General features: G+C 35.5%; 50 protein-coding genes and 4 pseudogenes (2 of these 54 running past the window's edge). 11 read left to right on the forward strand and 43 right to left on the reverse strand.

Features of this window, described 5'->3' with window-relative positions:
• From dnaB to Q3V31_RS22300, 5 genes and pseudogenes are all read right to left on the reverse strand, one after another.
• Nucleotides 1-854, reverse strand: the 5' portion of a protein-coding gene (dnaB, locus tag Q3V31_RS22280) for a replicative DNA helicase (protein ID WP_329767211.1). It extends 436 nt beyond the left edge of the window; 854 of the gene's 1290 nt are visible here — the first part of the coding sequence; it begins with the start codon at nt 852-854; its stop codon lies beyond the left edge, outside the window.
• Nucleotides 851-1708 carry a DnaD domain-containing protein gene (locus tag Q3V31_RS22285; RefSeq protein ID WP_329767212.1) on the reverse strand — a complete coding sequence of 286 codons (858 nt, stop codon included), beginning with the start codon at nt 1706-1708 and terminating at the stop codon, nt 851-853. Before Q3V31_RS22285 ends, dnaB begins: the two co-directional genes overlap by 4 nt.
• A 196-nt stretch (nt 1709-1904) precedes the next feature.
• Complete coding sequence (locus Q3V31_RS22290; protein WP_329767213.1) at nt 1905-2231, reverse strand: nucleoside triphosphate pyrophosphohydrolase; 327 nt, start codon at nt 2229-2231, stop codon at nt 1905-1907.
• A 587-nt stretch (nt 2232-2818) separates the two neighbouring features.
• On the reverse strand, nt 2819-3268 hold the full coding sequence (locus Q3V31_RS22295; protein WP_329767214.1) for a MerR family transcriptional regulator: 450 nt from the start codon (nt 3266-3268) through the stop codon (nt 2819-2821).
• Nucleotides 3269-3658: 390 nt separating this feature from the next.
• Nucleotides 3659-3816 (reverse strand): annotated as a pseudogene (locus Q3V31_RS22300) (DUF4870 domain-containing protein); the annotation flags it as partial.
• A 119-nt stretch (nt 3817-3935) separates the two neighbouring features.
• On the opposite strand from Q3V31_RS22300, the pseudogene Q3V31_RS22305 reads away from it, so the two are divergent.
• Nucleotides 3936-4154: pseudogene (locus tag Q3V31_RS22305) on the forward strand (DUF3900 domain-containing protein); the annotation flags it as partial.
• 143 nt (nt 4155-4297) lie between these two features.
• On the opposite strand, the gene Q3V31_RS22310 reads toward Q3V31_RS22305, so the two are convergent.
• The 5 genes and pseudogenes from Q3V31_RS22310 to Q3V31_RS22330 all read right to left on the reverse strand — a co-directional run.
• Nucleotides 4298-4900 (reverse strand): DNA integrity scanning protein DisA nucleotide-binding domain protein, encoded by a 603-nt coding sequence (locus Q3V31_RS22310; RefSeq protein ID WP_329767215.1) that lies wholly within the window; start codon nt 4898-4900, stop codon nt 4298-4300.
• Nucleotides 4901-4917: 17 nt separating this feature from the next.
• Nucleotides 4918-5799, reverse strand: coding sequence for a hypothetical protein (locus Q3V31_RS22315; RefSeq protein WP_329767216.1), 882 nt, complete (start codon nt 5797-5799; stop codon nt 4918-4920).
• 349 nt (nt 5800-6148) lie between these two features.
• Nucleotides 6149-7202 (reverse strand): annotated as a pseudogene (locus tag Q3V31_RS22320) (tyrosine-type recombinase/integrase).
• Nucleotides 7203-7673: 471 nt separating this feature from the next.
• On the reverse strand, nt 7674-8879 hold the full coding sequence (locus Q3V31_RS22325; RefSeq protein ID WP_329767217.1) for an AIPR family protein: 1206 nt from the start codon (nt 8877-8879) through the stop codon (nt 7674-7676).
• A 283-nt stretch (nt 8880-9162) separates the two neighbouring features.
• Nucleotides 9163-9379, reverse strand: a pseudogene (locus Q3V31_RS22330) (DUF4870 domain-containing protein); the annotation flags it as partial.
• 24 nt (nt 9380-9403) lie between these two features.
• Here Q3V31_RS22330 and Q3V31_RS22335 point away from each other — a divergent pair.
• Nucleotides 9404-9577 carry a hypothetical protein gene (locus Q3V31_RS22335; protein ID WP_329767218.1) on the forward strand — a complete coding sequence of 58 codons (174 nt, stop codon included), beginning with the start codon at nt 9404-9406 and terminating at the stop codon, nt 9575-9577.
• A 33-nt stretch (nt 9578-9610) separates the two neighbouring features.
• Here Q3V31_RS22335 and Q3V31_RS22340 read toward each other — a convergent pair whose 3' ends face one another.
• From Q3V31_RS22340 to Q3V31_RS22380, 9 genes are all read right to left on the reverse strand, one after another.
• A complete protein-coding gene (locus tag Q3V31_RS22340; protein ID WP_329767219.1) occupies nt 9611-10441 on the reverse strand; it encodes an HNH endonuclease in 831 nt (276 codons plus the stop codon).
• A gap of 168 nt (nt 10442-10609) precedes the next feature.
• Nucleotides 10610-12457: an AIPR family protein gene (locus Q3V31_RS22345; RefSeq protein WP_329767220.1), complete on the reverse strand. Its 1848-nt coding sequence runs from the start codon at nt 12455-12457 to the stop codon at nt 10610-10612.
• A gap of 16 nt (nt 12458-12473) precedes the next feature.
• Nucleotides 12474-13484: a PD-(D/E)XK motif protein gene (locus Q3V31_RS22350; RefSeq protein ID WP_329767221.1), complete on the reverse strand. Its 1011-nt coding sequence runs from the start codon at nt 13482-13484 to the stop codon at nt 12474-12476.
• On the reverse strand, nt 13477-16176 hold the full coding sequence (locus tag Q3V31_RS22355) for a Z1 domain-containing protein (protein ID WP_329767222.1): 2700 nt from the start codon (nt 16174-16176) through the stop codon (nt 13477-13479). Before Q3V31_RS22355 ends, Q3V31_RS22350 begins: the two co-directional genes overlap by 8 nt.
• Nucleotides 16157-17641, reverse strand: a complete 1485-nt coding sequence (locus tag Q3V31_RS22360; protein WP_329767223.1) for an ATP-binding protein — start codon at nt 17639-17641, stop codon at nt 16157-16159. The genes Q3V31_RS22355 and Q3V31_RS22360 overlap by 20 nt, the downstream gene beginning before the upstream one ends.
• Nucleotides 17642-17733: 92 nt before the next feature.
• Nucleotides 17734-19542 carry a DNA cytosine methyltransferase gene (locus Q3V31_RS22365; protein ID WP_329767224.1) on the reverse strand — a complete coding sequence of 603 codons (1809 nt, stop codon included), beginning with the start codon at nt 19540-19542 and terminating at the stop codon, nt 17734-17736.
• Between the two features lie 278 nt (nt 19543-19820).
• The gene (locus Q3V31_RS22370) at nt 19821-20777 is read right to left on the reverse strand and encodes a tripartite tricarboxylate transporter substrate binding protein (protein ID WP_329767225.1); all 957 of its coding nucleotides are present in this window, start codon (nt 20775-20777) and stop codon (nt 19821-19823) included.
• Nucleotides 20774-21451, reverse strand: a complete 678-nt coding sequence (locus Q3V31_RS22375; protein ID WP_071733591.1) for a response regulator — start codon at nt 21449-21451, stop codon at nt 20774-20776. Before Q3V31_RS22375 ends, Q3V31_RS22370 begins: the two co-directional genes overlap by 4 nt.
• 19 nt (nt 21452-21470) lie before the next feature.
• On the reverse strand, nt 21471-23060 hold the full coding sequence (locus tag Q3V31_RS22380; protein ID WP_329767226.1) for a sensor histidine kinase: 1590 nt from the start codon (nt 23058-23060) through the stop codon (nt 21471-21473).
• A gap of 225 nt (nt 23061-23285) precedes the next feature.
• Between Q3V31_RS22380 and Q3V31_RS22385 the strand changes: the two genes are divergently transcribed.
• Both Q3V31_RS22385 and blaIII read left to right on the forward strand, forming a co-directional pair.
• The gene (locus tag Q3V31_RS22385) at nt 23286-24608 is read left to right on the forward strand and encodes an MFS transporter (protein ID WP_088291272.1); all 1323 of its coding nucleotides are present in this window, start codon (nt 23286-23288) and stop codon (nt 24606-24608) included.
• Nucleotides 24609-25298: 690 nt separating this feature from the next.
• Nucleotides 25299-26246, forward strand: coding sequence for a class A beta-lactamase BlaIII (blaIII, locus tag Q3V31_RS22390; RefSeq protein WP_016128807.1), 948 nt, complete (start codon nt 25299-25301; stop codon nt 26244-26246).
• 217 nt (nt 26247-26463) lie between these two features.
• Here blaIII and Q3V31_RS22395 read toward each other — a convergent pair whose 3' ends face one another.
• The 8 genes from Q3V31_RS22395 to Q3V31_RS22430 form a co-directional block, all read right to left on the reverse strand.
• Complete coding sequence (locus Q3V31_RS22395) at nt 26464-26622, reverse strand: hypothetical protein (protein WP_002087303.1); 159 nt, start codon at nt 26620-26622, stop codon at nt 26464-26466.
• Nucleotides 26623-26773: 151 nt separating this feature from the next.
• Nucleotides 26774-26935 (reverse strand): hypothetical protein, encoded by a 162-nt coding sequence (locus Q3V31_RS22400; protein WP_000633654.1) that lies wholly within the window; start codon nt 26933-26935, stop codon nt 26774-26776.
• 288 nt (nt 26936-27223) lie between these two features.
• Nucleotides 27224-27748 carry a hypothetical protein gene (locus Q3V31_RS22405; RefSeq protein ID WP_098341317.1) on the reverse strand — a complete coding sequence of 175 codons (525 nt, stop codon included), beginning with the start codon at nt 27746-27748 and terminating at the stop codon, nt 27224-27226.
• A gap of 327 nt (nt 27749-28075) precedes the next feature.
• Entirely contained in the window at nt 28076-29047 is a 972-nt protein-coding gene (locus Q3V31_RS22410; protein ID WP_329767227.1) for an ABC transporter ATP-binding protein, read from the reverse strand.
• Complete coding sequence (locus Q3V31_RS22415; RefSeq protein WP_329767228.1) at nt 29040-30032, reverse strand: ABC transporter ATP-binding protein; 993 nt, start codon at nt 30030-30032, stop codon at nt 29040-29042. Before Q3V31_RS22415 ends, Q3V31_RS22410 begins: the two co-directional genes overlap by 8 nt.
• A gap of 27 nt (nt 30033-30059) precedes the next feature.
• Entirely contained in the window at nt 30060-30911 is an 852-nt protein-coding gene (locus Q3V31_RS22420) for an ABC transporter permease (protein WP_329767229.1), read from the reverse strand.
• Between the two features lie 6 nt (nt 30912-30917).
• Nucleotides 30918-31868 carry an ABC transporter permease gene (locus Q3V31_RS22425; protein WP_000278781.1) on the reverse strand — a complete coding sequence of 317 codons (951 nt, stop codon included), beginning with the start codon at nt 31866-31868 and terminating at the stop codon, nt 30918-30920.
• A gap of 147 nt (nt 31869-32015) precedes the next feature.
• The gene (locus Q3V31_RS22430; protein WP_329767230.1) at nt 32016-33605 is read right to left on the reverse strand and encodes an ABC transporter substrate-binding protein; all 1590 of its coding nucleotides are present in this window, start codon (nt 33603-33605) and stop codon (nt 32016-32018) included.
• Between the two features lie 470 nt (nt 33606-34075).
• Between Q3V31_RS22430 and Q3V31_RS22435 the strand changes: the two genes are divergently transcribed.
• Nucleotides 34076-34414, forward strand: coding sequence for a hypothetical protein (locus tag Q3V31_RS22435; RefSeq protein WP_000141773.1), 339 nt, complete (start codon nt 34076-34078; stop codon nt 34412-34414).
• Nucleotides 34415-34953: 539 nt separating this feature from the next.
• On the opposite strand, the gene Q3V31_RS22440 is transcribed toward Q3V31_RS22435, so the two are convergent.
• From Q3V31_RS22440 to Q3V31_RS22470, 7 genes are all read right to left on the reverse strand, one after another.
• Nucleotides 34954-35931 (reverse strand): ornithine cyclodeaminase family protein, encoded by a 978-nt coding sequence (locus Q3V31_RS22440; RefSeq protein WP_329767231.1) that lies wholly within the window; start codon nt 35929-35931, stop codon nt 34954-34956.
• Nucleotides 35932-35950: 19 nt separating this feature from the next.
• The gene (locus Q3V31_RS22445) at nt 35951-37003 is read right to left on the reverse strand and encodes a proline racemase family protein (RefSeq protein ID WP_329767355.1); all 1053 of its coding nucleotides are present in this window, start codon (nt 37001-37003) and stop codon (nt 35951-35953) included.
• A gap of 253 nt (nt 37004-37256) precedes the next feature.
• Nucleotides 37257-37718 (reverse strand): VOC family protein, encoded by a 462-nt coding sequence (locus Q3V31_RS22450; protein ID WP_090814009.1) that lies wholly within the window; start codon nt 37716-37718, stop codon nt 37257-37259.
• 243 nt (nt 37719-37961) lie between these two features.
• Nucleotides 37962-39164 (reverse strand): L-2-hydroxyglutarate oxidase, encoded by a 1203-nt coding sequence (lhgO, locus tag Q3V31_RS22455; RefSeq protein WP_329767232.1) that lies wholly within the window; start codon nt 39162-39164, stop codon nt 37962-37964.
• A 58-nt stretch (nt 39165-39222) separates the two neighbouring features.
• The gene (glaH, locus tag Q3V31_RS22460; RefSeq protein WP_329767233.1) at nt 39223-40161 is read right to left on the reverse strand and encodes a glutarate dioxygenase GlaH; all 939 of its coding nucleotides are present in this window, start codon (nt 40159-40161) and stop codon (nt 39223-39225) included.
• Nucleotides 40162-40471: 310 nt separating this feature from the next.
• On the reverse strand, nt 40472-40600 hold the full coding sequence (locus tag Q3V31_RS22465) for a hypothetical protein (protein ID WP_000736405.1): 129 nt from the start codon (nt 40598-40600) through the stop codon (nt 40472-40474).
• A 91-nt stretch (nt 40601-40691) separates the two neighbouring features.
• A complete protein-coding gene (locus Q3V31_RS22470; protein ID WP_071733567.1) occupies nt 40692-41045 on the reverse strand; it encodes a DUF3870 domain-containing protein in 354 nt (117 codons plus the stop codon).
• 240 nt (nt 41046-41285) lie between these two features.
• Between Q3V31_RS22470 and Q3V31_RS22475 the strand changes: the two genes are divergently transcribed.
• Both Q3V31_RS22475 and Q3V31_RS22480 read left to right on the forward strand, forming a co-directional pair.
• Nucleotides 41286-41501 (forward strand): YflJ family protein, encoded by a 216-nt coding sequence (locus Q3V31_RS22475; RefSeq protein ID WP_001036193.1) that lies wholly within the window; start codon nt 41286-41288, stop codon nt 41499-41501.
• Nucleotides 41502-41963: 462 nt separating this feature from the next.
• On the forward strand, nt 41964-42464 hold the full coding sequence (locus Q3V31_RS22480) for a DinB family protein (protein WP_001273686.1): 501 nt from the start codon (nt 41964-41966) through the stop codon (nt 42462-42464).
• 205 nt (nt 42465-42669) lie between these two features.
• Here the strand turns inward: Q3V31_RS22480 and Q3V31_RS22485 are convergent, their stop codons facing one another.
• From Q3V31_RS22485 to Q3V31_RS22495, 3 genes are all read right to left on the reverse strand, one after another.
• Nucleotides 42670-43623 (reverse strand): TRM11 family SAM-dependent methyltransferase, encoded by a 954-nt coding sequence (locus tag Q3V31_RS22485; RefSeq protein WP_000064981.1) that lies wholly within the window; start codon nt 43621-43623, stop codon nt 42670-42672.
• Nucleotides 43624-43784: 161 nt separating this feature from the next.
• Nucleotides 43785-45374 carry an N-acetylmuramoyl-L-alanine amidase gene (locus tag Q3V31_RS22490; RefSeq protein ID WP_090814006.1) on the reverse strand — a complete coding sequence of 530 codons (1590 nt, stop codon included), beginning with the start codon at nt 45372-45374 and terminating at the stop codon, nt 43785-43787.
• A 219-nt stretch (nt 45375-45593) separates the two neighbouring features.
• Nucleotides 45594-46643 (reverse strand): M42 family metallopeptidase, encoded by a 1050-nt coding sequence (locus tag Q3V31_RS22495; RefSeq protein WP_000930031.1) that lies wholly within the window; start codon nt 46641-46643, stop codon nt 45594-45596.
• Nucleotides 46644-46770: 127 nt separating this feature from the next.
• Between Q3V31_RS22495 and Q3V31_RS22500 the strand changes: the two genes are divergently transcribed.
• Nucleotides 46771-46950, forward strand: coding sequence for a hypothetical protein (locus Q3V31_RS22500; RefSeq protein ID WP_001103321.1), 180 nt, complete (start codon nt 46771-46773; stop codon nt 46948-46950).
• Nucleotides 46951-46970: 20 nt separating this feature from the next.
• Here Q3V31_RS22500 and Q3V31_RS22505 read toward each other — a convergent pair whose 3' ends face one another.
• The 3 genes from Q3V31_RS22505 to Q3V31_RS22515 form a co-directional block, all read right to left on the reverse strand.
• Nucleotides 46971-47297: a nucleoside triphosphate pyrophosphohydrolase gene (locus Q3V31_RS22505; RefSeq protein WP_000109208.1), complete on the reverse strand. Its 327-nt coding sequence runs from the start codon at nt 47295-47297 to the stop codon at nt 46971-46973.
• 17 nt (nt 47298-47314) lie between these two features.
• Nucleotides 47315-47635 carry a hypothetical protein gene (locus Q3V31_RS22510; RefSeq protein ID WP_329767234.1) on the reverse strand — a complete coding sequence of 107 codons (321 nt, stop codon included), beginning with the start codon at nt 47633-47635 and terminating at the stop codon, nt 47315-47317.
• Nucleotides 47636-47771: 136 nt separating this feature from the next.
• Complete coding sequence (locus Q3V31_RS22515) at nt 47772-48560, reverse strand: enoyl-CoA hydratase (protein WP_000454184.1); 789 nt, start codon at nt 48558-48560, stop codon at nt 47772-47774.
• 330 nt (nt 48561-48890) lie between these two features.
• Here Q3V31_RS22515 and Q3V31_RS22520 point away from each other — a divergent pair, with 330 nt between their 5' ends.
• Nucleotides 48891-50285 (forward strand): O-antigen ligase family protein, encoded by a 1395-nt coding sequence (locus Q3V31_RS22520; protein WP_329767235.1) that lies wholly within the window; start codon nt 48891-48893, stop codon nt 50283-50285.
• Nucleotides 50286-50370: 85 nt separating this feature from the next.
• Here Q3V31_RS22520 and Q3V31_RS22525 read toward each other — a convergent pair whose 3' ends face one another.
• Nucleotides 50371-51402: a hypothetical protein gene (locus tag Q3V31_RS22525; protein ID WP_088007359.1), complete on the reverse strand. Its 1032-nt coding sequence runs from the start codon at nt 51400-51402 to the stop codon at nt 50371-50373.
• A gap of 9 nt (nt 51403-51411) precedes the next feature.
• Nucleotides 51412-52869 (reverse strand): MBOAT family O-acyltransferase, encoded by a 1458-nt coding sequence (locus Q3V31_RS22530; protein WP_329767236.1) that lies wholly within the window; start codon nt 52867-52869, stop codon nt 51412-51414.
• A 226-nt stretch (nt 52870-53095) separates the two neighbouring features.
• Between Q3V31_RS22530 and Q3V31_RS22535 the strand changes: the two genes are divergently transcribed.
• Nucleotides 53096-54511 carry an MBOAT family O-acyltransferase gene (locus Q3V31_RS22535; RefSeq protein ID WP_329767237.1) on the forward strand — a complete coding sequence of 472 codons (1416 nt, stop codon included), beginning with the start codon at nt 53096-53098 and terminating at the stop codon, nt 54509-54511.
• A gap of 121 nt (nt 54512-54632) precedes the next feature.
• Nucleotides 54633-55823, forward strand: coding sequence for a secondary cell wall polysaccharide O-acetyltransferase PatB1 (gene patB1 / locus Q3V31_RS22540; protein WP_329767238.1), 1191 nt, complete (start codon nt 54633-54635; stop codon nt 55821-55823).
• Between the two features lie 105 nt (nt 55824-55928).
• Here the strand turns inward: patB1 and Q3V31_RS22545 are convergent, their stop codons facing one another.
• Nucleotides 55929-57671: the 3' portion of an S-layer homology domain-containing protein gene (locus tag Q3V31_RS22545; RefSeq protein WP_329767239.1), read on the reverse strand. Its footprint extends 843 nt past the window's final position; the window shows 1743 of its 2586 coding nt (coding positions 844-2586); its start codon lies beyond the right edge, outside the window; its stop codon occupies nt 55929-55931.

Here is a 57671-nt window from a genome sequence, read left to right on the forward strand (position 1 = left end):
ATATCTTGCACCGTAACGCCTGCATTATCGTAAATCTCAAGTGGTAATTCCCCGATCTCCGCAAACGCCTTACTCACCTTTTCCCAGTCTTCCATCGCAAAACGGTGCTTCGGATTTTTCAGCCTGCCTCCTGATACTTCACCTACGCACGACGCCATCCTTTTTAACAATTGCTTACTACTCATCTCTAATGAAAACAGCCCAACTGCCGCTCCAGACTTCGCCGCATGTAGCCCAACATTTAGCGCAAACGCAGTCTTCCCCATAGAAGGACGCGCACCAAGAACAACAAAATCACCTTCCTGTAATCCGCACGTCATCTTATTTAACGATATATAACCAGTCTCAATACCAGTATGCTCTTTCGTATCTTGATGAAGCTCTTCATACAAACCAACTAACGCATCCTTCAAATCAAACTCACATACACGGTCCTTTTCCTCTAACTCACAAAGTTCCGTAATCGTCTCACCAATAATTTTCTCATTCTTCTCCGCAATAAGGCGCTCTCCCATTTTGTGCCCGAGAACGCCAGCCTGATACATTTTCCATGCACCTCGAACAAGCCCCTCATAATAAGAGAAGTTGGCAGTTGTAGGCACACTATCCATTAACCCTATAAAATACTCCATTCCCCCAATCCCCTTCAAAAAGTTCGGATCCACCCTAGAAATGAACGTCACAAGATCAATCGGTTGCCCCTCTTCTTCCATTTTTCGCATTAACTGAAATATAGACTTGTGCACTGGCATCGAAAAATACTGCTCCGTCAAACGGCACTCCTTAATAAGCTCTCCATCAAGTAATAGAGAACCTAATACCGTCTTTTCCGCCTCCACATTTTGAATACTCATGGCCGCCACCCGCGTTCCGCTAAAAAGCGCTGCAACTCTTCCTCAGACGGCACATTCTTCTCCCACTCGTCACACTTCGCCAAAAAATTCTCTGTCTCTCCAGTACTAACAAACGACTCCTTCTTCCGAAACTTCGACGTATCCGCCTCAACCTCAGACACTTTCGTAAACCCTTTCCCGTGCCACCCTCTCAAAATCCCTTTCACATAAGCAACCGTCCGCTTATTATTCTCAAACGCAATTTGAAGAGCCTTAAGCACAAGCTCCTCTGACAAATCATCCATCCACGCACTCAGTTCCTCCACCGTATGAGGAGACAAACTACCAAAATGTTGCTCGAAAAAAGAAAACACGCGACTTCCCGTCTCTTCCTCTATAACCTCTTCTTCCGCCTCTTCACAAACCGGATCAACATCATGAACGGCCGAATCACTAGGCATACCGAAATGTGCTAAAAGCATCGGAACATTCAGCTCCTCCTCTACACACTTCTGAATAAACATATGTACAAACTCCTTATTCTTCACACCCTTCAGCTCACGAAGCACACACTTCTCCACATTCGTATTCGTCACAGGATTATAACGAAGCCAATTTAAAACGAATAACTCTCTCGTATCCGCATCATAAAGAATCTTCCCATAATCAATGAAGCGCTGCACAAGCTTATCAACAGTCTCCCGATTATAACCAGTCTCCATCTCAGCTAACCGCTTCGGAAAAGGAAAAATCCCGCATTGCGTCGTCTTCGAACAAGTTAACAAATACACATAAAAATACCGCTCCTCCGGCGTCAAATCCAAAACAAAATCATCCTGCCAAAAATTCACCTGCACATTACGATACACCGCCATCCCAATTCCTCCCGTCCTAATTCAAAAATGAAAATTTCTTCTTTGTACTATATATAGGAAGGAAGGTCGGGTTTTTGGCGTGTTATTTCAAATTTTTTTTGACTACTACTACGGTGTTTGTTGGTGTTTTTGTTTTGTTATGTTTTTTCTTAGTGATTTATTACTTGGTAGGGGCTTGTAAGGGGCTTATGAGGGGTTAGTTATTGGTTACTTCAATTAGAAAGACCCGATCTGAAAAGCTACCTCGTTCTTCTGCTTTCTTTTTTCGGATGTTGTTGATTTCTTTTAGTGTTGTGCCTTCGTGTTTGGCTAGGGCGTTTATTAGTTCTAGTAGGTCGGATAGTTCTTCTAGTTTATGTTCTTTTGTTGTTGCTTCTAGGTATTCGGTTAGTTCTTCTTCTGTTTTCTTGCAGATTTCTTTTATGTATTCGTCTTGAGATAGGATTCTTGTTGTGGATGTTTTTCCGTTGGACTTTATAATTTGTGGAATTTTGTTTCTGATTAGTTTGTTGTAGGTTGGCATGGGGGTTCCCTCCGTTTGGTTTTTCTTCTATACACAAGATATAGTACAGTGCAACGTGTAGAAATAAGCATAAAAATACGACTAACTTTTATATCTTAAAATAGATTTACATGTATATGGCTAGGCTATTTCCATCTAAACAGCCATATTTTTATTAATAAAAAAGTCTTATTTCTAAGTATATATACCTAAAGATAAGACCACCAAAATTCATGGATATTCTATTTTCTATATGGTTAATCACTTTATAAGCCAAATTCACTTCAATTATAAACATCAGCCACTGAGGAAAGTATAACATTTCCACCTAATTTTAACTACATTTGATATCCCATTCATAACCATATAAAATTATTAGTCCTTTTCTCCCTCCATCATAAGAGTTCAATAATATTTTTATAAATTGATAGATGCATACTCTAATTAAGCTATCCTGTCTATGACAGATGCATTAATCACCGTGATAATTTAATATAAAAAGTATATCTTTCTACTAATGTTTCACTAATCAATGTTATTTCATGTAAGTAATATTTCTAACTAACCTATATAATGAGATTAGCTAGAAATATCAAAGTCCACTTCTACTACTCATTTAAGGTCATTTGATCTTGTTCTTCATTCTTTATTTGTCTAGTGATTGATACTAGTAAATTTTCTATTCCCTCTCTCCTCAACTTATTTTCCTCTATGTTTTTTTTATGTTCTATAATTACTTGTTCGGATTTTTTAATTTTCCCATTTATCATTTCTAATTCCGTTTGTATTATTTTTCTTATTTCAAGTGAATTAAAATTTTCGTCCATCTGCATTCTGTTTTCAGATTTTTCTTTGGTAGACTCTCCAAAGAAATGCAAATTTATATCTTTAGACGGGAATAACATTTCCAGTTCTTCCTTAGTATATTGTCTATGCCCTCCATCATTCTTCTTGAATCTATACCCTATAGCTTCAGCCTCAATCGCCCTTTTTTTAATAGTATTAACACTTACACCAAGTTTTTTCGCAATTTCACTCGGTATATACATTTTTTTCATCTTATACTTCACTCCACTAGTACTAATTTTAAATAACATAGAGAGTATAAGGCTTGCCAAAATAAATGTATATATAAAAAAATTCCCATCTTAATATTGAGGAATATTACAAAGTAATTCCGTTCCTTTAATCCGGTAATTATATATCAATAAATAAAATTTATGGTGACCCAATTCCATACGAAAATAAATCTGGTCTCTTATTCCATTACTTAATCCCCTTTATATCTAAGCTCTATTTTTTAACATTTATTGCTCCTAAAACAGCACTGATTCCTTACCAATAACCAATTTCAAAGGAGCTTCTTTAACTCGCTCATCTCTCCACTATAATAACCTCATTCTCATATTCAATCCGGATTTGAATACCCTGCACATAATAAATTTTAATAGAAGAAATACTAATAAATGAGGGTTAAATACTTTTCGACAATGGTATTTTTACGTGCCAGTGTGATGTACATGAGTAGTGGTGAAAAGATACCTATTGCGGCTGATAGTAGTAGCATGATGATGGTGTTTCTTTTTTCTGTTATGGTGGTTTTCATGATTGGTTTGGTCCCCCTTTTGGATTTGTCTTCTTTAAGTTAGGGGGTGACGTTGGGGGAGATGCAAGTGGAGTATATAGAAAAATTGATTAATACCGATATAGGTAAAATTAGATCTTTACCTGCGAGAAGAAGGCATCGTGGAAGTGGGCGAACTAAAAATTCACCAAGCATCACACACTCGCTACTTCGAAGACTTCTTAAAACTCGTAGAATACGAGCGTTCCATGCCAGAAATTATGAAAACACAAGTTACGGATATAGTATACAACCAAATCAAAGACGTCTTTGAAGAAAATACAGAAGAACGGGTATAATTTGACCAAGCAATGGAACTGTGAGCAGTAAGCCCAAAGTGTGAAATTATGGATCATTTCACACTTAAGGATACTAGTTAATATTAGCCACGTACTTTCCCATGTATCTCTAACTTCAGCTCTATTCTTCTCAAGCATCAAAACATGTAAGAAATTTTTTAGAATTAATGCTCCAACTCATCTGGTAAAATAGAGATGTGTCCATCTTCTGATACAACTACCAATAAACAAGGAATATTATGCTTCTTTTTAGTACCAAAATATCTATGAGCTGAATTAAATCGGGCGCCTCTTCCAGGGTCTCCTTTGATTATATCTCCATCTAGAATTACCCCAAATGCGTAGCAAACCCCTTTTGTATCTACAATAATAGCACCATCTATACCTGAGAACCTCTTAAAAAATTCTTTATTAAGTTTTTTGGGCACTATGAGAGTACTTGATTCTGTTAATCTTTTTGCTTCAGACTCTGCAAATCGCTTCTCTAAGATAACTAAAATAGTTCCCTTTTTTTGTTCTTTAGCAGCTAATACCAGATCTATTAACAGAGTTATGTCTTTACTGGTTATTTTCTCGGTAGGATCTTTAAATACATTGCATATTGCACTATTTATTGGGGCAATACCATAAACACCATTAAATGTTAAACTAATTTGGGAATTATCCGATTGAAAAATAGGAGCATTGTCTATACTACAATGCCAACCCAGTTTACTCTTAAACTCAATTAAGATTCCATTAAATGTAGAGTTCTTATTTTTCCTCACTTTAAAACCATAAGCTATTAAAATGGTTTTACTAACAAAATTAAATCTCTGTCTGACACCTCCAACAATTTCCTAATTCTTTTATTTTCATTAAGTCGAACCCCTTCAGATAATTCTATATCCGGCTTTTCCTCATTAATTAATAAATATCCTTTGCAATCCGCCCCTTCATATGGCGTAACAGAGATTAAATTTAAATCCGGAAACGCTCTATATAAAGAATTATCTAATAAAGATGCTACTTTTCTTCCGATTTCATCATAGGGAAAATCATCCCAAAGCGAATGCCAGGCTATCTTATAGTTATTAAGAATCTGAGCATATTCTTCATTCGAATCTTTCTCAAAAAATAATATAGGAAAAATGAATGGTGTAAATTCTATAAAGTCTGATAAATATTCCACGGGAATAGGTTTACCGTGCCAAATATCATAGCTATCTTCAAATTCCCCTAGTAATTCTTCTAAATTTGAAAAATCATTATTTATAGAATTGAGAAACACTTGTGAAAAACCAGTATACGGATAGACAAAGACTAAGGGTTCATCAAATAACTTTCTAATTTGAACAAAATATACTTTTTTAAGGTGTTTAAACAATCTGTTACTTGGATCAAACTTATTAAATTCCACTTCAAATTTATGTAAATACTCTTGATATTCTAAAATATGTATTTGTTCTAACATATCCTTTGCTCTATTTTTATCCCCTACCTCGATAGAATTTTTCAAACATTCAGATACAACACGTTTTTTTAATACAAGTGAATTTGTTTCATATCCATATTTATACGTTTGTTTATTGAAATCTATATCTTCAAATAATTGGTTATAACTAAAAAAATTATCTCCATTGAAATACTGATCAAAACTCTTAAATTTTACTATTTCTTCATGCAAATGGCGACATCCTTCCTAAGTTTATTCTAAATATACTAAATTAATATTATACAATAATACTTAGGAACTTAATACGCCTTATGTGGAGGCTATACGCCACTTTTCCTGTTATGGAGTAAAAAACATAATGAACCAATCGAAAGTCTTTTAATCCCTTATGGGATGGGAGTTTAACGGACATCAGCTTCAAGAAAAAAAGTCTGTTTAGCCTTGACAGGGTGGAGGTCGTGAGTTCGATCCCCTCTGGGGTCATATTGTTAGAAACCGTGTCAAATTAACGTTTGATTCGGTTTTTATTTTGTAAATTTGTATTCAAAAGGGGGCGTGGTCACAGGTTTGGTCACATTACCTAAAAAATCTCTTCTATTTTATTCACTGCATCTTCTTGCATCGTTAGCAGTACATGCGAATAAGTGTCTAATGTGATTTTGATATTACTATGTCCTAAACGCTCAGAAATCACCTTCACACCTTTAGCCAATAACAGAGTTGCATGTGTATGACGTAAATCATGGAATCGAATCTTTGGCACAGCTACGTTCTTAATCAAAGCGTTTAAACTTCTTCTAACATTAGTAGAATTGATTGGTGTTCCAGAAGGAGTACACATTACTAAGTCATTATCATGATATTCCTCACCTTGACTCAGCTTCTCTTTTAATACGACTGCTCTATGCCTCTTCAACTTTGATACTGTTGATGCAGATAGTAGTATCTTTCTTAAACTTGATTTTGTCTTTCCGTCATGACTTAACGTTTGACTAATGGTTAAATGTCCCTTTTCTAAATCAACACCTTTCCATCACAAGCCTAGCAATTCACCTTGTCGCATTCCAGTTACAAGAGCCAAATGAAAGACAATAGAATACCTGCTACCCTGCGTAGCCTTTAAGAATAACTGTACCTCATGTTCATTCCACACAATTAGCTCTTCCTTATCAGCTTTAGGCAACTTTGTTTTAGCTGCAACATTTTTACTTATTAACTCTAAATCAATAGCATGTTCAAGTGAGTTCCGAATGACTTTGATTATCTTCTCAATTGTCCCTCGCTTTAACTCCTCATCTCGCAGTGAATTGACATAGCTAATTTGGTATTACCTAGAGAAGGAATGATACGGCTGTTTAAGTACCCTTTCAGTACTTTTGCTGTTTGAATGCCGACACTGTTCTTCTTTGTATTAAGCCAACTCTCAAGATATTCACCATAAAGTAGTTTACTAGATTCTACATATGTTCCAGTATGAACTTCTGAGAGCCGCTTTGTTAAAGCATTCTCTTCTTTTTTATAGTAAATCCCCTCTTCTTTTTTTGTTTTCTTTTGCCTATTAAAGGGTCACTACCAATATCTACAATATAAAAATACTTTCCTGTTTTCTTATCTTTGTTGACGCTTTCTTTCATTCTTAAGAGCTACCTTGGAGTCCTTAGCTGTGCTGTATATGGTAATTTTATTATAGTGGATAACTTGGTACTATGGATTAGAATTTCACCTTATATCAGCATAAAGACAACTGAATGTAACTTGAATATGTTTTCTAACAAAAAAATATAAAGAGAACAATGATTAATGAACAGACTATTACTATTCTTTTAATTTACAGCATTTCCTTCTTGATACCACTCTAGAGTATGTATCGCTTCCTCTGATTTCTTGCCACCTAATATAACTTCTAACTTTCTTGTGCCAACAATTTGAGACTCTATTGTGACAAAGCGATGATTCGTTTATTTTACGATTTCGGACCAAAATTACCTTGACTCATATGTTACCAATACAATATTGGAAATATGCTTCTATATACACTACGTTTAATTCAATTACTTAATTTAAGTAATAAAAAGGACTACAGAACATCTGTAGCCCTTCCACAATTAATTATCATCTTGTTCTTCTAAAAGAGCGGATAATAATTCACTATAAGTTGATGACCATGTAACGGTGTTTTTCCCTAGCGCATTAGGATCTTTACCTACTGCATTGTATGCTGATTGGACGGAACTCATTAAACGTGGACCATGTTTTCTCCAAACGCTTAAAATTTCATCAAATCCACCATTTTTCTTCCATACATACAATCCGCTTTTTGGATCTTCTTTAACGAACCAACGGAAGGCTGCTAGCACTGGGAATAAAGCACCTTTAGAGAGATATACCTTTGTTTCTTTGCTAATAAAAATCAATTCAATCGGTGATTTTGTACGTTTCTCAACGTACCCTAAAGAGCCTGCTTTACCACCTTGCTTATTATGCATCAACGGTCCTTCTAACTTAATCGTATCATGAAGTACCAGAATATCTTTTAAAATCAAGCGTAGCTTTACAAAACTCTCGGGATGCTCGTTAAATTGGGAAAGACACTTCGCTTTTGCTGAATAAGCATATTTAGGATGCTTATCCGCTACATTACCGTCTAAATAATTGATATCAATGTTAAATAACACCATAATTGAAATCAACTCACGAATGTCCATTGGCAAATTCAAGTTTTCCACGTATGAAATCTTGTTTGCATATGACTCGTTTTTAAAAACTTCCTTAATCCAATCAAAAGCACCTTTTTGGTTCAAAATACTTTCTGTGTGTACTTGAACAGAAGTATTTAAACCCATCGCCATTTCTGCAACAAAATCAGGTTGGACATTAGTTGTAATCTTTACTAACACATACTGATCGCCGACTTGTTTTACATTTTTCTTCATTATTTCAAACGTATGTTTTCCATTTGCTAGCCCCTCAGAAGGATTGAAACCAACTTCATACTGATCTTTCTCTGTATTTTTTACATAAGAAGCAATTATATCAAGCCCCTTATTCTTCAAATGAAAAGTATACGGAGTTGAAGCACCTCTATTCAAGAAAGAATCTAACACCTCTTGATAAACTGCTAAATCTGTATTGGATGGACGTGGATTTGGATTTGCAGGAATTGATTCAGGGAAATCCTGTGCAGCTACCCACATAAAATGATGTTCCTTCTTTGGGTCAATCGGGTCTGGCATTTTTCGTGTGAATTTTGCACGTAACTTAATAGTAGTAAGTGCTACGATTTTCAACATCTCCTCTTTGTGTACAACCATCCAGTTGCCACTATTGTAGCCAAGTCCATGGCTTAGTTAGAATATAACCAAAGAAAAGAAAATTATACTTAATTTTATCTTGACCAAAATAAATTATATCTCCCTTTCAACTTGAAAACTCAAATTCCCTCTTATGTTGTTGCCTCTAAGTATTTGTGGGATTTTGTTTCTTCGAGGTAACGAAACTCTTGCCCTCAAATGAAAAAGCCCCCCATTTACTCTTTTTCCCATAGCCAACCATACATTTCATCCGCCCATGTCTATCTAATAATTCCTTGCATATTAATTTACACTCAACAATAATTACTTGAACTACTTTCAAAGACAAATAAAATACCACTCATAAGCGAGCTAATATTTAGTAGAAAAACTATTAACAAATGAAAGTTGAATGTCTTTCGACAATGATATTTGCACACCTTATTTTTACGTGTCAGCTTGATTTACATAAGTAATGGTGAAAAGATTTCTATTACGGCTGAAAGTAGTAGTATGATGATCGTGTTTCTTTTATGGTGGTTTTCATGAGTGGTTTTGTCTTCTTTAAGTTAGTCGGTGAAATTGGGGAGATACAAGAAGATTATAAAAAAACAACAACGCCCATTTCAGCGTTGCTGTTCTTCCTTCAAAATATGTATGAAGTCGATACTCCCATATTATCTTCATACAATCCAATAACATTTCTTTTTTATCCATAATTTTTTTGCATTAGGTAATAACAAACTTATAAATTACCAGTCTAAATGATTATCCCGAATAGTTATAACCTTACCTTTTTCTTTCACCATTTTTTTTATAGGATCAATAGTAATGACTCCCCTTGTCTTCTTAGCATGACAATTAGGACATAATACCCAAAGGTTATCCAAGGATTCTCCTCCACCTTTTGACTTCTCAATAATATGATCGACTTCTATTATCCAACCTTTTTTATTATTAGCCTTTATGTATTCTTCTTTAAACCCACAGACTTGACACGTATGATCTTCTAATATTGCAATTCTCTTTTTTTGAGCACTACTTTCTTTTCTCCGTTTTGCTTTATCGCCAATTTTCACATACTGTTCTTTATAATCAATAAAATTTTTGGCTTCTTCTAATATAATATCTTTTTTCTTTTCACCAAGTTCATCTTCTACAATTTCTTCATCATAAAAATAGTAATCATTTAATACAAAACTATCAATCGAATTATATAATAGTAGGTCACTACTAAAACTAATATTTATATGATATCTTTTTATTCCTCCATCTTTATTCTTGGTAACATTCGCTTCTTCAATATATTTGTATAAAATTCCAATTGGTAATTTAACTATTCCCTCATAACCTAAAATGAAGGTTATATGTGATATTCTCTCTGATTTATATACTTTGATTGCATTTGGAGTTATTCCAAACCAGTATTTCTTCCCATCACCAGATATTTTCGAATATTTCACTACTACCTTCTCATGGTTCACTAGATAAAATAATTGTATTCTATTAATTGTTTCACTTTTTTTATATCCACCTAATATTTCTAGTGCACTGATATCACTGAGACCTCTTCTTGTATCCATATATTCCCCTCTATCGACCCCATTAGTATTCATAAACACGTATGTTTAACCTAACTGGACTTATCATTTCATCTAAAAAATTAGGAGAACAGAAATTTCTTAAACCTTTCAGTTTCATTTAAGAAATTCCTTTCTCCTATAATAATCAACTTTTATTCTATCTTTTTGTTATATAAGCGAACTTAATACAACTGCCGACTCTTTAATAAACCCTTTCCAGCAATCTTCTTTCTTCGCCCATTGTGTTACGTTTTGATCACCTGCAGATTCTCTTAAGTAATTCAAAGCATTATTTGCTATTGTTCTTACAACATCTTCCCATTTATTTGAAAGAGCCTGATGCTGCCATACTTCTATTAAATCAATTTCCTTACCATACAAATAATTTAACATCGCTACTGTATAATAAATTACGTTTGCTCTATAACCTTTTAGCTTCATACTTTCCACAATTTCAGTTACAAATGCATTAATAATCTTTCTAGAAATAAGCTTTTTATAGTATTCATTATCAATACTTAGAATACTCTTGATTACTTCACCTTCATCATTTGTAATGGAACTTTGTTTCCAATACAGGCTATTGAGGTCCATAAAACGCTTAAACGCTTCTTCTCCACCCTTACTAGACACATAGGGGAAGCCTTCCCAAGACATGAAATATTTAGCCGTCTCTACTTTTGTTATGACGTTTTCTTTTGGATACATTTTCTTGAAAGCAGTTTGTTCTTTCCCTTTCGAACGTCTACCAATATCCACCATATACTGCCCACGTGCACGTTCGAAATACCACTTAGATTCTTCTTTACGGTTATCCTGTGTTGGAATCCATATATTACGGGAAAACTTTTCAATATCAGACATAAAACGCGTATTCGCAAGTAAATCTGATTTATTAATTTTGTTTTGAGTATTAGCATATTCGGATATTTTCGATATCATTTCATCTTCAAATACATGTCGATCCATTTGAGCATCATTATTTTCTATTTCTTGCGGAACATTGATGATAGTAAGTTTTGTTTGTACATAAACTCCCTCTAAATCAATATCATTTTTATATGCTTGGTGTATAGAAGCGGTTGTTTGGCCACCATTAACAATCTGCCAACTTGTTAGTGTCTTGATGCTAAATAAATTAGAGTCCCCAATTCTTTCAATATCTCCTGCCTTCGCAACACTTGAAATACCATTGTTATAAGCAATAAATAATTCACGCTGCCTTGCATCCTTTAGTGTATCTCTTATTCCTTTATTTGTTCCACCACGTGCTTGTAAAAAAGAACGGACATTTCGTTCAACTAGTTTTGGTCCCCATTCATCATACAATTCAGCTAGGAGCTTCGCTGGGATAACACCAATATAACAATCTATTAATCCATTCTCATTTTCATTTGGAACATGCATCATTTGTAACGCTGAACCATATTCTGACTCAAAATGTATATCAAATTCTCGTATACCTTGTTCTGCTTCTGATAATTTAAATACACGATCCATGTCCCAAACATGTACATTAACTGTTTCGATATTAGGAATAGTTAAATCAATAGGCTTGTTTGAAAGATAAAATTTACTCGTAATTACATAAATATTAACTTCTTCAATTTCACCCTTTTTATCCACAATCATTTTCGTTACATCATAATATTCCATAGAACGATCTGCTAACTGCAAAATCTGTTCAGCACTTGTATAAAATCGTTTCGCTTTATTCGCATACTCCTTTAAGAATGTCATGTTTGCAATCGGTAATTCATCTTCTTCCCCAAAAGGCTCATACTCTACTACATATAAATTCAAAGTGTTTATATCTTCTTGATATAAATAACCATTTAATTGAATTTTAGATTTTTCTTCCTTGAAATGCATAATTGCTGGTTCGTCCACAATATTAATAAATGGTAGCATTTCTTGTAAAAAAGGGGTTTGTCTACTCCCTAAGGCTCTTCCTTTTTGTTCAACCGTATCAATAAATTCATTAAAAAAATCTAATCTTCTTTTCGTTTCATTCATTATAGATCATCCTTGTTTATTTCAAATTAAATACTTCTTCTAAAGACACCTTAAAACTGTTACAATGCGATAAGTCTATTGAATATGAGACATTAGTAATACCTAATGGCAAACTTTCCGAAGTTAGCTTCGGAAACTCTTTATTTGCATTGTATGCTATTTCCTCATGTACAAAAAAGTAGTGTTCATTATATTCTTCACTCATTACTCCAACTTCTAATAATAAATCTTTAAATTTCACCGCTAATGAAGGTGCTCGTTCAATGAGTTGTTCTTCTATCACTTCAATAATATTTTGCAACGATTTCCCTATAGAATCGTTTACTTCAATCTTTAATACATATAAAAACAATTTACTAGTAACTGGATTCAGTTCTAATTGCTTCTCATTCGAGATTTTAATTTCATCTCTTATTTTAGGGGCAACAGTTTTAATTTCCACACCACTATGTTTACCTACAAAATCTATTCGATTTTTCAATGGACCTTTCCAGTCCTTAATAATTAACGGTGGTTCATGAGGGAATTTTTCAAGCCATTTATTAATATAATATAACTCTCCAAATAACCCCATTTCTTCCTCTAAGTTTAATTTAAAATCCCTTTTTCGCTTAAAGAAATTATGCCAGCGATCTAATACTTCATATATCACTGTATAAAGTGGTGATTCCTCTTCTACTAAAATATGGTCCACCAAATTTTGTAAAATCCGTTCGAAAATTTCTTCACCATCCTCTACAACTTGAGAGATGATTAAGAAGTTTTTTTCTTTTAAGGGACCAATTTGAGAAAAATATTCTTGTCCTATATCAATCCCTCTCCATTTTGGAAAAGATTTCAGCTGCTCTTCATCCCAATTTTCATTTGTAATATCCACATAAATTCTTCGTTGCAAATTTAATAAGTCTACACCAATTAAAATAAATGGTCTTTGAAAGTAAATCGGTTCTAAACGATAGATATCATCTGATTCCTCATTTTTCGGTTGATCGATTAACAACTTAAATCTTTCTGAGATATTAATCATTCATACCACCCATTCCCACTGTATTATTGTAAATATAAGTCCCTTTTTTCTTTATTGTATCTTCAGAATTTATATCCGCACCCGATGCCTCTGTCAGATCTGGGAATGAGAATGCTAAACCGATAGGCACAAGATCTTCACTAAAATCAATATCTAGTTTCTTAAATGGCCTAACTTGTGGATGCAATGGATAAATTAATAAAAGTGGGTTTTCATTCGCTCTTAGCCCTATATTCACTTTTTTATCTGTAGTTTTATTTTCAATATCAACGAATTCTTGATTTGCTGCAACAATAGCACCTAAATCTACCACACCGATTCCTTTACTTTTATCCTGAGCAATACTACGAATAACTGCACTTTCAATCGACAAGTTCCCTAAATTCACTTTCCATGGTGCTATCTCATTCTCAAGTGCCTTTGGGCTATTTAACGTAGCCTTCGTAACGTCCACAACCGCTACATTAAATTTCTCTAATTGCTTTTCTTTGTTCATTTTACTAATGTAATCTGCAATTTTTTTACTATTAACAATTCGGGCAGAAGAAATCGTTTTATAATTTTTCAAGAACTCTATAATAACTTGACTAGGAACATTTTTAGCCAGATGGTACTTAGTACCTTTAGTACGCTCATTAAATTCCTGTTCTATATTATTAATAAGTTGAACCGTTGCGTTCATATTATTTGAATAGAATTCCTTATTCTTTTCAAAACTACGCGTTTGTTGCATTGTTCCTGTATAAGTGATCGGCGATTCTGCTGTACCCATTTTTGCCGGACTCGTAACTTTCATTGTATTATGTGTTAACATTTTAATTGCGTACTCTTCTGGTGTCATACCATCTTCCGCTATTTTATCAAATTCTTCTCTTAGCTCGCTCATAACTCTTGCAAGATATTCAAAGTTCTCGGCAATTTCTTCACTAGTATAAATACGACATAGATCCATGTATCCGTTACGGAAACCGAACCAACGGCCCATCTGCATTAAAGTGTCATACATAGAACTACCACGATAATAATAAGAAATCGTTAAACCTTCTAACGTTAATCCCCTGGATAGTTTGTTTCCTCCAATGGCAATAACATACAATCCATTTTCTTTGTGCTTATCATATTCGAGAGCATCCTCACTCTCCCCATTGATTTCCATAACTTCAACCTTGCTCGCAATTGATTTAATTTCTTTATAAATTTCTTCCCAAGCAAATACACGAAATTCTTTTGAAGATTCACAACTACTTTGCACTTCTAAAAAATCATCTTCATAAATTTCTTTTAGTTTACTAATGTATGTACTCTTTGAATTGTAAATCAAATCATTTGATAGTTTTTTATAAAAACCTTTAATAGTACTGCACATAGAATTTTGAACATCTGTCAGTCTTGAAGTATGAATTAGCATTGAATTATGCTCGCCATTCTGTCCCCTTAAATTTCTAATAGCTCCAGCTAATAAGAACGCTAATATTGCTTCTTCCATAGATTGTGGGACTTCTGTAAATAATCCTGCATTATCCTTCGTTCTCATCCTATCTAGTATAGATGTATCTTCCGAACTTAAATATCTAATAAACATTGGCTTATTGTCTTCGAGATATCCCGATGTATTAAAATATTCGTCTGGCCCACAATAACCCTCCGGTTTAGGCAACGCAATTACAAAATCCTTCGGGTATAAATCTTTTCCTACTTCAATATGATCTGCATTTGCTTTAATTAATAGATTAGCAAATGGTGTAGCTGTATATCCCACATACGATTTTTGATCAAATAAATTTAATAGTTCCCTAATCAACTGATTAATTTTACTAGGATCATCAGTATTTTTCCCTGAAGCATCAACGCTAGCTTGATCCGCTTCATCATCTATGATCAATACTGGTGGATTTATTTCTGAGTGCTTAATACTCGTTTTAATTAATTCAATTAATTTAGGTAAGACATCTTTTTGCTTCTTTACAACCAGTAAAATTGGTTTATCTAAATTTTTAATACCAATCGCATTATTAGTAGAAATATCATCTTGTACCGTAGTCCAAGTTTCAATTTGTGTACCGCCCGTTTTAATAAGTGCTACACCTTGTTTTTCATCTGTAATACTATCAACAGTACCCACTACTTCTCGCTCTAAACGTAATTGTGTTTGCGAGCGTAAATCATTGTGCATACCCGCTAAAACAATGATTAATTTATATCCTATATCAAATGCTTTATTGACTACACCTGTAAAATTTGCTGTTTTTCCAGATTGTACATACCCTAGAACTAGCCCTCTTTTATCAAACTTATGTATACTTTTAGGATCTCCAATACTTCTCAAAACTTCATTAGTCGTATCATCAATTGTTGCTATTGTATTATGCGGCCAATGTTTAATTTCTTTTAAATATTTCTCATATCGTGCCCAAAAATAAGAGTATGTTGGATGTGTCTCTTGAAACCAAGCGATATTATCCTCACTTCTAATTGAAGTTGCTTTACGTACATTTATTGAACTATATTGTGCATAAGCCTTTAAAGATAAACCCTCCAAATGTTTCATATCCAAATCAGCATGTTTTTTTATTATTTGTTTTTGAGCATGTTCTATCGCTAAATCTATTGGATTACCAAAGCCTGAATTTTTAAAAGCTGTGTATAAAGTATCTACTATAGCAAGATATTCCTTAAGAATTACTTGGTACATCTACATTCACTTCTTTCTCAATAATCATTTTAATTGTATGAATCTCTATTCCCTCAAATCCAGCCATCATAGAGATCGTTTCTGCGACTTTTTCAACATCTAACTTAATCCCTGTACTTAACAGAATTTCTGCATAATCAATAATTAACTTTCTAGATTTTTCATCAATTTGTTGTTCCACTTTTTTTACCATATTAGCAGTTTGCAACAGGTTGTTAGGTGAACCTAACTCAATTAATTTTAGATATACATTTAATTTTTTTCTGACATCATCACTTACATTCTTTAAAATTTCAGTTAATACCGGATGCGTTCTATTTAAAATATAAAAACTATTTATATCATCTCTAGCTAATTCCCATGTATTCAAAGTTCCCTTTATTTTTTCACCAGTTCTAGTTGCTTTTGTACGATATAACATGATTTCTTGTGATATCTGCCTATAATGTTTAGCTATTGCCATTAAATCCTCTTTTACTTCATCTGGAACAGAAACAGTTGACTTCTTTACATCTATTTTCCAATCATCATCGGCCGCATTTGAAAATTCTATTTTTATTCGGACAAGCTCTGAAGGGATATCCTTTGAAAACATCCCAAACCAATCACCAAAGCTAACCATTCTACCTTCCCGATAAATATAGAAACCTTGTTGATCACGCCAACCTTTTACTCCACCAGCACTCTTATAATCTAGCTGATTAAATGTAGATGGATGTGGCAATACATAAGGGGTAATCTTAACTTTCTTTTTATTAACCCTAAGTAATTGCTCTTCCCCTTCAATCCTTCTCAAATTCCCTTCTAAAAATGGATTCCAAGGAGTTATCATGTTTTCATTAATAGAGATTAATAAACCATTTTCTAACTTGATATGAAATACCATTTCTAAATATTTTTGAATACGCTTTACCTTTGAATAATAACTTTCCTGCTTCAATACCTTATGTGTGCCAAACCCACAAAATCGATCTAATCTATCTATAAAAACAATAGTTCCACTATCTTCCTCTACTTGCCCAACTTTAGCCTTAACCTCATCCGGAATCGATTGATATAGTAGCCATTCATTTTGATCACTAACATAATCTAAATCCCAGCAACGCTCAGAAATTATTCCATCTTTCTTCGTAATAATACATAGCCGTTTCCCCATAGAAAACGCTGCTGTCTTTAACCCCATTCCAAACCTGCCTAATTCTTCTTTGTTTCTCTTTTCTCTAGGATCCTTCGAGCCAATTGTCATTGCTCGTTGTAATTCATCATCTGTCATACCAATTCCATTGTCTTCTATTCTTATATAGCCATTTCCCATATCATACTCAAATTCAATATGAATATATTCAGCCTTTGCATCAATGCTATTATCAACAATATCAGAGATAGCTGTTTGTGCATTATAACCAATACTTCTCAACGCCTGAATTACAGGTGCTGCAGAAGGTTTTGTATATATTGTATCCATAATTACCACCCATTTTTTTACTCTTACATTATTCTAGCAAATTCATATAAAAAAAACAGCAATTCATCTACAAATGAATTGCTAGTTTTATCCTATTTGAAATCATCCTTTAAATATCGATTAGGCTCTTCTCCTAAATAATGCAACATTTTCTCCGCTATCGCTCTAGCCATCAAAGGAGGGACCGCATTACCAATCTGTTGATATTGTCTATCTTTAGATCCCTTAAAAATGTAATTATCCTTAAAAGATTGCAATCTAGCTGCTTCCCTTATACTTAATGCCGTGGCTTTCGTCGGATGTTGCCACATTGACTTTCGAACATTAATAACTGTTGGTGACGGAGTATCATAATTCAATCTCAAATATACCGTATTTTGCGTTCTAGATGCATCGGTATATGACACGTCCTTAAGCTCAGACGAGAGACTATGGAAATTTTTCCCGTCCGTTCTCTTTATCTCTTCAAAACGTTGCTGACTTAATGGCTCACTGTCTGTATTTATATGATTATAAATTACATTATCGTTCATACCTGAACGATAATAATGTTGCATTACAGTTTTATTCAGATCAATATTATAGTCAATCTTATGAGATTCAGTACTTTTAACAGGAGTAATACCTTCTAGATCACCAATTGCATCTCTCACAGTGAAATCTACTTGGGTATATCTCTCAGGAAACTTAATTTTCTTATACTGTGTAGCACTTGATTTTATTCCTAAAATCATAAACCTTTGACGTTTTTGCGGAACAAAATAATCATTTGAATGAACTGTCCCTTTCGCTACTTCATACCCTAAATGCTTAAAAAACTTTTCTAAATATACAACAATATTATAGGACTTTACTTTAACAATAACCTTTAATTTTTGATCCACCAATACGAGCGGATCCCCTAACTTTACAATACGCTCCTCTTCAAGCTCTCTCAAATATCTTAATAGTTGATTAACCTCAACAAATCCCTGTAAACTCGCTAATGTTTCTTCATTACTCTCATTATTACCTTGAATCAGTTTCTTAAATGACTCGACAGTTTCATTAACTATATTCACCAGACGTTCTTCATCTTCTAATTCACCGAACTTATATTCAGAAAGGGATTTTATAATTTTTTGAATCTCTTTCAATTCTTTTTTCTCTTTAGGGCCAATTGGATTATAAAGCTTTTTCTTCTTCAATTTGCGGACTACACTTCTAATTCTTGAAAGCTCCATTTCACTTGTAATAAATGGTTGCATACATGTAACATTTAAAATTTGATTAAGTAAATTTTCATATTCTACCTTATCAGTTTCAAGTAGAATTAATTCATCTTCTTGCCAAAAAGGTTCTTCGTCACCGCTTATATCACTTAAATGTCGCTCAGAACTATACATATAAATAGAATCTTCTACATGTTCCGTGACAAAAAACTTATGTGTAGGGGAACTCATCGTTTTAACATTCTCCATTAAAAAAGCTACTGGTCTAACCGTATCTATAGCACGTGCATATTCTTTTACAAGCTGATTATTACCTGAAATCAAATAATTCTTTTGCCTATTAGCATTCGAAAAACCTTGGCAAGGTGGCCCACCAATTACAACCGTTTCTGATGGATCAATTCCTTTTTGCGTTATAAACTCATTAAAATCAATGCTACTTATATCACTTATTTCACTATTTTTTGGTTTTATTATTATGTCTTTATTATTTTGGTGATTACATATATAAGTTTCAACAGCTTCCTTATTAATTTCTACAGCTCCAACTATTTCAAATCTCCCTGTTTGCTCAAAACCATTACTTAACCCACCAGCGCCTGCAAATAAATCAATTATTTTATACTTTTCTTCTAAATTTTCATCTATATTATTTCTCACTTTATATTCATACCTCTCAAGAACATACATTCTACTTTTTCCTTCTATACAGCAGCATACACCGAATAGGTGTAAAAATCAATAACTGGAAGAAATTAAATTTAAATATCATCTCAAAAAACTTCTTATATTATGTACGAAATGCACTTCGGTTATTATGTTTACAATAAGTAAATATCATAACATGACAAGACTCCTTTTAAAAATACTTGAAGGCTAAATAAATATAATCAAAATTACATATATAACATTAATTGCTAAACGCAATTTCCCATATCTAAAAACATATTAAGTATCCCCCACATTTTTCAGCCCTCCCCTCTCATATCCCTTACTTTCTCCTCCAAAAACCCCCTCGTCTCCCCACTATCCTTATAATAAGAATTCCAACCCCTCTCCCTCAAAATCCCCTTCCAACTATCACTCTCAACCATCCTTTTAATAATGCCATCCCAATAAGCAACCTCTTCCTCTGTCATATCTTTCGGGCCCATAATACCTTTCCAGTGCTGGAAGATAACGTCGATTCCTTGTTCTTTCCATGTTGGTATTTCTGGTAGTCGGTCTAGGCGTTTTGGTGCGGATACGGCTAGTATTTTTATTTTGCCGGATTTGTATTGTTTTTCGGCTTCGGATAGGGTCATGGTTGCGGCGTTGATTTGTTCGTTCGTTAGGGCGTTTATAATTTTTTCTTTGTTTTCGTAGACGAAGAATTGTAGTTCGGCTGGGTTTATGGCGAATGCTTTGCTTACTTGTACAAATGATAGGTGATCGTCGTTTCCTAGGCCGGGGGCAACGCCGATTTTGAAGTTTTTCTTGTCTTGTTTTAGTTGTTCCATTAGTTCGCTTGCGTTTTCTATGCTTGATTCTTTTGAGACGACAACGACTTCCCAGTCTGATGCTAATGTTGCGAGCGGGGTGAAGTCTTTATATGTTAATTTACTGTGGCCTAGTAGGTTGTTCGTTATGAGTAAGCTTGAGTTAATCGCCAGTACGTGACCGCCTTTTTGTTTCGTATATTTCCATCCGACGTCACCGCTGCCACCTACTTTGTTTGTGACAGTGATTGGTTTTGTGAAGATTTTTTCTTCTGTCAGCGTTTTTTGCATCGCTCGTGCTGTTAAGTCCCACCCTGCTCCTTGAACGTTTGGTGCAACGATTTCTACTTTGTCTATGTTTACTGTATTCGTTTGAGTTTTTTCCGAAGAACAACCCGCTATTACTCCTGTCATGATCCATATACATAGTAATAATCGTTTTTTCATAGTCCTCGTCCTATGCGATATTTTCGTTCTGGTCGTCCGATAATGCCGTATGTGTACTCTACTGTGCATTCGTTTGTTGCTACTAAGTATTCTAGGTATCTTCTTGCGGTTGTTCTGGAGGCTCCCATTTGTTCTCCCATTTCTTCTATTGTAATGCCCTCATCGAATCCTTTTATAATCCCTTTCACCTTTTGCAGTGTTAATGGATCAACACCTGTCGGTAAGTTTTTCATATCTGTTACTTGCGAGGTACCGAAGAAGTTATCGATGAGTGCTTGATTTACTTCATTGTTACTATGTAATAATTGCTTCTTTCTTTTATAGTCTTCAATGGTTCGAACAAATTTATCTAACGTGACCGGTTTTATAAGGTAATTGCTTACGCCGTTTCGAATTGCCTTTTCTAACATATAGTTTTCATTCGCCGCTGTAACCATAATGACGTCAACGTTTGGAAAGTCAGCATGGATTTTCGGTAATAAGTCCGTTCCAATTCCATCTGGTAAATAATTATCTAATAGAAGTAAATCGATTTCTTCCCTTTGTAGTAGTTCCATCGTTTCTTTTGCGTTCAATGCTTTTCCAATCACTTTTACGTCTTTTATTTTTGATAAAAACTCTTCCTGAATTTGCGCGACGCGGAAATCATCTTCTGCGATTGCAACCTTCAACATATGCCCATCCCCCTGTTTGTCATGTACTTTCTCTCAATGTTTTTGGAAGGTAAATTGTAAAAATAGCTCCCCCATTTTTCTCGTTTTGAATTTCAATTGTTCCTTGTAGTAGATCTACCATTTCTTTTACGTTTGCTAGTCCGTAACCACGATCATTTCCTTTCGTTGAAAATCCTTTTTGAAAAATAGTTGCGATTTTTTCTGTCGGTACTCCCGCTCCACTATCTATCACTTCAAACACAATATCGTGTCCAATATCCGTAACAAAGAAGGAAACATTCTTCTCCTCTTGTGCACTCACCGCATCAAACGCATTGTCGATTATGTTTCCAACAATCGTAATGAGGTGTGAAACTTTTATATGGTCTGGTAATGGCTGAAGCGCACTATCTCCTTCAATATGAAAATCAATTTTCTTCTCAGATGCTGTTCCGATTTTTCCTAATAAAATAGCTTGTACTTTCGCATCATGAATTTGATGGAATAAAATATGGTTTTGGCTTTGATGAATATTAGATTCTTGTTGAATAAATTCAATCGCTTCTTTGTAATGTCCTAACTGAAGTAATCCTGATAAAACGAACAGCTTATTTGTAAATTCATGCGTTTGAGCACGTAAGTCCTCGGAATATTTTCTTACCTCAGATATTGTGTTCACAAGGTTTTGCAGTTCTGTTTTATCTCTAAAACTACATACAACGCCTACCGTACTGTTATTTTCGAGTATTGGTGTCATGTTTAAAATGAATACTTTATCTTGAAACGCTATTTCTTGATCGTTTTCTAGCACTCTTTCCATATTAAAGTCCGGTAAAACTTTTGAAATGTGCTGCTGCATATAATCATCATTTACATGTAGCATCTCTTCTGCCGACGTGTTCATCATCGTAATAAAACCGGTTTGATCAATGGCGATAATCCCTTCTTTTATAGATAGTAGTATCGCGCTTCGTTCCCGGTATAGCGCTGCGATTTCATTCGGCTCTAAACCGAGTGTATCTTTACGAATGCTACGTGCTAAAAGAATGCCACCAACAATTCCAGCTAGTAATACAGCTAAGGAAAAGAGTATAATTTCTTTCGTTCTGCTCAGTATGTTAGATTCAATACCTTTTATTAAAAACTCTACTGTCACAACACCTACAACTTGATCGTATTCTCCGTTATGAACAATAATGGGCGCCTTCGCCATTAAGGCTGGGCCACTTACTCCCTTTCCTTCGAGCGTATAGTATCCTCCAAAAGTAAGTGCTTCATAGTTATATGGATTGTTACTTTTTGTTCCAATCAACTCAGAATTAGAATGTGAATACATAACCCCATAACGATCTTCTATAATTACATAATCTGCACCAGCTTGCTCACGAACTTGTTCCGCAATGGATTGAATAGTACTTTTATGCTCGTTATATTGAAAAGCATCTTTTATAGCTGGCATAAAAGAAAGAGATTTAGCTGTTTGTAGTGCTAGCTGCTCCACTTGGCGCTTCGTATCAACGGACTGAATGTAAACAAATATTCCCGCTAATAGAAGAACAACAAATAAAATTAACGTAATAATTAAGCTTACTATTTTCGTTTGTAATGACACCTTGCGTGATTTCTTCATACTCCATACCCTTTGATAAAATATTCAAAACTATCAATCTCCTTTTTCTATTATTATGACAAAACTAATAATGAAGCAACTATAAAAACTCTCCATGTACATAAAGTACAAAAAGAATAAAATTGTCATAATATTGAGATTTCAACTCGAGAACAGTACAATTCAACTATATTGAACGCGCTTTCATAATTATCATTTTATTTATAAGCAAGAGGAGGAATTATTATGGCTCAAGCAAAATCTAACCGAGTCGCTGGCAATATCTTTAAAGGTTCCGTCGGCAATTTAATTGAATGGTACGACTGGTACGTTTACTCTGCTTTCGCTGTTTACTTCTCAGCAGAGTTCTTTCCTAAAGGAGATCCAACGAGTCAGTTACTGAACACAGCAGCTATTTTCGCAGTCGGATTTTTAATGCGCCCTATCGGAAGTTTATTAATGGGACGCTATGCAGATCGGCACGGACGCCGGGCAGCATTAACGCTTTCCATTACAGTTATGGCCGGTGGTTCTTTAATTATCGCCTGTACACCTAGTTACGAAAGCATCGGTATTATGGCGCCAATTATTTTAGTTCTTGCTCGTTTACTGCAAGGGTTATCACTTGGCGGAGAGTATGGAACTTCCGCAACATATTTATCTGAGATGGCTAGTAGTGGACGCCGTGGTTTTTATTCAAGTTTTCAATATGTAACGCTCGTTGCTGGACAGATGGTTGCGTTAGGCGTTCAAATTGTTCTTCAGCAATTACTAAGCGAACCAGATATGAAAGCTTGGGGATGGCGTATTCCATTCATTATTGGAGCAATGGGAGCAGTAGCTGTATTATGGCTTCGACGTACAATGGATGAATCAGAGCAGTTCTCAAATATGGAATCGAAAAACCGCGAAAGCGCAGGAACCGTTCGCGCTCTTATGAAACACCCGAAAGCAGTATTAACAGTAGTCGGCCTAACACTAGGAGGCACTGTCGCATTCTATACGTACACAACATACTTACAAAAGTTCATGGTAAACACAGTCGGTCTCCCGAAAGAAGTTGTAAGCTGGATTAACTTTGCCGCACTACTTATATTCGTTGTACTTCAACCAATTGCAGGGCTATTATCCGATAAAATTGGACGCCGCCCACTATTAATGGCTTTCGGTATTCTCGGAACGTTACTAACAGCACCAATCTTCTTCTTTATGGAAAAAACGACAGACCCAATGGTAGCATTCTTACTCATGATGGTCGGTCTCATTATCGTTACTGGTTACACTTCCATTAACGCAATTGTAAAAGCCGAACTCTTCCCAACTGAAATTCGTGCACTTGGCGTAGGTTTACCCTATGCACTAACTGTTGCGATATTCGGCGGAACAGCTGAGTTCATCGCATTATGGCTAAAGAGTATTGGGATGGAATCACTATTCTACTTCTATGTAGCTGGATGTATCGCGATAAGCTTTATTACGTATTGGCGTATGGATGAGTCATCGAAGACTTCGCAGATTGAGGCGGAGCTTAATGGTGGAGATAAACTAGCTAATAATAAATCTAGTTAAAATTATGTATTCTATGTTCTTCGTTTACCTGAATTCGATTTGCTTTATCTAAAAAAGCATAATTCATTAATATACAATTTAAAAACCTCTACTTATATGTAGAGGTTTTTGTATGACGAAAAAACGCGTAGTTCCATTGTTATTTTACAAACCCCAAATTCTTCCTCATCTTAAAGTGGAACAAATTTATCCCTTAGAGTGTCTAATAAGTGTATTTCTAATACTAGTTGTCCAGATTGGATACAACATATCCCGTTTGACATCTATTTTTATGTATTACAAAAAAAAGAAAGGACTTATTATTCCCAAAAGTAAAAAGTATGTATTGTAATACTTTCACAGGTGAACCATTACAAGTGGAAACAAAAAAGAAACAGCCCAAACCGTGACTTATCAATCATATAAAGTGAAACTTTAATCAGTGGGGGTTTTGTTCATCTCCCGCTGATTATCAGCCCTCACCAATCGGGATTTTACGGGCAGCCCGACCCCCACCTAACTTCTTTGCTTCCGCTGAATTTTGAGGTGGGGGTCTTACTGCCCACAAATAGCGGGATAAACGTTTTGGATGTCCTTTAACCTGTGAAATTTTAGCTACAGTAGTATTGTTACCCTATGCCATCTTTAATTGCATTGGTATTTAGAATACCTAGACAAAATCCATATATTCTTGAAAGAGGTTGAAAATTTATGTTCGTTTTAAACAAGTTCTTTAACATTTTACATTACAAAAAGATTGTGCCTGTAGTATTACTTTCATGTGTATCACTTATAGGTTGTTCCAATAGTAACACTCAATCTGAACCACCTAAACAAACGAATCAAGCTACTCAAATTAAGCAAGAAAATACAGGTAATCAATCTTTCGCTAAACTTGAAAAAGAATATGATGCTAAGCTTGGTATTTATGCACTGGACACAGGTACGAATCAAACTGTTGCTTATCATTCAGATGATCGTTTTGCATTTGCATCTACATCTAAATCATTAGCTGTGGGCGCTCTTTTACGCAAGAACTCATTAGAAGCTCTTGATCAAAGGATTACGTATACTCATGAAGATCTTTCTAATTATAATCCAATTACTGAAAAGCATGTTGATACAGGAATGACGTTAAAAGAACTTGCAGATGCTTCTGTTCGATATAGTGACAGCACAGCACATAATTTGATTCTTAAACAGTTAGGAGGGCCCTCTGAATTTGAAAAAATCTTGAGAGAAATGGGAGATACTGTTACTACTTCAGAACGATTTGAACCTGAATTAAATGAAGTGCATCCAGGAGAAACACATGATACCAGTACACCAGAAGCGATAGCTAAGACACTTCAATCATTTACATTAGGAAATGCACTTCCAACAGAAAAACGTGAACTATTAGTAGATTGGATGAAGAGAAATACAACTGGAGATAAATTGATTCGTGCGGGCGTACCAAAAGGATGGGAAGTAGCTGATAAAACAGGCGCGGGATCTTACGGAACAAGAAATGATATCGCAATTATTTGGCCACCAAATAAAAAGCCGATTGTTCTTGCTATACTTTCTAATCATGATAAAGAAGATGCTAAATACGATGACAAACTTATTGCAGACGCAACCAAAGTCGTGTTAAATACCTTAAAAGCTACGGAATAAATGATAATAGGTTAAAAGTTTTCTATTTTAGGCGGGTGTTTTCATCAACTAAAAATTTAATAGTGTCCCAAAAACGAAATTTGGTGCTAACTTGTAATAAAAGGATCATTTTTATTGTTTGGGGATAAATCGTTCTTTAAGCTTGATGGCGATTTGGTGCTATCCCTAAAACATCTGGACTTTAATAGCCAACTAAAAAATGCAAACAAAAAGACCTTTAATCAGTCGTTTTGTTTGCATTTCCTTTTTCTAGAACCACAGAAAAGATAAGTACTATAGTTAACACCATAATAAACCTTACTTCACTTCCATCACTTACAAAAAATGAATACAAAGTATAAATTAAAATTAATATTCCATAAATAACTTTGTGCAATGAACTCCCCCCTTTTTTGCCGTATATATTTTAGTGTAAAAATTTAATTCAAGCCCTATATCACAATGAAAATAAAAAGCACCTGTGATATACACAAAGTGCTTTTCTCTTGTCAATTTATCTATTTTTACTATATTTATCTATTTTCTTTTTATAACTCAAATTTCTTCGAATCATACTTTTCTAGAGTTTGCTGCAATTCATTTTGTTCATATGGAATATGTTTATCTGTCTGTACATCTTCAACATTTTCTCCACCTGTTAATAATCTCCTGTACTTAAAAGAGTGCCCTGTTGATACTGTTGTAATCATTTTGTATTGCCCTCCTTTTGTTTGACTACTTGTATCATAAAACAAGTATCTGAAGTTGATATGTAGTTTATCTAGAGTGTATGTAAATTTAAAAAATCTCTAATAAAATGTTTATGTTGTAACGTTACCACCAAAACTAGCGCTTCAAACACCATGATTTGAAGAGACAGTAACCCATATTCTAGTTTGAATTCCTCCTACAGTTCTATATTGAGTAAAACTAGTTAATCCCTATAATATAAAAAGAGCACCACTTTTTGGATGCTCTTCGTTATAACTATATATTATTTAATTTCCTTCTTTTGTTGGTACCATTTTTCCTTCTTGAGAGTCTGTACCCTCTGTTCTTTCAACAGTTTTTGCATGTTCTGATTTTTCAGGGGCTCCCATTTCAAATCCAGATTGAGAATCTGTACCTTCTTTTGTTGGTACCATTTTTCCTTCTTGAGAACCTGTACCTTCTGTTCTTTCAACAGTTTTTGCATGTTCTGGTTTTTCAGGGGCTCCCATTTCAAATCCAGGCTGAGAATCTGTACCTTCTTTTGTTGGTACCATTTTTCCTTCTTGAGAACCTGTACCTTCTGTTCTTTCAACAGTTTTTGCGTCTCCTTTAGGAGTTGCTGGCACTGCATCTTTAGGCAAATCAAAGTTTTGTGAGAAAGACGTTGTTCCATCTGCACTTTGTGTAATTACTTGATTTGAACTATCTTCATTCGACTTTAAATTGTCCATTTTCGCATCATCTGCACCTACTGCACCTCCCGCTACCAATCCTGTACTTAAAAGTGCTCCTGCTAATAATGTTTTAATCATTTTTCATTACCTCCTGTTTATTTGTAATATTCATCAAAAAAGTATCTAGAGTTAATGTTTTAATCATTATCTTTATCTACTTGCTTTTTGATTACATTTAGCATAAGACAAGAATCTATAGTTGATATGGACTGTATCTGGAGATTATGTAAAGAAAAATAGATGATCAATTGTTTAACAAACATAAAAAAGAGCTAAGGCTGTATGAGAACCTTAGCTCTTTTTTATGTTTATTGTTTATTATATAAATTATTTAACGCTACAAGCCATAACCAGCTATCATATTACCAACTGAAATACCACCAGGTTCCCCCAATGCTTCCTCCTCTAAAACAAATGACAAGCCACCTCATGCCCCTTCGCAATCTCAACCATCTTCGGTACTTCCCGCGCGCATTTTTCAGTGGCGAATTTACATCTCGTTCTGAATTTGCAGCCGGATGGTGAGTTGAGTGGGCTTGGTACTTCGCCCTCTAGAATGATCCGTTCTTTGCCTGTGTTTGTTGGATCTGGTTCTGGCATGGATGAGAGTAGTGCTTGTGTGTATGGATGTGCCGGTTTTGTGTATAGGTCTTCGCTATCGGCAATTTCTACTATGTTTCCTAAGTACATGACTCCGATTCTATCTGATATGTGCCTTACCATGGATAGGTCATGTGCGATGAATAAGTATGTGACGCCTGTTTCTTCTTGAATGTCTTGCAGCATGTTTACGACTTGTGCTTGGACTGAGACATCTAGTGCTGAGATTGGTTCGTCACAAAGGATGAAGTCCGGTTTTACAGATAGTGCGCGCGCGATGCTGATGCGCTGGCGTTGGCCTCCGCTAAATTCGTGCGGGTAACGATATAAGTGTTCTTCTTTTAGGCCTACTTTTTTGAGCAGGTCTAGAATGATTTCTTTTCTTTCTTCTTCTTTGTAAGAGCCGTGAATGTTCATCGGTTCGCTAATAATTTGGAATACGTTCATTGTCGGGTTTAATGATGCGTATGGATCTTGGAAAATGATTTGCATTCGTTTTCGATATTCTTTTAGTTCACTTTCTTTTAGATCTGCGATATCTTTTCCATCAAATAGAATGTTACCTGAAGTGACATCGTGTAAGCGAATGATGCTTCTTCCTGTCGTTGATTTTCCGCAGCCCGATTCTCCTACTAGCCCAAATGTTTCACCCTTTTTAACTGTGAAGCTTAGGTCATCGACTGCTTTTAATTGCTCTGTTTTTCTGCCGAATAGTCCTTTTTTAATAGGAAAATACTTTTTTAAGTTCCGAACTTCAATTAAGTTTTCTTCATGCATGGGAATCACCTACTATTTCATCGTTTAGCCAGCACATAGAGCGTCTTCCGTTTCCGATTTCAAAATATGGTGGACGTTCTTTTTCACAAATGTCCATTTTATGTGGGCAACGCTCTGCGAATGGGCAACCTTTCGGCGGGTGTAGTAAGTTTGGCGTTACACCTTGAATTGGCGCTAGTCTTTCTTTTACGCCGTTCGATATTTTTGGCAGAGAGTTTAATAGCCCTTTCGTATATGGATGATTCGGCGATTGGAAAATATCAAGTACATGCCCTTCTTCCATAATAAGTCCGCCGTACATAACGATGACGCGTGTACAGTTTTGCGCAACAATTCCAAGATCATGCGTGATGAGCAATAACGACATATTCGTTTCATTTTTAAAGTTTTTCATTAAGTCTAGTATTTGCGCTTGTATCGTTACATCAAGTGCTGTCGTCGGTTCGTCCGCAATGAGAAGGTCTGGGTTACAAGACATCGCCATTGCGATCATAACCCGCTGCTTCATTCCGCCGCTTAGTTCATGCGGATATTGTTTTACCCTTTCTTCCGGTGAAGAAAGACCAACTTGTTTTAGCAAATTGACCGCGATATTTTGTGCTTCTTTCTTTTTCACTTTTTGATGCCGAATAATTACTTCCGTCATTTGCTTTCCAATTTTCACAACTGGATTTAATGCCGACATTGGATCTTGGGAGATAAGTGAAATTTGATTCCCTCTAATAGAGCGTAATTCTTTCTCCGATTTAGAAAGCACGTTTTCATTTTGAAAAAGAATCTCTCCTTCTTTCACTTTCCCTGGCGACGTGACAAGAGCCATAACGGATTTCGCCATAACGCTCTTTCCGCTTCCCGATTCGCCAACAATCCCAACGACTTCACCCTTTTTCAGACTAAATGAAACGCCGCGAACCGCTTCTACTTCGCCGTCTTCTATGAAAAAAGAAGTCTTTAAGTTTTTTACTTCTAATAGTTTTTCAGACACGCTTTTCACTCCCCCTCACTTAAAGCATTAGTTCTCATGATGAGCCCCTTTTGGTGCGAAAGCTTTTTTCAACGCTTCACCGATTACGTTAAAACTTAGTACTGTTAATAAAATAAGGAACCCTGGGAAGAGTGTTAAATACCAAGCTTCACCTATATACCCTTGCGCATTATTTAGCATGCTGCCCCAAGAAGAATCTGGTTCTCTAATACCTAATCCTAAGAAGCTAAGTGATGATTCCATTAAAATCGATGTCGCAATTGTTAATGTCGCTGCGATTATAATGGTCGATAAAATGTTAGGAATGATGTGTCTTATAATAATCATCAATGATTTTTGTCCGGATACTTTTGCATATAAAACGTACTCACGCTCTTTTACAGATAACGTTTCTGCCCTTACAATACGCGCGGTGTCCATCCACGTTAGTAATCCGATAATAAGAACAAGCGTTGTAATTCCTGGTTTTAAATAAGCATTTAATAACAGCATTAAAAAGAATGATGGAATCGACATAAGAACTTCAACAATTCGCATTAAGAAGTTGTCTAACTTTCCGCCAAAGTATCCACTTATTGTTCCGACTGCGGTGCCGATTGTAATAGAAACAACCATCGCAAGAAAACCAACCGCAAGCGAAACTCTTCCGCCATATAACACTCTCGTTAAGTAATCCCTTCCGTAATCATCCGTGCCGAACGGATGACTTAAACTCGGTTCTTGTAAACGATCTGGAATCGACATTTTACTAGGATCGTACGGTGATACGAATGCGAAAAGAGACGCTATTGTTAAAACCGCAAGTATAATAACTCCCATTAGTACAAACTTATTTTTCGTAAAATTACTTTTTATCGTTTGAAATCTCCTATTATTCATTCCAAATCACCCCCTCATTCGAATGCGCGGATCTACTACGCCATATAAAATATCAGCAATTAAATTACCGAGAATTAACATGAACGATGATAATAATGTGATTGCCATAATAATTGGATAATCAAATCTAAAAATAGCATTCACCCCAAGTGAACCAAGTCCCGGCCATGAGAATACTGTTTCCGTAATGAACGCTCCGCCTACTAAACTTGGAATGGATAATCCGAAAATTGTAATGATCGGTATTAATACGTTTCGAAGTACGTGATTAAATAAAACTGTTTTCTTTGAAGCACCGTACGCATATTGAATTTGTACGTAATCTTCTTCTAATTGCTGAATTGTGCTGGAACGAATATATCTCATATAAACAGAGATGTTTTGGAACGCTAGCACCATGCAAGGTAAAATGCCGTGCTGGACAATATCCCAGAAGGAATCTTGACCGACTGTGCGCATACCCATACTCGGAAGCAAGTTCAACTTTAGAGAGAATAAGTAGATTAATAGTAACGCGAACCAAAAGACTGGCATTGAGATTCCCACATAGGAGATAAAGTTCACGATGCGATCAAAGATAGAATTCTTTTTCACCCCTGTAAATAGTCCAAGTGGTATTGCGATTACAAATGAAACGAGTAAAGATGATCCCATTAACCCGATTGTTGCGGGTAATCTTTCTGTAATAAGTTCTAAAACAGGACGATGGTTTTGAAGTGAGTATCCAAAATTCCCTGTTAAAATATTTTTTAACCATAAAAAATATTGCACGTAAATCGGTTGATCTAGCCCTAAACTTTTGCGAATACGCTCGACATCAATCGGACTCATATTCGGCGTTACAAAGTTTCGAACGGGATCGCCCGGCGCTAGTTTTATTAATAGAAAAGAAATAATAGAAATAACAAATAAAAGCGGAATTGCATTTAAAAGCCTCTTTGCAATTACTTTATACACAAACTTCCCCCCTCAAGATAAAGTGAAACTTTAATCAACAGAGCTCCCGCCTCACTTTCTCATATTCGCCGAGTTTTGAGGCGGGAGTCTTACTGCCCATTAAAGCGGGATAAAGAAGCTGATTTCCACCAGCTTCTTTACTGTTTCTTATTTCACTTCATAGATTTTCGATAGATCTTCAAACATTGTGACAGGAATTGCTTTTGCTTCTTTTAATCCATCAAACTTTTTATCTACTGCAATAACTGCTTTCGGATATGCGATTGGTAGATAAGGTAAGTCTTCTCTAGCTGTCTCTTGAATTTTATGGTATAGTTCTGCGCGTTTCGTTTTATCTGTTTCAACTGCAGCTTCTTCCCATAACTTATCGAAATCAGCGTTTTTATAACGTGCGTAATTGTATTCAGCATTACTTAAGAATAAGCTCTTATATGAATCTGGCTCAGGTCCCATTATGTAACCACCGAATGTAATATCATATTCTTTATTTTCTTTATCTAAGCTTTTTTCACTTGCTGCACTAGCATCTAATGCATTCAGTTCAACTTCTAAGCCAACTTCTTGTAATTTTTGTTGTGTATAAAGCGCTAAGCTTTCCATAATTTTATTATTCGTTACATACATAACGCGTACTTTTTCTTTATCTTTCACGCCAGCTTTCGCTAATAAATCTTTCGCTTCTTTTTTATCATACTTATAATCTTTAATGTCTTTTGCATAATACATAGCGTCTGGCGTTAAGATTGAATTTGCTGGTTCTGCGAATTGACTAGAAACGAATGCTGAGTTAATCATTTCTTTCTTATCTAACGCATGCGCAATTGCTTGGCGCACTTCTTTTTTCTTCATAAGATCTGTATTTTGGTTATAAGATAAGTAGAATAATCTACCTTCAGGGAATGTCACCATTGAGAAGTTCCCAGTGCTATCTAATTTCTTAAAGTCTTGTGGCTCAATCATCTTCATGTTAATTTGACCATTTTGTAGTGAAACATTTGCTGTATTACGGTCTTTTACAACGCGATATACGATAGAGTCTAATTTAGCTTTACCACCGACATAATCATCGAATCGATCTAATGCAACGTACTCATCTGATTTATACTCTTTAAACTTAAATGGACCCGATCCTACAGGCTGTAAGTTTTTCTTACTCTTCACTAAATCCGCTTCACCTTCAAATACATGTTTCGGAATTGGGAAGAAATCGTTCATAACCCCTTCGAAAGATGCACTTACTTGTGGTAATACGAATTGAGTCGTTAGCTCATCCACTTTTTTCACCTCAAGCGGCTTTCCTTTAAAAATAAAGTTTTCACGGCTTGAACTATTTTGTTTCTCATCTAAAATAGATTGGAATGTAAATGCAATATCATCTGATGTAATTTTCTTACCATCATGCCATTTCAAATTATCTTTTAGTTTTAAAGTCCATGTTAATTGATCCTCTGAAGGCGTAAAGCTCTCAGCAAGAACAAACTTTTTCTTACCGTCTTCCATATGATACAGCGGTGCATATAAAGCTTGCTGCACGGTTAACGATACACGATCATTCGCATAAAGCGGGTTCATCGTATCTGGATTATCACTAACACCAACTGTTAACGTTCCTCCATCTTTCGGAGTCCCTGACGTACTAGTTCCTGCTTGCTTCGAAGAATCTTTCTCCCCTGAGCAAGCCGCTAATGCAATAAGTAATAGTAGGACAAATGGTAATGCAAACAACTTCTTTTTCATATTTCGACCCCTCTCGACTATTTATACCTATAAGAAAACTCGGAATTAATACCGAGTTTTCTTATAGGTTTTAAATTACCACTACCCGTATGTATTGTCAAACTTTTTCGTATATGTGGAAAGTTTGAAATCTATCAATGAATTCTTGCGATAAAGTAAAACTTTAATCAGTGGGGGTTTTGTCCATCCCCCACTGATTATTAGCCTTCACCAATCGGGCTTTTACGGGCAGTTGATCTCCCACCTAACTCCTCCGCATTCGCCGAATTTTGAGGTGGAAGTCTTACTGCCCGTTAATGCGGGATAAAATATATTTATGCGGAGGGTAAAATAAAAAGACCACGAAAAGGTAGACTCACAAAATGAGTTAAAAACTAATAGCCTACAGGAAATCACTCCAAAATGGTTGTTATATAGAATTGAAAATGTAGAATGAGATTAAAGATAAAAAACACTTTTAGGAGGTTATCATGACATTTGATGAATTGAAAAAAAACAAACCAACAACCTCATGGGTTGAGTATGATGAAGATGGGGAATTTTTCACTGAAGAAAATATAAGTGCAACAAATAAAGTTCTCGACACTTACATTAACAATTTAGAGCAATTAGGTGAGAATCCAACCGAAGTCGAAGTAATGCAAGTTGTTAAAGAGGTAGTTATTAAAATAAATGAATTAAATATCGAACATGACCATTTTATCGAAACAATGGAAAGAGAAGATCTCTATGAATTTATCGATACAGGAGCACGAATAGCTGGCTTAGAATCCGAAGAAGACATAACAGAAGAATGGCGAGAATGGTAAAAAAGCTGCATACTTGGTGTCTAAATTTACTCCTTCATAAAACTTTGTCCCTTATTCTCCAATTAGAAAATAAGGGACAAACGAAGACAACTCCAATAGAATCAAATACTGATATATACTAGAAATTTTATTCATATTAATAATATGATTAGATGTTTTTCTAAGTTCTTCTTCTCTAACTAAAATTAACCTATTTCCCAAACTCATTTCTCTAATCAATTACCAAGGCGTTTTGAACATAAATATCTTATATTCTTTAAGATGTGTATCTTTAGAGTATTAAATAAACAGAAAAATAGCCGACTCTTTGTATAAAACTCGGCTGCTTTCTTATCATTCAAGCTCTCCCTTGCGAAGGGGTTCAACAACTGCTTGTGAACGTCATTTAATCCCTAGATTTTGCATTGCATTTGAGATGCAAAAGCGCATTATAAACAAAAAACACCACAATCTCCATACACTTTCATCTACAAAAATATATGAAGCACCAAATAGAGCAACTTATTCCAAAATTAAAAAGACCACCAAAAGGCAGTCCCTCAAAACTCAATCCTATTCCCTACCCCATTCTCCACCGCTTTCTCATACAAATACTTCGCAACAATTATATCCACTACCGCCAAACCAACCGATTTGAAAATAGTAATCTCTTCATCATTCTCTCTACCAGCTTTTTCTCCGCTTATAATTTGACCAAGTTCGGCGTGGATGTCGCTCGCTTCAAATAATCCTTCTTTTATCGGGACTTGAAGGTCACCCGTTTCTTCTAGTGCTGCTTCTTTTGATTCGACTACTACTTTGTCAGCGCCCGCGATGGCGTGAGATGGTAGTTCTTGCATGCTCGGTCTAAATGAACCGACGGCGTTTATGTGGACGCCTTTTTGTAGTTTTTCTGAGAAGACTGGTGTGGATGCGTTCGTTGTTGTGACGATGATGTCTGCTTCGCTTATTGCTTCATTTGCATTTGTGTGAACATATGCAGGTTTATTGAATCTCTCTTGTATATATTGCAAGAATGCATATGCTTTTTCTTCTGTTCGATTGTATAAAATTACTTTTTCGATATCTCTAACCGCGAATACAGCTTCTGCAATTCCTTTCGCTTGTTCACCTGTTCCGATAATGCACAAGTTTTTTGCATTATGACGAGCTAATTGTTTTGTCGCTACTCCTGATAAGGCGCCTGTTCGAATCATCGTTAAGTATGATCCTTCTAAAAGTGCGAGCGGTTCTCCCGTTTGAAAGTCTGATAGCATCACAATCCCGTTTATCGTTTTCTTTCCTATCTTTTTGTTCTCGGGGACTACTGTTACTACTTTTAAGCCAAGTGCCTCAAGTCCTTCCGCTACTGAAGGCATAATTAATGCCGTATTTTTCTCGTTCGCAAATGGTAATGAGCCGCGAATTGGTGTGATCGTTCTTTCTGCTGAAAATTCTTTTAAAGCAAGCGCCGCGCATTCAATGACTTCGTTCATATTTACTAAGTTTCTTTGTTCGTTTGCGCTTATGACTAGCATATCTTTCCACCTCCTCCTTTTAGCTTAACAAAAATCCCCGATTCAAATCATCTCTCGGGTCTACAACGAACTGATGAAACCCTGTAATAAATGCATTCCCCGTTACTTTCGGAATGACAGCTTCATATGTATCTACTGCGGTTACGGATAATACTTCTCCCTCAAATTGGCCGTCAGTAATGCATTCGTGAATGAACGTTTCTCCCTTTTGTAAGGCATCTTTTTCAAAAAGAGTTGCGATTCTTGCGGAAGTTCCTGTACCGCAAGGAGAACGGTCTACTTGCCCATCAGCGAAAATCGTTACATTTCGTAAGCTAGCGTCTTTCCCTTTCGGTTCATCTGAGAAAATAACGCCGTATATTCCTTTTAAATCTTCTTCAAGTGGATGTTTTACTTCCATTTGACTCTCAATGTAGTGCTTAATTTTACCTCCCCACGTTTGAATCGCAGCTAAATCTTTGAAATCAACTTTCAAACCAAATTCTTTACTATCTACAACAGCGTAGAACGCTCCGCCAAATGCGATATCTATTTGAAATTCATAGTCATCTATTTTGATAGGAACGTCTTTCTTATATACGAACGAAGGAACGTTTTCAAACGATACGGACTCTACTTCGCTCCCGTTAAATTTTGCGTACGCAATAACTTCCCCGGCAGGGCTATCAATAATGAATTTTTGTTTTTCCCCTATCACTTCAAACATACCAGTTTCAATTCCTACTGTAATAACAGCGATAATTCCGTGACCACACATCGTACTCCAGCCTTCATTGTGCATAAATAATACACCAAAATCAGCATGAGCACTTGCAGGCGGAGTAATGAGACAACCGTACATGCCGTGATGTCCTCTCGGTTCATACATAAGAACCTCGCGAAGATGATCCAAATGTTCCATGCAATATGCGCGTCTTTCTAGCTGCGTTTCTCCTTTTATTTCTGGCACTCCGCCCGTAATAATTCGAAGCGGTTCCCCAGCTACGTGTGCATCAATTGTCGTGTACACTTTACTAACCTTCATTTCTATCTCTCCCCTATATGTTGATACTCTTTTTATTGCAAGTATCATGCCAACGCATAGAGTATAAAGTGAAACTTTAATCAGTGGGGGCTTCATCCCCCACTGATTATTAGCCCACACCAATCGGGCTTTTACGGGCAGTTAATGCGGGATAAATCTGTATACATTTTTTGAAAAATACACACTACTGTCTACTTTTTTATACAGTAGGTGATTATTGGCCCCAAAACAAAAAAATCCCCCGAAAACTCAGGGGGTGATTTAAGCCATAGATTTGCGGGATTTGAGTTAAAAATCGAATTTATTCTTCACTCTCCAAGCTTTCCCACTCACTCAAATACATGACATCTTGTTTTACGTTTTTCTTTTCAGGAAGTAAACATAGAAATTCTAAAGAATTGCCGTCAGGATCGTAAAAATAAAGGTTTGCAGTCGGTGTCCACGTTTGAACCATAGGCTCGGAAGGTTCAAGACCGAAAGCAGCCCTTGGGTTTATTCCTTTATTAAGAAGCCATTCTCTTGCATGAATGATTTCTTCATAGTTAACCTTGAATGCAAAGTGACTTGTATGGAATGCTTCTTCCGATACCTCCCAAATGCCCAGCATTTGTTCCTTCTTATTTTCTTTATCAAACCAAAAGAATGCTACGCGGCGTTCTTCAATAGTGTGAGCATGAAATAATCCAAGTTTAGTATAAAACTCTTTTGCCACTTCTAAATTTTTTGTTTTAACATGTGTTTCATATAAAGTACCTGGAAACAAAGCATATCCCTCCTTTATATTTTTAGAAATTCTTATTATAAATCCTATTTTAATAAACTAGAAATAGAAGTGATGTCGTATTTTCTTTAAATAGTTTTCAATTTCGTAGCCCTAATGCTGAAGAAAAACCACCACTGATTAAAGGTTTACTTTATGAGAAGGGGTTCTTCAAATTCATGATTTACGGTAATATTATCGTTCAAAGTGAGGCGGATTTATGACTCAAATCACTCGAGGGACCCATCAAACCCTAACCGCCACCACATCCGGCACTTGCTTAGCAATCTCCTCACCAATCTTTATACTAGCCGTTGCAGCTGGAGATGGCGCATTACAAATGTGCAGAGAATTGATGCCAGGGATAATACAAAAGTCATCAACCATATTTCCGTTTGATAAAATGGCTTGTGCTCTTACACCTGCATGGGTTGGGACGATATCTTTGTCTGTTAGCTCTGGTATTAAGCGCTGTAAGCTTTTTAGGAATGATTGTTTACTGAATGAGCGCACCATTTCTTTTATGCCTTCTTTCATATTTGGCATCGCCATTTTCCAAAAGCCTGTGTATGTCATTGTTTCCATGAAGTCTTTTATATCGAAGTCTGTTTTCGTATAGCCTTCTCGCTTAAAGCTTAATACTGCGTTTGGTCCTGCATGTACGTCGCCGTTTATCATTCTTGTGAAATGAACACCTAAAAACGGGAATTCTGGATTTGGAACTGGATAGATTAAATGTTTTACGAGATAGCGTCTTTCTGGGACAAGTTCATAATATTCACCACGAAACGGAACAATTTTCATATCCGTTAATATGCCTGTCTTTTTCGCAATGCGATCACTATGTAAGCCGGCGCAGTTAATGAGAAATTTCGTTTTAAATACACCTTGATTTGTCTCAATTGTTACAGCGTCTTTCTTCTCAGTAATACGCTCCGCCGCTGTTCCTAAATGTACTTCTCCCCCGCTTTCCTGAATTAAGCGAGCAAATGCATAGCTTACGCCTTTATAATCAGCAATCCCGCAAGAAGGAACACGGATTGCGCCAAGTCCTTTTACATGCGGTTCAATTTCAGCTAATTCTTCCTTATCTATTTTTTCAATATGTAACTCGTTTTGTAAGCCTCTCTCATATAAGTTATGTAAAAGAGGAAGTTCGTCCTTTTCTGTAGCGACAATTACTTTTCCGCACATGTCATAAACGATGTCATTTTCTTTACAAAATTGAACCATAGCTGCGTTTCCTTCTTTGGCAAACTTCGCTTTATAACTCCCTGGTTTATAATAAATTCCAGAGTGAATTACTCCGCTATTATGCCCAGTTTGATGATGTGCAAGTTCCTTTTCTTTTTCAATGATCGCGATTTTCGCACGAGGGAATTTTTTCGTTAAAGCCATTCCCGTTGAAAGCCCAACAATTCCTCCGCCAATAATTATAAAGTCATACATCCTACTTCCCCCTTAATATGATGAAAGGCAGGCCTTTTTTAAGACCCGCCGTACAAACTTATTTAGAAAAACAACCGCGCTGACGCATTAGTTCTCTATATAAATCTTTATTTTTCTCAAATGCAGCTCTTCCGTGCATCCAAAATAAGTTGTTTAAAAGAACTAAGTCACCAATTGGTAATTTCAATGCATGTGTTGCTGGTGAGTTTTCAACTGAATATGATAAGTCTTTCAAATAGTTTGCTTGTTCAATATTATCTGGATAAGCGAACTGATCAATAAAGCAAATACATGGTGCGTTATTTACGTCAAAAAATGTTTCACGATAGACGATTTCTTGCGCATTTTTACTTGGTGGTGCTTTATACGTAACCTTAAAAGATGCGAGTGAATGCTCTCTAAATTTCTGAAGGTCTTCCCAATCGTCTAAATGTAGTAAACGAGATTCTCCGCCTACTGCATTTTGCTCTTCAATTTTCATCATAAGAAGCCAATCTGTCGGCTCATCAACGAATGTACCGTCCGTATGAAGAGTAAACAATCGGTACGCTTGACGAAGATATGAATCACTACTATCCGTATCTTTCACATTAAATCTAGCATAATACGTTCCTGTCATTGCATCAAAGTTTGGCTCCCCGATTAAATGTGTTAATGCTGTTGCAAATTTCACGTAGTCTGCTGGATCTGCCGTTTCACCTTGTACCCCAATTGTAAATCCGCCCGTTTCACGGTCATGAATAATGCCGCGAATGTTATCCATAAATGATTGCCCAAAAATCTTTCTCATTCCATCCGCAAGATTAAACCGAGAATAAGGAATGTATTGCAGTGACTGCTCTGAATGCTCTTTTACCTCTTCAAAAAACTGCTTAAGCAATTGCTCGTTTAGCGTAATATGATATAAACGATTATGCTCTGGATGAGGAGCAATTTCATACCCCTCATATTTCTTTGCAAATTTCATCTTCGCATTTTGTTCTGTAATAATCGACATTTCAATTCCTCCCTAATTTAAATATGAAGAACGTATTGACGCTTTTTACAGACAGTTATCCTTATCTTCTTATGCTGAGATTCGGTCTTACTGTCCTAACAACGAAAAAGCCAGTTATACGCATACCACGACATAAAATCGTAGAAACGTACAACTGGCTCATAATTACGAATGTTCTTTAATCTCTTAAAGTACAATAATAATAGACAGTTTGTATGAAAATATTTGTAAAACAGGAAAGCAAGATCGGATATAGAGAAGGCTAATTTCTCGTATGGATCTTATTAATTAAATAATAATTCAAAATATTCTAACTGTCAATTCGTTTTTTATTATTTTCTCGACATACTTTACACATGTTACAAATCCCCTTACTTTCTGCGCACCCTCTTTTTTTCGTCTCTTGTTTTACAACTTGAACTTCACTTAACTTTTTCATAGTTCTTGCCTCCTCAATATAAAAAGCCAGTCGTATCTCTTTAAAAAGAAATACAACTGGCTCTCGTTTATGGTTGTAAACTAGACAGTTTTTATGGTGTCGTTTCCTCGTACTCTCCTCTGGGCTGTTCATCATTTAAATAACTTACATATTGGCGATGTAAATCTTTTACCGCACTGACGATCGCATTTTGCGCTTTTCCTTGATAATGGTCCATAATATCTTGAACGATTTCTTCAATACCATCTTGCAAACTATGTCCTCTCAAAATTTGAGAAACGAAGTCTCTACCGTGCTCTGTCGCAAGCGTACATGACGCTTCAATAATGACGTGATATTTATGATCTGCCTCAATTGTAATCGTTAATGTTTCATACATACTGCGAACAGCCATCCCTTTCGGAAGTCTCGAATGTCCTGCCATAAAAAAAGTTCCTTTACGCATATTTCATCCTCCGTTACTATGTTAAGAGCCAGAAAAACAATGTACACATTTGCATTGAATTTTACTACCCTTATCCTTATAGCTCGTACTTCTGCTAAAGAAGCTCAAGTGGAAAGAAGTTACTCTCTTCATTTTCAAACATAAATCCGGGCTTACAGCGAGGCTAATCACTGTCATCCGATAATAAGTTAATCATATTAAAAATAAACTGAATATTCAATAATAAATTCTGCAAATTTCATGAATAAAAAAAGAAAATTCTCTCGCCCAGGCACATATACTGTTCAAAAGAAAAAAGGAAGTGGTCTCATGTATTACGGAACAAAGGGCTGGTACGTAGCTGAGCTTAAAAAATTAGGTGTTCGCTATCATGAAGGACGAAAACTAGAAAGTTACCGCGGACACGTATTACGCAATTTACTAATTGCACAACAAGAGAAGACGAAAGAAGAGTAATTTACTAATAAAACAACTCTCGAGATATATCGTCTATTCAACAAATCCCGTCAAATCTCCCATCTAAACTACCAACTAACCACACATTGATACAAACCAAAAAAAGGTCACCTACACAGGCATGCCCATCAACTTAAGAATTCAGAATCACCACAAAATGAAAAAATAAGCTTTTTTGTCACAAGTGTAGCTTTGTAAAAAAGATTGATTAAAAACATCAAACCTCTATAGATTTCTTAGAGGTTTGATGTTTTCTTGTTGGATATTTATGTTAATCTAACGATAAACATTGTGAAGAAATGTAATTCAACTAACGGGGCAGGTTAGTTGAAGATTGCTTTGACCTTTGTTCAACAATTGGGCCATTTAGTTGAAGATCTCATCAAATAAGTAATGATATTTAAAGGAATAATTCATTCTGATAAAGAACATTAAAAAACGTGATGGTAAGGAGGCGATTGTATGGCAAATCATGTAGAAAATCTATATAACTATCATGTATGGGCAAATCAACGGATTATTGATCATCTTAAGACACTTTCTCCTGAGAAATATCAAAAGGAAATGAAAAGTGTCTTTTCTTCTGTTTCAAAGGTTTTATCTCATCTCTATTTGGTGGAATATGGATGGCTTCATACCCTTGAGGGTCAGAGTATGAATGAAGCAATGCAATCTTCATTTCAAATTCAAGAAAAGATTGAGAAACTGCCCATTGAAGACTTAGAAACGGAATTTCACACTTTAACATCCCGGTTTAAAACCTTTTTGAACAGACAGGAAGATATGGAAAAGAGAATAATGTTGGATAATCCATGGGCAGGATTAAGAGAAACAAGTATATCTGAAATGGTCTTACACGTTGTGAATCATGGAACCTATCATAGAGGGAATATTTCAGCTATGTTACATCAGTTGGGTGATTCTTCAGTTATGACTGATTATGCTTTTTATTGGTATTCTTGAAATGTTATTCATTAAGGCTCAGTAAAATAATCAAACTTTTTTATAAAAATCTCATACTTAGCTAAAAAGGGTAGCTCCATTTTGATCAATCTTTATTCAAAATGGAGTTTTTATATTTGTTGTTAAATAAAAAAGGATAATCAGCCTCATAATGGACTAACTATCCTGTAATTTATTAATTTAATAAACGGGTGACCTTTCTTTCTTATTCACAAACAAGAATCTGTCTAGAAAATGATCCTTTTCTTGTAATACAGCGATCTGTAATTTCAAATCCTGCTTCATGGATCATGTCGTCCATTGTTTCCATCGTGACAACGACTACCTTTTTAGCGATGCGGCGCGCACTTGAAAGAATGGAGAACTGGTCTTCTGGTGTTGCATGCGTAAATAAGTCATACGGCATATCGATAATTGCAACGTCGTAGTTCTCAGTAATTTCCTCGATTGGACCTTTTGTTACTGTTCCTTCAAACCCGAAATGTGCGATGTTTTTTCTCGTTCCGAGCACCACAAGTGGATTTATATCTCTACCAACGATGTTAATTCCCATAGAAAGTGCTTCTACTACTACTGTTCCAATACCGCAGCACGGGTCAATTGCTCGTACTCCATCTGGGTTTGGTACAGCGATATTTGCGACAGCTCTAGCAACACGTGTGCTCAGTGATGTCGAATAGCTATGCGGTTTTTTTATGTGATGATACCAAACCGGATCACTTTCTACATAGTGTCCGAAGTACCAGCGTCCTCCAAGAGGAACAATCCCGAATACACGCTCTGGATTACGAACATCCGCTTCTCCTTCAATATGCATACCGAGGTCTCGTTCAATAAGGCGTCTTTCTCCATATTCAATTTTATTTTCTTTACCAAGATCATTGATTTTAACGAAGATAACTTTGAATGTCGCTCCCGCTAAATCAATTTGTTCCACTTGTTCTAAAATGCTTTCTAAGTCGTCCCCTTCATACATAACCTCGACGCGCTCTTTAATAAACGGACTTCTACTCGGAGCAATCTTGACTTCACTTTTTAAAATATTAACGTGAGACTCCATCCCAAAGAACGAGCGCATTTCCAAGTAACATAAAGCACGCTCCTCTTCGCGAAATGCATACGTATATATACATGCAGGTGTTTTACTATGATTACTCAATCTATTATCATCCTTTATCGTTTAAAATTGTTATGATCAAAATTACTCAAATACTTTTTTCATATAAAATTAAATGATATCATATGCCCGAAATAAAGAGAAACCTTTATAATTTGTTTTATAAATAAAAAGAGACTGCCTATGGCAATCTCTTTTATTTATTAACGGAAAGAAGATACGTCGTTACCCATTGCTTCATAGTAATCTAGAATACCTTGATAAATAGCTTCTGCTGCACTTTGTCTCTGTTCTGGTGTAGCAATTTTATCTGCATCACTTTTATTATCTACAAATGCTAATTCTGTTAATACAGCTGGCATTGTATTTTCTCTAGTTACGTATAAGTCCTGATGTTTCGCGCCACGATCTTTTGTTCCAAGTGCATTCACAAGACGTTTTTGAATTTTTTCTGCTAATAAACGACTCTCTTCTACATTTGGATTCGTTACTCTTGCTCGTGCTGAGTCATAATATAATGTCTCTGTGCCTTGTCCATTTTTCAATTCAGAACCATTAGCATGGATACTTACAAAAATATCTCCATTATTTTGCTGTGCAAATTCTACACGTTTTTTTAAAGAATCAGGACCACTTGTTCCTGGACGTGTATCATCTGTACGAGTGAATAACACAGTAAACGGTGTCTTTTTCTCAAATATTTTCTGTAATCGTAATGATACATCTAATACGGTTTTACTTTCTTTCTCATAATAACCAGGGTTCCCCGAGTCAATTCCACCATGACCTGGATCAATAATAATCGCTTTACCTTCTAGGAAGTTACCTTGCTTCACTGGGTTTAATTGATTTTTATCCACCCATTGGAAGCCAGCTCCCATACGGATACGAATCCAGCTACCATTCTCTTCAATAACAGTTACTTTTTGTGCATTATATGTACCTGACACTTTAGATTGATGCGAAGCTTCTGCATACGCAGTAAATCCTTCATTAATAGCATCTGTTTTCTCTGTTAAAGGCGTCCACTTCTCACCTTTACTTGTTACAACTTTCAACCAACCATCCGCTCTTTGCTCTTTCACTTCAAGCATTTGTGGCTTATGTTGAGTGTCAGTAATACCAGATGATAACGATGCCTGATGATATGTAATAAAGTTTCTGTTCATATACATTCTTTTCGATGTATTTGTTTTATTTTTATCTGCCATCGCGATGAACTGAGCTGCTTCAGCACGACTTACAGTACCGTCAGGCTTCCAACCATTTCCTGTACCCATTGAAATCTCTAAAGCTACTAAAATATTAGCTTGTTTCTTACCCCAATGAGGTTCTAAATCATTAAACTGTGTTGGAAGTTCTCCAATAATTTTATTGTCTAATGAATATGCTTGTACAAGCATAGATGCCATAGATGCACGGTTAATTTGGCTTGATGGATTGAATTTTCCAGTACCATCTCCACTAATTACACCTGCTTTTTCTACCGCAGCAATATATGGTGCTGCCCAATGATCTTGCGAATCTTTAAAAGATGGTTTCGCTTTTGGATCAATTGGTAAACCAAGAACTACCGCTAATATTTTTGCAGCTGATCCTTTATCTACTGCTTCAGATGGAGAAAACGTTCCATCTGGTTTTCCATCAAGTGCTTTTTTCCCTACTAAATAGTCAACCGATTCCTGCGCCCATGTAGGAACATCCGAAAACTTTTTCCCTGCTGCGAAACTACTAACTGGAGACGATAATAAACTTGCGGCTAAAATACCAGCCGCGACTGCACGATACTTCATAAAAATAATACTCCTCTCAAAAATCATTTACAATAACGCGTAATCTTAATATACAAATTATAACAAATGCGAGCAAAAAAAAATTAGTGCGCCTCTATCATTCTATAATACTAGAATTCTGTAGTAAACCTACTTTCTTAATATTGTACAATAAAATACAATTAAAGTAGTTTTTATGCACAAAAAAGTGGCTGATTCATAGAATCAACCACCCTCTCACTATTCTGCTATCATTTCTGATAACACATATGCATAAACAAGTGCTTCTGTATGTACAATCGAGCTTTCATGCGTACGCTCAAATGCGTGAGAAGAATCAATACCAGCTCCAATTAATGCATGTTTCACATCAAATCCAGCGCGAATCGCAGCTGATGCGTCTGATCCGTAGTAGGGATAAATATCCACTTTATATTCAATAGCATTCGCTTTCGCCAGTTCAACTAAATGCTTACGTAAAGCGTAATGGTATGGACCGCTAGAGTCTTTCGCACAAATGGATACTGTATATTCATCAGATGCTTGTCCATCACCTAACGCTCCCATATCAACTGCTAAATATTCTACCGTCTCTTCTGGAATATTTGAGTTTCCACCGTACCCAATCTCTTCATTATTAGAAATTAAGAAATGTGTTGTATACGGTAATGTTACCTTTTCATCTTGCAATCTTTTAATTAATTTTAATAGGATTGCTACACTTACTTTATCGTCTAAATGACGTGATTTTATGTATCCACTCTCTGTAATTTGAACGCGTGGATCAAATGAAACGAAGTCTCCTACTTCAATTCCTAATTCGCGTACTTCATTTGCCGAAGAAACACGCTCATCAATACGAACTTCAATATTTTGCTCATCACGTTTCGCTTCCCCTGCATCTTTATATACATGGACAGAAGTTTGATGCATTAAAATTGTACCTGTATACTTCTTACCGCTTGACGTTTCAATTTCGCAATATTCCCCTTCTACAGAGTTCCAGCGAAATCCACCAATCATAGATAGACGAAGACGACCGTCAGACTTAATTTCTTTCACCATCGCACCTAACGTATCAACGTGTGCAGTTAATAAACGATGCTGATCATCATTCTTTCCTTTAACCGTTAAAATAAGAGCGCCTTTATTATTACGCTTCGTCTCTACATTCCACTCACTTACATAGTTTTCAATAAAATTAATAATTTTCGCAGTGTTTCCAGATGGACTTGGAATAGAGACAAGCTCTTTAATTAATTCCATCGTTTCTTTTGCATGATGTGCCATTGTCGTTTCCTCCTCATTCTCTCTACTATTTAGTATAGCGAAATTACGATAAAACCTCTACTCATATAGTTTAATTTTCTAAATTATAGTAAAATTTAGTTTAGTAAGTAAAAAGGAGATAACAAAAATGAATGTAACGAAAAAACATGTACATATTGCACTTATTTGGTTTTTATCATCATTACTATGTTTACAAGTTTCTTATGCCATTCACACTACTACTTCTATTGCAATCGGCTGGACATTAACAGCTATCTTCTTAATCGTTAGCCTAATTGCAGGAAAAAAGCACAGCGCTACTGAGTAAGCTGTGCTTTTTCTATAAAACTACTCTTCCGAAACATCCATCAAATAAATCCCTCTTGTAAATCCGCCGCGCTCTTCTTCTTTTTTCTTACGAAGACGCTCTACATCTTCAATTGTTGCACCTTCTGCACGAGCTAATGAAATAATAACTTCAAGTGCATCTGCAAGTGAATCTAGCGCATGTTCACGCTCTTTCATCGAAGCAAATTCACGAATTTCTTCTGTACCAATTTTCGCTAACGCTTGTATGTAAGCTTGTCCTGTTAATTTTTGTGCTGTATATGTTTTTCCAGACATTAAAATTTTCTCCGGGACACGGTCTCTTACTAATTTGTTATAAGTTGACATCACTGTTCCTCCTATTTTTAATAACACCCAAGCTCTGCCTTATAGAAAAACCACTCTTTTTCCACACAAGCACTTAACATATCAATTCCTGATCCGTGCGCCCTTACTACCGGAAAGAAGTAATGCTCTGGTTCTTCTTTCTTATCTTCGTATAAGGTCCGGTACTCATCAGGAATCGCCTCTTTTTTCACATCCCGTTCTTTCTTCACTTCACCTGAGAAAGCAACAGTTGGATGTCCCTCAAAGAATAATGCAGTCCGTACCGCAAGAGATGGTGTACTATGCAAAGCATAATATGTAAGTAAAATCATAACGATAACACCGATAATTTTCTTCATTTATACTCCTAAAAAAAGTGCTAACACAATTATACTAAAATGTGTTAGCACTTTCTTCCCTTTATCTCGAATTAACGGGCAGTAAAACTAATAATCCGCGGGGGATAAACAAATCCCCACGGATTAACATTTCACTTTATTCCCCTTTAAATGCTGGTAAACGTTTTTCTAGAAAAGCAGCAATACCTTCTTTATGGTCCGCTGTTTGTCTCATCGTATATTGACCACGCTTTTCAAGCTGAAGCGTTTGTTCTAAATTAGAACGATTGACTTCACATAAAATTTGTTTCGTTTGAATCATCGCCTTGATTGGTTTGTGTAACCATTCATTAATTTTTTGCTTCACAGCCGTTTGGAAATCCTCACCGATTACTTCATCAATTAAACCGATATCTAATGCTTCTGTCGCTGATAATTTCTTCCCTTCCCAAATGATTTTCTTCGTCATATTTTCACCGACGCGCTTTTGAAGGAAGAAATGGCCACCACCATCTGGAATTAAAGCGATTCCAATAAAGTTCATCGCAATAACTGATGATATATCTGCCATAACATAATCAGCTGTTAATGCAATACTTAATCCAAGTCCAGCAGTTGGTCCATGAATTGCACTAATAACAAGCTTTGGCATCGTATATAACGTCACCACGATTTCAGAAATTGTATTCATGATACCTTCAAACTTACTTTCATCATTACTTGAAAGCATTGATTTAATATCTCCACCCGCAGAAAAACCACGGCCACTGCCGCATAACACAACAACGTGAACAGAACTTTCCGCCACTTCTTTCAACTTTTGTAATAACTCTTTTAACGTTGGTTCATCTAATGCATTTAAAACCTCTGGGCGATTGACCATAACCGTTGCTACGCGCCCTTCATATTTCACAACAACAGATTCTGTTTTACTTGTTACTTCCATTATATATACCCCTCTTTTCCACATAAAGATTATACTTCTATAATTATAGAAAGCATGTTAAAAACCCTTCTTTTTTCTTAATTTTCTGTCTAATATTCTCGTAATTTGTATATATATCCGTATAAAACATACAATTTCGTTAAAAAATATAGAAATTAAAGTCGGTTTATCATTGCTTTTCATCTATTTACCATTGCAATGAAATGGTGTATTCTTAAGTTTGATGCAAAAAACAAACATTGAAATTCATTCACCTTACTATGCCAAAAAAAGGCTTTTATACCCATCTCTCGGGTGTTGAAATAAAGGAATGAAGAAATGGAGGAACATATGGTTACTAAGTTGAAACAAACGGATAACTACTTCCCGCATTTCCTATTGCTATTCATTGTGTTTCAACCAATTTTAGATTTATTAACATCTTTTTCAATCTATGTATTACACATGAGCGCAACAGTTGGAATCGTAGTCCGTTTCGCCTTTATGCTTCTTGCATTAGGTTATCTACTTCTTCATAGAAAACAACATGGGGCGAAAAAGTACATTCTCTATTTATGCCTACTCGGGATCGTACTAGCAATTGGTCTTGTAAATAATATGATGATCAAATCTCCAGTTTCATTTGGCGAAGAAGTGAAATTTATTTTAAAAAGCGTATATCCAATTGTGCTACTGTTTGGATATATTACCGTCTTTAAAGAGTTAAAAAATAAAGAATATACATTTCATAAAATCATTACATATTTCTTATATGCAACTTTAATTTTCAGCATCACACTGATTGTTGCAATGCAAACTGGTACAGATTTCCCAAGCTATCCTCACTCAAAGATTGGTTCAAGAGGTTGGTTCTTTGCTGGAAATGATTTAAGTTCTATTTTTGCAATTATGTTCCCAATCGTAGTGTTATATTCGATTCATAAAACAACTTCTTTCTCGAAAATCTATTACTGGATTCCAACAATACTTGCGATGTATGCAAGTATTATGGTCGGAACGAAAGTAGGATATGGTGCAATTGTTCTAACACTTGGCGTGGCACTTTTATTCTCATTCATTGAATATATGATTCATCGCAAAAAAGAAGGTAAAGGATCCACATATCTCGTAAATACAGTTGTTGCCGCTATTGTTTTAGGAGGTTTAATTGCACTTACACCACATACTCCTATCGCAAAAAATATGGGCATCCACATGCAAATATACGAATACAAAAAATCAGTACAAGAAGAAAAGGATAGAAAAGAAGGAAAAGTAATTAAAGAAGATCTAGACGCAGAGAAAAAACATGCAAAAGGTGAGCTAACAGACTCTGAGGTCAAAAGTTTAATTTACAGTGATCGCGATAAGTTTTTAAAAGTATACAAACAATACTATAAAGACGCACCGCTATCACAAAAATTATTCGGAATGGGCTATGCTGGTAACTATACGGTTAAAATTAAATTAATCGAAATGGACTTCCACGATCTATTCTTTGCATTCGGAATCGTCGGCTTCCTTATTTACTTAATACCGCTTCTATACTTCGGTATTAAATTATTCATTCGCGTCATAACAAACTTTAAGAAAATAATAACCGTGAAATATATGCTATTAGCTAGCACCGTTGTACTATCACTTGGAATCGGCTTTATGTCCGGCCACGTATTAACAGCACCTTCCGTTAGTATTTTCTTCGTTGTTATACTCGCTTACTTAATTGTTGATTTAGAAGCGGAATAAAAGAAGCAGCCATCAGATCTCGGTGGCTGCTTCTTTTTTATACAGTCTACTCGGCAAAGACTAGACCACATTTATGACCTATTTTTTATTGAAAAGACGCCCAAATCTCTTCTAGCACCTCATCAATATTATCCTTCGTAATAACAATACCGAAATCTTTCGGGACGTTGCTATCTTCTTCATTCACAACTTTATGCGCAACCAACTTTCCAATTTCTGGTCTGAAATGATGCCCATCCATATAGTTGTCTAAATTCGTTGTAACGGAATTAAGATACATGAAATGATGAACTTCTCCAAATACATCTACAGCGTCATGAAGCCATCTTTTATAATCTTCCCATCGCCCTGATTGAATCATCGTACGGAATAGTGGCTCTGAAACAGGCGTTGTAAAAATATAAAACTTCGTGTTCGGATTATGAGCCTTTACTGTTCCTAATATTTCTTTCATATTTTGATACTCATAATTCCCGCCATAAATCTCTTTACTAAACTTATCTACTTGCGCTGTAACTTGCGCATCACGCTCTTCTTTCGTATAATCGCGCATCGATTTTATATTCTCTCGATCATACCGATCAATGTTCGTACTATGATGAGTAGAATTCGCAATTGTATTCTTTGAATAAGTAATTCCGTCCATACTTACATACGATTTAATCGGATACAATAGGCTTTGCGCCTGATTAATATACACTTCTGGTTTATCAAAACCAATTTCCCTATTTTTGTTCGTTCCAAGGAAATCTAAACCAAGTACAATAGATGCGAGTTCACTACCTTTTTGTTCTTTTGCATATTCAATATATGCATCATACTCACGCGGGTCTGTACTACTTACCGCATAATTAAATGCGTTTAACCCGGTGAAGTCATTCTCATTAATAAAAGTCGTTCTACTACTTCCAAGTATAACTCCATCATATGTAAACGGACGGTACGTTATATAATTCGTTTTCTGTTGTCTCTCGTTAAACCCGTACTGCACATCATTCCACTTATTTTTATGCGGGAATAACCAAAGAGAATCTATATAGCTATTAAATATCCCAACACCTGCGAGAGGAACAAAAACACATACAAAAACGAAAATAAGCCAATGTTTGTTTTTCATATTCTCCACCTAGAAATTAAAGTATAAAAACTCACTAATACTCGTTAAATGTAACACGCTATATACAAGCAATATTGCAGTAAATAAAGCAGTCCACACATTTGGACGGAATGAATCTTTTAACTGAATTGAATTTTTTAAGAAGAAACTAATACATAACGCTCCGAAAATATACGCTACCATTTTCGGATCTAATAAAGAGACATGGTACCCTTCTGTAAATGAAACACCGTACTCTTTTAAAAATTGTAACTTCTCTATTATAAATGATGGGAATACACTATTTGCTAATTCGATTCCATTTAGTCCGAACATTCCTTTTAACACCTTCACCGCATCATGCATAGATGTTGCCCTAAAGAATACCCACGTTATATTAATGAAGAAAAACGTAACGAGCCAACCAGCCAAGGCCGGCATACGCCCTCCTGCTTTACTCCATAATCGGTGAATAACAGAAGCTAAACCGTGCAAGAATCCCCAAAAAATAAATGTCCAACCTGCTCCATGCCAAAGTCCACTTATTAAAAATACAATCATAATATTTACGTACGTACGCGTAATCCCTTTTCGATTTCCTCCTAGAGAAATGTATACGTACTTCGTTAAAAACTGGCTAAGCGTCATATGCCAACGATGCCAAAAATCTTGTATATTCACTGCTTTATACGGTGAATTAAAGTTTTGAGGTAATTTAATATTAAACATTAAAGCGATTCCAATTGCCATATCACTATATCCACTAAAATCAAAATACAATTGGAACGTAAACGCTAACGACGTAAGCCATGCTTCAACAAATGTTAATGATTGCTGCACATCAAACCCTTCATGTACAAGGGGTGATAATACATCTGCAATACCTACCTTTTTGAAAATACCGACTGCAAATACGAATATACCAAGAACGATATACTTCGATTGCCAGTTCTTTTTACTATCGTCAGCAAACTGCGGCATAATTTGCGCATGATGTACAATCGGTCCTGCAATAAGCTGCGGGAAAAATGTTACAAACAGTGCGTAATCAAGAAAATGACATGCCTTCGTTTCCCCGCGATACGTATCTACTAAAAATGCGATCTTTTGAAACGTATAGAAACTAATCGCAAGTGGTAACGTTAAAGATAATAATGTAAAATGAGTTCCAAATAATGAATTCACATTTTGTAAGAAGAAATCATAATACTTAAAATAACTAAGCATTCCTATATTAAATATTAATCCTACTGTTAAAAGAAGTTTACTCTTTTGTTTCACGAGCCTCATTCCGATAAAATAGTTCACAATGAGCGACACTAACATAAGCGGTAAATATTTCACATTCCAATAACTATAGAAAAATAGAGAGGCCGCAACGAGCCAAGCTTTCGCTAATGTAGCATGTCCAAATTTATTTAATAGAAAATATAAAAGAAATGCTATCGGTAAAAATAAAAAAATAAACTCAAATGAGTTAAATAACACACCATCTCTTCCCTTCTAAACAAATCACACCTTATTCATCTTATCTTATACAAATAGTGAGTGTCAAAAGGATTCCGCTCCCCTTTTCTTCTATTATATAGGATAATCATTTCAATCGAATTATTAACATGCTAAAATATTAAAGGCACTTTTATTTAAAAGAATATATAATAGAAATGTCGGTTTTTTGCACGAAATGTATTTTTGAAAAAGTGAGGAGAGTCCTTTGGTATTTAGTAGTTCGATTTTCTTATTTATCTTTTTACCTCTCGTATTATTTTTCTATTTTATAGTGCGTGCCGAGCTTCGTAATTTCGTATTACTTGCATTTAGTTTAATTTTTTATGCATGGGGAGAACCACGTTTCGTTCTTTTAATGCTCTTCTCTATTGTATTAAACTATTGCTTCGGCCTACTCGTGCATCATTATGATAAACGAAAAAATATGAAAGTCACATTTTTAATTATGGCTGTGGTCGGGAATATTTTATTACTTTCTTATTTTAAATATATTTCATTTTTCACAGACATTTTAAACAACGCTTTACATTTATCTATCCAGGTGGAACCTATCCCACTACCAATTGGGATTTCATTTTATACATTCCAAGCGATGTCCTATGTCATCGATATATATCGTAAAGACGGAGATGTTCAAAAGAACCCACTTAACTTAGCACTATATATTTCTATTTTCCCGCAGCTTATTGCCGGACCAATCGTTCGTTACAATATCGTTGCTGAGCAAATTAAAACGCGCATCCATTCTTTCGAACGATTTACAGAAGGTATCCAAATTTTCGTTTTAGGATTAGCGAAAAAAATATTAATTGCCAATCAAGTTGGGTTTGTCGCAGATAAAATCTTCGCCTTACCGCCGTCTGAGATAAGCGCTGGAACAGCTTGGATCGGGATTATCGCCTATACGCTTCAAATCTATTTCGATTTCTCAGGATACTCGGATATGGCAATTGGACTTGGAAAAATGTTCGGATTTGATTTCCCCAAAAACTTCGATTATCCATACATTTCAAAGTCCATTTCAGAATTTTGGAGAAGATGGCATATTACACTAGGTTCTTGGTTCCGCGACTATATATACATTCCGCTTGGCGGAAACCGTGTTTCCAAACTAGCAAATTACCGTAACCTCTTCATCGTGTGGGGATTAACTGGTTTATGGCACGGAGCAAGCTGGACATTTATCGCCTGGGGATTATATTACGGCTTTATTATCTCGATTGAAAAATCTGGATTCGAGAAAATATTAAATAAACTATGGACGCCGCTGCAACATGCATATGTACTAATCATCATTATGATCGGTTGGGTCTTCTTCCGAGCTGATAACTTCGCATACTCGTTCCAATATTTAAAAGCGATGTTTGGCATAGGTGGACAATCTTTCATCGATGACAACACAATGTTATACGTACATGAATACATTATTATTTTTATCATTGCCTTTATCTCAGCGACACCGATTTTAAAGAGAGTTAAAAACATACTAGAACTTGCGCCAAAAACATATATGTTCACGATGCAAGTTGTACGTCCTATATTATTACTAACATTATTTATGCTTTCGATTATGTATTTAGTTAATTCAACATATAATCCATTTATTTATTTCAGGTTTTAACTTATCCCGCTATTTTACGGGCTGCCCGTGAAAGCCCGATTGGTTAAGGCTAATAATCAGTGGGGATGAACAAAACCCCCACTGATTAAAGTTTCACTTTATGTAGGAAGGAAACGTTATTATGAAAAAATTGGGGAACATCGTCCTATTTATCGGTTTTCTCACCATTATCTTTTCATTTGGCATATTATCGCTTCTCAAAACTGACCGAGCAGTTTCGCCCGTTGAAAATCGTCCGCTCGCTCAAAAACCAGCTCTTACAAAAGAAGCTGTCGTAAATGGTAGCTTCTTTAAAGACTTTGAGACATATACAAACGATCAATTAATCGGAAGAGATGAACTCATAAAAAACTATACGCTTGCTCAAATTAAAATGGACAAGTCTCTCATTAACGATATTATTTTAACTGATGATAAATGGCTTCTAAAAAACCCAGCATGGACTACAAAATATAATGAAATCGATCAATCCATGCCTGCTATAAACGATTTATCTCAGTTTTTAAAAGAACAAAACGTTGAATTTTACTTTGCTTTACCACCGTCCAAAACGAATGCATTATCATTTAAATTACCTTCCCATATTCACACATATGCACAGGAAAATTTAAATTATTTTCTAGATAAACTTCCAGCGGACGTAAAACCAATTAAACTCATGGAACACTTTAAGAAAAACTATACAAATGAAGAAATACAAAGTATGTACTTCAAAACAGACCACCACTGGAATATGGATGGTGCCTTCTTAGGCTATCAATATATAATGAACACAATCGCGCAACAATCTTCTATATATAAAGGAAAAGAAATAAAAAAAGAAGATTACACTCGTACGTGCGCTCCAAATAAACACCTAGTCGGAAGCTTTAACAACCAGCTATACCAACTAATCGATGCAACTGGAGAAAAACTATGCTACTACACACCAAAAGACGGCTTCAACTTTACGAGCGTAGCCGCCAAAGATGTAAACGGCACCGTATATCGCACATTAGATGAACTATATGGCGTAGAAAAACAAAAAGACACAACATCATACGCAGGCTATTACGCAAACGACTATCCAGAAATCGTCATCGAAAATAACAATGCACCAAATGATGTACGAGCTTTAGTCCTAAAAGACTCATTCGCAAACGCAATCGTGCCTCACTTAGCACAAAGCTTCAATCACACATCCATCCTCGACCTTCGTCACTATCACGAAAAGGATGTATATCAATACATTAAAGACAACAACATTAACATGGTATTGTTCGTGTATAGTGATTCGAATTTGAGCGGTGAGATGTTTAAGTTTAAAAAATAAAAGAAGCCTCTTGTACATGTACAAGAGGCTTCTTTATATTAAACAAATAATAAAAAATCAGTGGGGATGAATCCCCACTGATTTTTCACTCTATCTATAATCAACTTATAGATTTGGGTTGTTAAGCACGTTCACGTGTACAGCTTGTGAACCAATTTCGCTTGTTACAACGTCTTTATCTCTTAATACTTTGAATACTAATGTACCTTTGTCAGTGTACTTAGTAGTTAAAGTATTATAGATGTCCGGATTGAAGTTTGGAAGTGCAGAATCACTTGTTTGATTTACCGTTACATGACCAAGCTCTTGATCGAATAAATCGAAGTGAGCATTGCCATTTGTATCAAGATAAAGTTTACCTTGGTTGTCACCAGATTTTACAACACGTACTTTATGTTGTGTTTCTTTTGTTAAGTTAATACCTTTAACGATATCATCAAGGTTACTTCCTTCAAGTTCTAATACAGTACCGATGTTAATTTTCTTCTCAACGAAGTTTACTGTTTGAACTGGTTTGAAGTTTACAGATTTAATAGCGATTTTTTCTTGAACGATTTCGATTGTCGCTTTACCAGCAGTTGCACCATTTTTCGTTAAGTGAATATCAACTTTACCTGGAGTTTTACCTGTTACAACAACTTTATTTCCAACAATTTTAGCATCAGCTACTGCTGGATTTTTAGACTCTACTACATAGCCTTCTAAGTTTTCAGCATCAGAGTATACGCGCTCTGAAGTGTACTTAGATAATTGATACTCAACTGTATCAGAAACATTTAGGTCAAGTTTTGTATCAGGTGATTCACCGTATTTACCTAATTTAGATACAAGTTCAAAGTTTTTAAATGCAACGTTACCTTCTGTTACGTTTACGTATAATGAACCTAAAGTATTACCGTTACCGTTTTGGAAGTGAACTGTACCTTCGCCTACTTCGTTACCTGTAATACCAACAGTTTTTGTACCAATTGAACCAGCATCAGTTGTTACTACATCTAATCCACCTTCAGCAACTACACCTGTTTTTGGAAGAACTTCTTTAATTGAAGCTGAGTTAGCACCAAATGGATCGCCATATTGGTCAGTTGTTACGAATGTAACAGGTAATGTTTTATTTTGAACAACTTGTAATTTGTCTGGATTAGCTTTTACTGATTGTAATTTACGAGAATCAGTAGTTACTTTAAATTTAACGTCTTTCGTTACATCGCCTACTTTAATAGTAAGTGTAGCTTCACCAGCAGCTTCAGCAGTAATGTAGTTGTTTACTACAGAGATAATGCCGTGGTTTGAAGATTTAATGCTAATTGATCCTGGATCAACTACTTTATCTTCTCCAGCAATTGTAGCAACTACGTTATGGATTTGAGCTTTTTCACCAACAACTAAATTTTGGCTATTTAGCTTGAAGTCTTTTCCAGTAAGTGTATTACCGTATACTACACCATTTTTATCAGCATCTACTGCAAATACAGTATTTTTAATTGCAGTAGATGGTGTATCAAGGTTTTTCACTGTAATGATACCTGTGTTAGAAACTGTTAAACCACCACGTTTTGTAACTTGTACTTCTACTTTGTAGTCACCGTGTGAAAGGCCAACACCAAGTTTACCTGTAGTAGAAGTTGACTCTCCACCTTCAAAGATGTTTGCTTTTGAACCGTCTAAGTTATTTGCAACAAATTTGACGTCATGATCTGCTAAGTTTAAGTACTCAACATCAGCGTTACCTTTTTCATCGTTTAATTTGAAGGCAACTGCTTGACCAGAACGATCGTCATCAAATGTTAATTTTTCTACAGCTAATTTTTTAACTTCGTATACGAATTTCGTTACGAATGATTGATT

Source organism: Bacillus nitratireducens (assembly GCF_036320425.1).
Taxonomy (GTDB): domain Bacteria; phylum Bacillota; class Bacilli; order Bacillales; family Bacillaceae_G; genus Bacillus_A; species Bacillus_A nitratireducens.

Excerpts from the sequence above, each read along its gene's own strand:
- Q3V31_RS22285 (WP_329767212.1), bottom strand. The coding sequence starts at position 1,708 with ATGGCGGTGTATCGTAATGTGCAGGTGAATTTTTGGCAGGATGATTTT.
- Q3V31_RS22290 (WP_329767213.1), bottom strand. The coding sequence starts at position 2,231 with ATGCCAACCTACAACAAACTAATCAGAAACAAAATTCCACAAATTATA.
- Q3V31_RS22295 (WP_329767214.1), bottom strand. The coding sequence starts at position 3,268 with ATGAAAAAAATGTATATACCGAGTGAAATTGCGAAAAAACTTGGTGTA.
- Q3V31_RS22325 (WP_329767217.1), bottom strand. The coding sequence starts at position 8,879 with ATGGTTGTACACAAAGAGGAGATGTTGAAAATCGTAGCACTTACTACT.
- Q3V31_RS22335 (WP_329767218.1), top strand. The coding sequence starts at position 9,404 with ATGAGTGGTTTTGTCTTCTTTAAGTTAGTCGGTGAAATTGGGGAGATA.
- Q3V31_RS22340 (WP_329767219.1), bottom strand. The coding sequence starts at position 10,441 with ATGGATACAAGAAGAGGTCTCAGTGATATCAGTGCACTAGAAATATTA.
- Q3V31_RS22345 (WP_329767220.1), bottom strand. The coding sequence starts at position 12,457 with ATGAATGAAACGAAAAGAAGATTAGATTTTTTTAATGAATTTATTGAT.
- Q3V31_RS22350 (WP_329767221.1), bottom strand. The coding sequence starts at position 13,484 with ATGATTAATATCTCAGAAAGATTTAAGTTGTTAATCGATCAACCGAAA.
- Q3V31_RS22355 (WP_329767222.1), bottom strand. The coding sequence starts at position 16,176 with ATGTACCAAGTAATTCTTAAGGAATATCTTGCTATAGTAGATACTTTA.
- Q3V31_RS22360 (WP_329767223.1), bottom strand. The coding sequence starts at position 17,641 with ATGGATACAATATATACAAAACCTTCTGCAGCACCTGTAATTCAGGCG.
- Q3V31_RS22365 (WP_329767224.1), bottom strand. The coding sequence starts at position 19,542 with ATGTATGTTCTTGAGAGGTATGAATATAAAGTGAGAAATAATATAGAT.
- Q3V31_RS22370 (WP_329767225.1), bottom strand. The coding sequence starts at position 20,777 with ATGAAAAAACGATTATTACTATGTATATGGATCATGACAGGAGTAATA.
- Q3V31_RS22375 (WP_071733591.1), bottom strand. The coding sequence starts at position 21,451 with ATGTTGAAGGTTGCAATCGCAGAAGATGATTTCCGCGTCGCGCAAATT.
- Q3V31_RS22380 (WP_329767226.1), bottom strand. The coding sequence starts at position 23,060 with ATGAAGAAATCACGCAAGGTGTCATTACAAACGAAAATAGTAAGCTTA.
- Q3V31_RS22385 (WP_088291272.1), top strand. The coding sequence starts at position 23,286 with ATGGCTCAAGCAAAATCTAACCGAGTCGCTGGCAATATCTTTAAAGGT.
- blaIII (WP_016128807.1), top strand. The coding sequence starts at position 25,299 with ATGTTCGTTTTAAACAAGTTCTTTAACATTTTACATTACAAAAAGATT.
- Q3V31_RS22400 (WP_000633654.1), bottom strand. The coding sequence starts at position 26,935 with ATGATTACAACAGTATCAACAGGGCACTCTTTTAAGTACAGGAGATTA.
- Q3V31_RS22405 (WP_098341317.1), bottom strand. The coding sequence starts at position 27,748 with ATGATTAAAACATTATTAGCAGGAGCACTTTTAAGTACAGGATTGGTA.
- Q3V31_RS22410 (WP_329767227.1), bottom strand. The coding sequence starts at position 29,047 with ATGCATGAAGAAAACTTAATTGAAGTTCGGAACTTAAAAAAGTATTTT.
- Q3V31_RS22420 (WP_329767229.1), bottom strand. The coding sequence starts at position 30,911 with ATGAATAATAGGAGATTTCAAACGATAAAAAGTAATTTTACGAAAAAT.
- Q3V31_RS22430 (WP_329767230.1), bottom strand. The coding sequence starts at position 33,605 with ATGAAAAAGAAGTTGTTTGCATTACCATTTGTCCTACTATTACTTATT.
- Q3V31_RS22435 (WP_000141773.1), top strand. The coding sequence starts at position 34,076 with ATGACATTTGATGAATTGAAAAAAAACAAACCAACAACCTCATGGGTT.
- Q3V31_RS22440 (WP_329767231.1), bottom strand. The coding sequence starts at position 35,931 with ATGCTAGTCATAAGCGCAAACGAACAAAGAAACTTAGTAAATATGAAC.
- Q3V31_RS22445 (WP_329767355.1), bottom strand. The coding sequence starts at position 37,003 with ATGATACTTGCAATAAAAAGAGTATCAACATATAGGGGAGAGATAGAA.
- lhgO (WP_329767232.1), bottom strand. The coding sequence starts at position 39,164 with ATGTATGACTTTATAATTATTGGCGGAGGAATTGTTGGGCTTTCAACG.
- glaH (WP_329767233.1), bottom strand. The coding sequence starts at position 40,161 with ATGTCGATTATTACAGAACAAAATGCGAAGATGAAATTTGCAAAGAAA.
- Q3V31_RS22465 (WP_000736405.1), bottom strand. The coding sequence starts at position 40,600 with ATGAAAAAGTTAAGTGAAGTTCAAGTTGTAAAACAAGAGACGAAAAAA.
- Q3V31_RS22470 (WP_071733567.1), bottom strand. The coding sequence starts at position 41,045 with ATGCGTAAAGGAACTTTTTTTATGGCAGGACATTCGAGACTTCCGAAA.
- Q3V31_RS22475 (WP_001036193.1), top strand. The coding sequence starts at position 41,286 with ATGAATAAAAAAAGAAAATTCTCTCGCCCAGGCACATATACTGTTCAA.
- Q3V31_RS22480 (WP_001273686.1), top strand. The coding sequence starts at position 41,964 with ATGGCAAATCATGTAGAAAATCTATATAACTATCATGTATGGGCAAAT.
- Q3V31_RS22490 (WP_090814006.1), bottom strand. The coding sequence starts at position 45,374 with ATGAAGTATCGTGCAGTCGCGGCTGGTATTTTAGCCGCAAGTTTATTA.
- Q3V31_RS22495 (WP_000930031.1), bottom strand. The coding sequence starts at position 46,643 with ATGGCACATCATGCAAAAGAAACGATGGAATTAATTAAAGAGCTTGTC.
- Q3V31_RS22500 (WP_001103321.1), top strand. The coding sequence starts at position 46,771 with ATGAATGTAACGAAAAAACATGTACATATTGCACTTATTTGGTTTTTA.
- Q3V31_RS22505 (WP_000109208.1), bottom strand. The coding sequence starts at position 47,297 with ATGTCAACTTATAACAAATTAGTAAGAGACCGTGTCCCGGAGAAAATT.
- Q3V31_RS22510 (WP_329767234.1), bottom strand. The coding sequence starts at position 47,635 with ATGAAGAAAATTATCGGTGTTATCGTTATGATTTTACTTACATATTAT.
- Q3V31_RS22515 (WP_000454184.1), bottom strand. The coding sequence starts at position 48,560 with ATGGAAGTAACAAGTAAAACAGAATCTGTTGTTGTGAAATATGAAGGG.
- Q3V31_RS22520 (WP_329767235.1), top strand. The coding sequence starts at position 48,891 with ATGGTTACTAAGTTGAAACAAACGGATAACTACTTCCCGCATTTCCTA.
- Q3V31_RS22525 (WP_088007359.1), bottom strand. The coding sequence starts at position 51,402 with ATGAAAAACAAACATTGGCTTATTTTCGTTTTTGTATGTGTTTTTGTT.
- patB1 (WP_329767238.1), top strand. The coding sequence starts at position 54,633 with ATGAAAAAATTGGGGAACATCGTCCTATTTATCGGTTTTCTCACCATT.